Raw genomic sequence first — 57,671 nt, forward strand, 5'->3', positions numbered from 1 at the left:
CGCAGGGCGGGGCAGCTGAACGAGGAGACACAATATGTGCTGGAGCGTTTTAAGGTGAAGGTACCTGCACTTTTGTCGGATCTGCGTGTTCAGGTTAAGGACGTGGAGCTGAGGAAAATTGAAGGGCTGAGCGGCAGTGTATCGATTAAGACGGCCTGGGCACGGATGAAGGAACTGAATATTAAGACGCTTCCGGTTACGAGGGATGGGAAGCTGGAAGGGCTGATTACGATCGGCGATATCGCCACATCCTACATGGATGTTTATGATAGTACGATTCTGTCGAGAGCCAGGACGCAGTACCGCAATATAGCGACAACGATTGGCGGGCGGGTCGTGATCGGTAATGATCACAGCTATCTGCTGAAAGGAAAAGTAGGCATTGCAGCTTCCAGCCGGGATCTCATGTCGGATTTTATAGAGCAGGATGACCTGGTGATACTGGGAAACCGAAGAGAGGCCCAGCAGTGTGCGATTGACCTGAATGTGGGATGCATGGTTGTATGCCAGGGGGCAGAAGTTCCGGATGATATTATTGATCAGGCAAGGGAGAAGGAGATTGTGATCATTAGTACGCCTCATGATACGTTTACCGTAGCCAGACAGATTAACCAGAGTATTCCGGTCAGGCATTTTATGACCAAAGAGGGGCTGATATCATTTAAGATGCGTGATTATGTGGATGATGTGAAGGAGGTCATGGCACATAAGCGGTTCCGTGATTTTCCGATTCTGGACAACAGAGGGAATTTCCTTGGGTTTATTTCCAGAAGGAGACTTCTTAACTGCAGGAAGAAACAGGTGATCCTCGTGGATCATAATGAAAAGAATCAGGCTGTGGACGGGATTGAAGAGGCCGATGTACTGGAAATCATAGACCACCACAGACTGAGCAGCATTGAAACGATGGGCCCGGTATTTTTCAGAAATCAACCGGTGGGCTGTACAGCTACGATTATTTACCAGATGTATCAGGAAGAGGGTGTGGTAGTGGAGCCGACGATAGCGGCCCTCCTCTGTTCCGCAATCATTTCCGATACACTGATGTTCCGCTCACCCACGTGTACATCTCTGGATGAGGCATCCGCAAGGAGTCTGGCCAGGGTTGCAAACATTAATATAGAAGAACTGGCTTTGGAAATGTTTAATGCGGGCAGCAATCTGAAAGGTAAGAGTGCAGAAGAGATTATTTTCCTGGACTTCAAGCAGTTTACAGTCAATGAGATCGTGATAGGCGTAGGCCAGGTGAACTCTATGAGTGCGGATGAACTGAAGGAAATCAAGACCACAGTGCTTCCGCATCTGGATAGTGCAAGAAAATCACACGGCCTGGATATGGTATTTTTCATGCTGACCAATATCGTGACCGAATCCTCCGAACTGCTCTGCTGCGGGCCGGATGCAAGGGAAAAAGTGATGTCAGCCTACGATCTGCGTGAGGATACGGAAGACCTCCTTCTGAAGGGAGTTGTATCTAGAAAGAAGCAGCTCGTGCCAACACTGGTAGGCGCACTGCAGCAATAGGATCATATGGTGATTGAAACGGACAAAAGTACCCATCATTTGTAAGAGAAAGAAAAGAGGCACATACATTCATGAGCAGACAAATATGGAAACCAGGCAATATGCTGTACCCACTCCCTGCAGTCATGGTAAGCGCGGGGGACAAGGAAGGCAACCAAAATATCCTGACCATTGCATGGACGGGAACCATCTGTACCAACCCGCCCATGGTCTATATATCCGTGCGGCCGGAGCGGTATTCCTATCAGATGATAAAAGACACCGGTGAATTCGTAATAAACCTGACAACAGAAAAACTGGCAAAAGCCACGGACTACTGCGGTGTCAGATCCGGCCGTGACACAGACAAATGGAAAGAAACCGGTCTCACCCCGGGGCCCGCCGAGTCCCTGCTGTATGCACCGGTCATAAAAGAATGTCCCGTCAGCATCGAGTGCCGGGTAACCGAGATCAAAGAACTCGGCAGCCATCACATGTTCCTGGCTGAGGTAAAAACAGTACAGGTTGACGAATCGTATCTAAACGAAAAAAACAAATTCGAACTCAATAAAACAGGACTCCTCGCCTATTCCCACGGAGAATACCTGGGGCTGGGAAAAAAAATCGGAACCTTCGGATATAGTATTCGCAAGAAGAGGAAACGGGGGAAGTAGGTTTGCGTGTGGGGGGCGCCTGCCTGAGATGGGGAGAGGGATGCCGCCGGGACTTAGAGGAGGCTTTTTGTTTGTAACCCGCTTACGGAGAAGTCCTAACGCAAAAGGAACTGTCCATGAGGGCACGTACTACATGCAGCGAGAAAGCTTGATGCTTTCTCGCATTAGGTAGTACTGAAAAGTGATTTTGGAAAATCACTTTTCATCCCTCATGGACAGTTCCTTTTACGTAAGGACTTCTAGACCGTGCGCTCTATACGAACAAAAAGCCTCCTCTAAGTCCCGGCGGCATCCCTCTCCCCATCTCAGGCAGGCTGGGCGCATCCAGCCGGAAATAAAAACTTACTTTGGGTGGCGTTTCACGAGGGCAGCGGATCTTGGTTGGATGTGCGGGAAAAGATGGGAGAGGAAGAGCAACCCAAGAAGTGCTTTTTATATTTCCAATTCCTCCAAGGAATTTCGTGATATTCCTCCCGATTTTCCCGTTACGCCCCCTTAAAAACGGCCCTCCGTATCGCCGCTCCCATCCGCCTCTCCCGCAGATTCCCCCGTACAGGCTGGTTCTCTGCATACCGGATGCACGCAGCCTGTGGAAGGAGGGAGGTCCGGGGCGGGGAAGAAAATGCAGGGGAGCCTTTGCAAAAGCATAGAATGCGCGGTTTAGAATGGCTTAATGGAAAACCTGCTGGATTTTGAGGCTAAAATCGGCTCACAAAGCCGATTTTAAAGAGACCTGAGCTGCACAATCATCAAGATTGTGCAGTGAATGTCTCTGATGCCTCAAAATCCAGCAGGTTTTCCATTTAGCCATTCTCCGCAAATGGGTTGCTTTAGCAAAGGTTCCCCTGCATTTTCTTCCCCGCCCCGGACCTCCCTCCTTCCACAGGCGGACCCTTCCCCGTTTCCAACTACCCAGCCCCTAAAGAATCCCTATGAATTTATGAAAAGCTTTGAGTCCGCTTTCACTGCATTTATACACCCCGGCATCTTCGAGTACCTGGCAGAAGACTTTACCGATTTCCTGCCGGAGGATATGGTCGATATTTTCCGGGGTGATCTCCGGATACCCGGGCAGGAAGCCTTCCGCCCAGTCGGCGTGTTTCGTCAGGATCTCATCGCTGCGGAGATCTTTTTTCTCCAGTATACAGGTCTTTAGCCGTTCCATCTCATCCTTTAAGCGGGCGGGGAGTACGGCGAGGCCCATGACCTCTATCAGACCGATATTTTCTTTTTTGATGTGATGCAGGTTTGCGTGCGGGTGGTATACACCCAGCGGGTGCTCTTCTGTGGTGATGTTGTTGCGCAGTGTCAGGTCAAGCTCGTACAGGCCGTCATGCATTCTGGCAATCGGGGTGATCGTGTTGTGAGGCTGGCCTTCTGTTTCTGCGTAGATAAAGGCTTCCTCATCGGTGTAGCCTCTCCAGGCCTTAAGGATATGGTCCGCCAGATCGATGATCCGGTTTTCATCTTTTCCCTGCAGACGGATGACGGAAAGCGGCCACTTAACGATGCCGGCTTTGACGTCCTCAAAGCCTTTCACCTCGAATGTGCTGATTACAGGCGCTTTTGCCATTGCAAAGGTGTAATTTCCGCCCTGGAAGTGGTCATGGCTCAGAATGGAGCCGCCTACAATCGGCAGGTCGGCGTTGGAACCAAGAAAATAGTGTGGAAATAATTTGACAAAATCAAACAACTTCCGGAAGGTGTTTTTTTCTATCTTCATGGGTACATGTTCGCCGTTCAATACGATGCAGTGCTCGTTGTAATAAACATAGGGGGAGTACTGAAAGCCCCAGCCGCTGTCGTTGATAGTGACCGGAATAATCCGGTGATTTTCGCGGGCAGGATGGTTGGTACGTCCCGCATATCCCTCATTTTCCATGCAGAGCAGGCACTTTGGATAGGAGGAAGCCTTGGCGTTCCTTGCCGCAGCGATGGCCTTGGGGTCTTTTTCCGGTTTGGACAGGTTGATGGTGATATCCAGTGTGCCGTATTGGGTATCAACCGTCCATTTCATGTCCTTTGCCACGCGGTAGCGGCGGATATAATCGCTGTCCTGGCTGAACTTATAATAATAATCGGTGGCAGCTACAGGCGATGTTTTGTAGAGTTCCCAGAACTCTTTCTGGATCTGGGCGGGGCGGGGCAGCAGACAGTTCATCAGTTTTGTATCAAATAAATCACGGTATACGATGCTGTCTTCTATGATGCCGCGGCTGCATGCTTCGTCCAGAAGGTCTCTGAGCACATCTTCCAGGACAATGCCGGAAAGATCGCAGTCAGTATCTTCATATTCGTCTTCATGATACAGCTCCAGCAGCAGATTCGTTGTGTAAACGCGTTCGCACTCCGGAGTCAGGCCGGTCTGAATACCGTACTGCACCAGCTTTTTGATAGAATTACTTAACATGAAGCGTCCCTCCTGCCATCGTCAAATCCTGCGGGGTGGGTACTGTGCCATTTCCAGGCAGAAGAGATGATCTCTTCAAGATCTGCATGCTCTGGTTTCCAGCCGAGTACTTTTTGTGCCTTTTCACTGGAGGCAATCAGCCTTGCCGGATCTCCGGCGCGTCTCGGTGCAGTCTGTGCCTTGATCTCCAGGCCTGTGGCTTTGCGCGCGGTTTCGATGACTTCCTTTACGGTAAAGCCAACGCCGTTGCCGAGATTAAAAGTATTGCTCTCCCCGCCGTTCATCAGATACTCTACCGCCAGGATATGGGCCTGTGCCAGATCGGTTACGTGAATATAATCCCGGATACAGGTGCCATCCTTTGTGTCATAATCATCTCCGAAAATGCTGATATAATCGCGCTGTCCCAGCGGAACCTGGAGAATCAGCGGGATCAGGTGGGTCTCCGGGCTGTGTGCTTCGCCGATACAGCCGCTTTTATGAGCGCCGCAGGCATTGAAATAGCGCAGCGCAACAAATTTGAGGCCGTGGGCCTTGTCTGTCCACATCATCATTTTTTCCATAGCCAGCTTGGTTTCACCATATGTATTGGTGGGACAGGTCTTATCATCTTCCAGGATCGGAATGTTTTCCGGCTCTCCGTAGGTAGCTGCAGTGGAAGAGAAGACGATTTTCTTGACATCGTGGGCAATCATGGACTCCAACAGCACTTTAGTGCCGCAGACATTGTTATCATAATATTTCAGCGGATCAACCATGCTTTCACCTACCAGGGAATTCGCTGCAAAATGGATGACCGCGTCGATGGTTTCCTTTTCAAAAACGGAATCGATAAAAGCACGGTTCCGGATGTCTCCCTGATAGAAACGCGCTTTGGGATGCACCGCTTCGATATGGCCTGTTTCCAGATTATCCGCAATGACGACATCCTCTCCCCTGTCAATAAGTTCATACACTGTGTGGGATCCGATATATCCGGCTCCTCCTAATACTAATACAGACATTTTATTTCCACCTTTCTGTTCTTGTTTCCAGGTTACCTATGACGGAATCCTGCGGGCCCCTCCGCCGATTTCTACAGTATAGAATTCCGCCTCGCCGCCGGTCTTTTCCTGATAGCCCTTCCCCACAGCCTTGATAAATTCATCTACTGCGCTGTTTTCTACGATGCTGACCGTACATCCGCCGAAGCCGCCGCCCGTGATACGGGAACCGGTCACGCCGGGAACTTTCCATGCCAGGTCAACCAGAATATCGATTTCCTCGCAGGACACTTCATAATCATCCCGCAGAGATATGTGGGACTGGTTCATCAGCTCCCCGAAACGGGTGATATTTCCTTCTTTCAGCGCCTTGACAGCCTCGATGGTGCGCTGGTTTTCAGCAACGGCATGTTTGGCACGCCTTACTTTGACCGGGTCAGGGATGACCTCCTTGAATTTTTCAAAGGTATCCATATCCAGGTCACCGAGCGTATTGATATCCAGCTCCGTCTGGAGCGCTGCGAGCGCATCGGCACATTCCTGGCGCCTCTCATTGTATTTGGAATCCACCAGGCTGTGTTTTACCTTACTGTTGGTGATAATGATTTTGGCATCTTCCAGTTCAACCGGAGCGTATTCATAATTCAGGGTCGCGGTATCCAGGAAAATGGCATGATCTTTTTTGCCCATGGCTACGGCAAACTGGTCCATGATACCGCAGTTGCACCCATTGAAGTTATTCTCGGAATACTGCCCGATGAGTGCAAGATCGGTCATGCTGAAGCGGTCAATACAAAAGAGATCGGTCAGAATGACGCCTGTGAGCACTTCCAGGGAAGCGGAGGAGGAGAGACCGGAACCGTTGGGGATATTGCCCCAGATCACCATGTCAAAACCAGCGTCCAGCGTGATACCCTTTTGGGCGAAGGCCCATACAACGCCGAGGGGATAGTTAGCCCAGCCATAGGCAGCTTTGTTTGTCAGGTCGTCCAGAGATGCTTCCACCACACCGAAGCTATCCAGGTTCATGGAATAAAAGTGCATGGATCTGTCTGTGCGTCTTTTGGCAATGCCATAGGTGCCGAGGGTTAGCGCACAGGGAAAAACATGGCCTCCATTATAGTCGGTGTGTTCTCCGATCAGGTTCACACGTCCGGGCGAAAAGTAAAATCCTGCACCCTCAGTGCTTCCGAAGAGTTCTTTGAATTTTGCGAATAATTTGTCTTTCATGATATCTGCCTCACTTTCGTCTATGTTATACACTTCTCTGGTTGTTACTATTCACGGCCTATGTGCCGTGCAGCAGGGTGCACAGCCTGTGAATAGTAACATCTGCTTCCTTCTTTATCCTGCCCCTATTATAGCGAAAAAGGGCGGGGATGTATATAAAAAATCCGTGCAGATATATGTAATAATGTTGCATGAAAATCGAGAGGTGGATATAATGAAAGAAGGGAAAAACAGTATCAGAAAAAGAAAAAAATCTTAGACGAAAGGGGAGATTGATGTTGGAAGGAACCTATAAGTATTCTTATAAAGCAGATGAAAACCTGCTGACCTCCTTATCGGTCTATAATGTGGGCCATCAGAAGTGCGGGCCGGGTTACCAGTGGGGGCCTGGAGTGCGGAACCACTATTGTATCCACCATATTATCTCGGGAAGCGGGTTCTACAGCGTGAATGGCAGCACCAGCAGGCTGGCGGAGGGCGATACCTTTATCCTGTATCCGGATACGGAGGTCAGATACTATGCGGACCGTGAAGATCCGTGGGAATATGCCTGGGTAGGATTTATGGGGACCGATGCTGCGCCGATTATCCGTGCAACTGATTTCACGAAAGAAAAACCTTTCATAGAGAACGGAGGTCCCCCCAGAAAGATTCTGCAGAGCCAGCTGAGCAGAATCTATGAGGTAAAGGGGAACAGCCATGAAGCGGCTGTAGCCATGACAGGCGCCCTGTATACGCTGCTCTCCACATTTATGCATTATTCGGGCAACAGGGAACCAGCCAGAGATATTCAGCTCTCCTATGTGGAAAAGGCAAAGGCTTATATATCAACCAGTTATTCCTATCCCATCACGGTGGAAGATGTGGCGGCCTATGTGGGGATCAGCAGAAGCCATCTGTACCGCTCATTTCAGGCCTGCCAACAGCAGTCTCCCAAGGAGTATCTGAGCAGTTTCCGCGTAAAACAGGCCTGTCTCCTCTTGAAGGAGACAAGCCTGTCCATTGCTGCAATCGCGTATTCTGTTGGATTTGAGAATAATCTCTATTTTTCAAAAGCATTTAAGAAACAGATGCAGGTCAGCCCCACAGAGTACAGACGAGGCTAGCCCTATCCTGCTGTCAGTTCCTGGTTCAGCTGTGGTTCCGGTGCCTCGAGCGGCTTGATTTTCAGCCGTATAATGCGCCGAAACAGCAGTGTGGTGACCGTAACGGCTACAATCTCTGCAATCGGAATTGCCCACCAGACTCTGGATAGACCAAACACCCTTGCAAACAGATAAGCCACAGGCAGAATTACAAAAAGCTGCCTGATCACGGAGACCACCAGACTGTAAACCCCGTTCCCGAGCGCCTGGAAAACGGAGATGATGATGATGATGTAACCTGCAAAGATAAAACTCAGACTGATGATGCGCAGTGCAGGCACACCGATTCCAAGCATGTTTTCGGAAGCATCGAAAATTTCCAGAAGCTGTACAGGGAAAATCTGGAACACGACCAGCCCCACAAGCATGATCCCCACGGCAATCAGAACGCTCATTTTGATGGTCGCCATAATCCGTTCCCTATTCTTCGCCCCGTAGTTGTATGCTATGATAGGGATCATGCCGTTATTCAGACCGAATATCGGCATGAAGATGAAGCTCTGCAGCTTGAAATATACGCCGAATACGGCTGCGGCAGTGGACGAGAAGATCAAAAGGATCTTATTCATCCCAAATACCATGACGGAACCGATGGACTGCATGATAATCGAGGGAACGCCAACCTTATATATAGTGGCAATGATTGTCTTATTGGGCCGGAAAGTCCTCATATTCAGATCCAGCTCCGTATTCTTTTTACAGTTAAAATAAAGGGACATGCAGACTGCCACCAGCTGTCCGATCACTGTAGCCAGAGCTGCGCCTGCGACCTCCATGCGCGGCAGGCCGAACATTCCGAAGATCAGGATCGGATCCAGGACAATGTTGATAATCGCACCGGTTCCCTGGGTAATCATATTGTAAATCGTCTTGCCGGTGGACTGGAGCAGGCGTTCAAAAGTGATCTGCATGAATATCCCCACAGAGACAACGGTTATAATCAGCATATACTGGGTGCCGTAGCGCACAATGAGCGGATCTTTTGTCTGGACGGTAAAGAAGAAATGGGAGCCGGCCAGGCCGATAACCGCCATGACAATATAGCTGATCATGCCGAGAAAGATTCCGTTTTTAGCGGCAGCGTTTGCCCCTTCAAGATTTTTCTCCCCCAGATTTCTGGACAGAAGGGCGTTGATCCCGACTCCGGTGCCCGCGGATATTGCTATCATCAGATTCTGCACAGGAAACGCAAGGGAGACCGCCGTCAGGGCCTCCTCATTGATCTGCGCTACAAACACGCTGTCAACGACATTGTAGAGCGCCTGTACCAACATAGAAATAATCATTGGCAGGGACATGGTAATTAATAATTTTGGAACGGGCATGACGCCCATTTTATTTTCCGCTTGTGGTGTTTTTTCCATCTTAAATACAACCTCCTCATATGTAGAACGTGTTCATTATAACATCAATAAAATTTAAGTACAATGCATATATATAAAAGAATCGTTAAAAAAGGGTTGTGTGCTGTTTGCGTTTAAAAAGAATGATGCAGGGAGCCGGTTTTGTTTACGTGCTTCTGCTGCTGGGAGCGGTCTGCCCGTCCCTATTTACAATTGGAAACCAGGCGGAAGGGGAGGAGCCGGGAACCGCATATGCCAATGCATCCGCCTATGTGGCGGACTCTATAACAGAAAAGCCCAAAATTGCCATTACATTTGATGACGGGCCAAGCACCGTCTACACGCCCCGGCTTCTGGATGGGCTGAAGGAAAGAGGAGTGAAGGCAACGTTCTTTCTGATCGGGCAGAACATAGAAAAGGAAGGCGGCAGTGAGATCGTGAAGCGTATGTATGAGGAAGGGCACCTGATCGGTAACCATACATATCACCATGTGGAAATTACGAAAGTAAGCAACGATGAAGCCTATCAGGAGCTAATGCTCACCAATGAGGCAATCAAAAACATTACGGGAGAGGAAGTGCAGTTTATGCGCCCTCCGTTCGGCCTGTGGCAGAAGGAGCTGGAAAAGAAGATCCATGTGCTGCCGGTGATGTGGAGCATCGACCCTCTGGACTGGGCTACGGAAAATGTAGATGAAATTGTCAATAAAGTAGTGACGGAAGCGCAGGAAAATGATATTATTCTGTTGCATGACTGTTACGACAGCTCCATAAAAGCGGCGCTGCGCATCATCGATCTGCTTCAGGCAGAGGGATACGAGTTTGTGACCGTAGATGAGCTGATGCTGGACTGACATGCAGAATAAACGTAACCCCAGGGGCAGGATACATGCCCTATAGAGGTAGCCGCAGCAGAGCTGCAGCTTATGGAGGAAAAGATGTTAAATGAATATTCCAGGACGGAATTACTGATTGGAAAAGCTGGGATAGAGCGGTTGAAAGCGGCGTCTGTGATGGTATTCGGCGTGGGGGGCGTGGGCTCACACTGCATTGAAGCGCTTGCGCGCAGCGGTGTCGGCCGCCTGACGCTGATCGACAATGACACCGTCTCCCTGACCAATATCAACCGGCAGTCCATTGCCTATCACAGTACCATCGGAAGATATAAGACAGAGGTTATGAAGGAACGGATCAGGGACATTAACCCGGAGATTTGTGTAAAAACATATGAGATGTTTGTGCTTCCGGATAATCTGGAAGCATTGTTTGAGGAGAGACCGGATTATATAATCGACGCCATAGATACGGTCACTGCCAAGCTGGCGCTGGTGGAACTGGCGCTGAAACTGGATATCCCGGTCATTAGCAGCATGGGGACAGGAAATAAACTGCACCCCGAGATGTTTGAGATCACAGATTTGTCCAAAACAAGCGTGTGTCCGCTGTGCAAGGTGATGAGAAAAGAGCTCAAAGCCCGGGGCATCTATCATCTGAAAGTACTGTATTCCAAAGAGAAACCAATTGATACATCCGAAAGGGATACCGGGGAGGATAAAGGGCAGCGCCGCAGCATACCCGGCAGTATCTCTTTTGTGCCCCCTGTTGCGGGCCTGCTGATTGCGGGGGAAGCCGTGCGGGATATCGTTGAGAAAGGAAAAGCCTGATAGTCTGTTTCAGATTGTCATGCAGTGGAAAAAAATGGATTTATTTGACTATATGAGAGAGACAAATCAAGAGAAGGAAGCGCCGCTGGCATCCAGAATGCGGCCGTCCACGCTGGAAGAAGTAGTGGGGCAGCAGCATATTATCGGAAAGGACAAGCTGCTGTACCGCGCAATCAAGGCGGATAAGCTGGGTTCCCTGATATTTTACGGCCCTCCGGGCACCGGAAAAACAACGCTGGCCAAAGTGATAGCGAATACAACAAGCGCCCAGTTTAAGCAGATCAATGCGACTGTAGCCGGAAAAAAGGATATGGAAGAGGTGATAAAAGAGGCAAAGGAGCTTCTTGGCATGTACCAGAAGAAGACCATCCTCTTCATCGATGAGATCCACCGGTTTAATAAAGGGCAGCAGGACTACCTGCTTCCTTATGTGGAAGACGGAACCATCACGCTGATAGGGGCAACGACGGAGAATCCTTACTTTGAGGTAAACGGCGCTCTGCTTTCAAGGTCCAGTGTGTTTGAGCTGAGATCTTTGGAACGCGGGGATGTAAAGACATTGCTGAAACGCGCCGTTTATGATAAAGAGAAGGGGATGGGAACCTTCAAGGCGGAGATTACGGAGGAGGCGCTGGAGTTTTTGGCCGATGTATCGGGCGGTGATGCAAGAAATGCGCTGAATGCGGTGGAATTGGGCATACTGACTACCGAAAGAGGGGCGGACGGGCTGATCCATATTACGCTGGAAGTGGCCAGCGAGTGCATTCAGAAGCGTGTTGTGCGGTATGACAAGACGGGAGATAACCATTATGATACAAGCTCTGCATTTATAAAAAGCATGAGGGGGTCAGACCCCGATGCTGCCGTTTATTACCTTGCAAAAATGCTGTATGCAGGGGAGGACATTAAGTTCATCGCGCGGCGGATTATGATCTGTGCCTCGGAGGATGTGGGAAATGCAGATCCCATGGCGCTGACGGTTGCGGTGTCCGCAGCACAGGCGGTGGAGCGCATCGGGATGCCAGAGGCGCAGATCATCCTCTCGCAGGCAGTGACCTATGTTGCATCCGCACCGAAAAGCAACTCCGCCACCAATGCCATTTTTTCTGCAACAGAATGTGTCCGGCAGAAGAAGACAACGGTTCCCGCCCATCTGCAGGATGCCCACTATAAAGGTTCACAGAAGCTGGGGCACGGAGTCGGGTACAAATACGCACACGATTATCCGGGGCATTACGTAAAGCAGCAGTACCTTCCGGACGAAATAAAAGACGCCAGATTCTATGAACCGGGCGTCCTTGGATACGAAAAAACGATACGTGAATATTTAGAGAAGCTGAGACAGGAGTGAGGAATAGATCTTCTGGCTCTCCCTTGACCAGTTGCTGGCAATGGTTTCGGCCTCGATCTCCGTCGGGACAGTGATCTTAAGATCAATCAGGCTGAAGCCATTTTCCACGATCTGGCAGCGCACCTCGTATTCATGGTTTGTATTCAGGTAATAGTCTGATTTAATAGCAACTTCTTCTTTTAGGTCATACCTCTTTTCTTTTAAAAACTCATCAATATCGTTCTGTATTGCGGTTGAGATCTTATTCTTGAAGAACTGGATTGTCTCCGCTCCATTTTCTGTCAGGTGGTACAGCGTACGGTTGTGGGTGGTCTCCACCCGGAGTAGCCCGGATTCCACCATCTCCGACAGCGTTTCCTGCAACTTAAAATAAGTAGTATAACCCTTGTCCAGAATGAATTCCGAGATCTGGGATGTGGTCAGCGGAAAATCTACTTTCTCCAGCATGTATAATACGATTAACTTATATAGGGTAAATGTTTCAGTCATAATACTCCTTTCCCTGCCAGATGTCCTGCTCCTTCAGATAACGGTGCAGGGTGTTCAGGACAGTTCTTTTATTGCTGCTCCAAAGCGGGGCAGCCAGAAGACCGCTGGGACCATCGCCGGTCAGACGGTGTATTGCGATCCGGGGATTCAAATGCGAGATACATGTGCCCAATAATTGAATATACTCTATCATCCCGGGGACGTAAAACGGATGCTGTTCATATTCCAGGGCAAGATCCGTTCCTTTTAAAATATGCAGAAGCTGCAGCTTTATGCCCTGTATATCCATGTGGTTCAGATAATCCAGTGTCTCCAGCATCTGCTCCTTGGTCTCGCCGGGCAGATAGAGGATGGTGTGGACGATCACGGCAATGTTCATTCTTCTGAGAGCACCGACTGCACTTTCAAAGACAGGCAGGTCATATCCCCTCCGGATATACGCGGCAGTTGCGGGATGAATTGTCTGAAGCCCCAGTTCCACCCACACTGGTTTGATCCGGTTGATTCTATCTAACAGTTCCAGGACATCAGGGCCCAGACAGTCGGGCCTTGTGGCGATAGAGAGAATACGGACCTCAGGATCCGCGATGGCCTGCATGTACAGCTCTTCCAGACGGCTTACCGGAGCATAGGTATTGGTAAATGCCTGAAAGTATGCGATATAAGAGTGAACCGGACGTTTCCCATTCAGGGCCTGCTTTCCGGCGGCTATCTGCTCTGTGACAGAGCAGGCCCTTGAGCCGGCGAAGTCCCCGGAGCCCTCGGCGCTGCAGAAGATACAGCCTCCGTGCCCTAAAGTGCCGTCCCGGTTCGGGCAGGTCATGCCGCCGTCCAGGGTGATCTTATATACCTTTTCCCCATAGGCCTGCTTCAGGTCATAGTCCATAGAGCGGTAACGCTTTTCCCCCCAGCGCATCATCTATATCAGTTCCTTTACTGCCTTGCTCACCGCCTCGGCTACACGCGGATCGAAAGCTTCCGGCAGGATATTGTTTTCATTTAAGTCTTCCTCCGCAACAAGTCCGGCGATTGCCTTGGCAGTAGCCAGCTTCATATCCTCCGTAATCTGGGACGCGCGCCCCTCCAGGGCGCCCTTAAATATACCCGGAAAAGCCACCACATTATTCACCTGGTTCGGAAAATCGGAACGTCCTGTCCCAACGACTCTTGCACCGGCTTCTTTTGCAAGATCCGGCATGATCTCCGGTACCGGGTTCGCCATTGCAAAAAGAATTGCATCCTTGTTCATAGAGGATACCATCTCTTTTGTCACAATATTAGGTGCAGAGACACCTACAAATATATCTGCACCCTGAAGCGCATCGGCCAGCGTACCTGTCCGCCCTTCCAGATTGGTAACCGCTGCCATCTTTTGCTGCATCCAGTTCAGATCAGGGGAGGCCTTGCTTATCATACCATTGATATCACACATGGTAACATGACGGAAACCATATGTAAGCAAAAGCCTGGTGATAGCAACACCGGCAGATCCCGCACCGTTAATTACCACGCGGCATTCTTCCTTGACCTTTCCGGTGACTTTCAGCGCATTGATAATACCGGCCAGGACAACGATAGCCGTCCCGTGCTGGTCATCATGGAAAACAGGGATATCCAGCAGCTCTTTCAAACGCTCCTCAATCTCGAAGCAGCGCGGGGCCGAGATATCTTCCAGATTAATGCCGCCGAAGGCGGGAGCAATGTTAACTACAGTCTGAATGATCTCTTCGGTATCCTGGGTATCAAGACAGATCGGAACCGCATTGACGCCGCCAAATTCCTTAAAAAGAACGGCCTTCCCCTCCATAACCGGCATCGCAGCCAGGGCGCCGATATTGCCGAGTCCAAGAACCGCACTTCCGTCGGAGACAACTGCAATCGTATTAGACTTTATCGTGTATTTATAGGCATCTTCCGGATCCTCTGCGATTGCCTTACAGGGTTCTGCAACACCAGGAGTATAGGCAATGGCAAGATCCTCGCGGGAGTTCACATGGGCCTTGGCCGTAGTCTCGATCTTCCCCTGCCATTTTTCGTGCATCTGCAATGCTTTTTCACTGTTTGTCATCTTTCTTACCTCGCTGTATCTTCATATTCTTATAGATTCTTGCTATCTGTCCAATATAATAACACTCTTATAAAAGCAACGCAAGGCAGGATTGCTATAGTAACGAGATTTAGTTTCGCTGGCGGATGGGGACGCTCCATGAAGGGATAGCCGCAAGCCCCCGGAAGAACATACCTGTCTTTCAAAACGCGGACACGAACCTAAGTGATTCTAGGCGGGAAACAGCCGCGAAAATGGACACGGGATTTTATATAGCCAGTATGATCTCAGACATAAAAAAGGATATCACCAATCCAATTCCATCCGCAGCCCCCGTTAGTTTCACAACTGGGGAGCGCGTTCTTTTCTGCCGGCCGGATGAAACAGCTTACCGTAAGCCGGGACGGGCTGCAAAAAGCACCTGTCCTGTTGGAAATGCATCCTAGCGAGCCTAGCGGCAGTTAGAGGTAATCTGCAGAATCAGCCGGAAAAAAGCTGCTACCGAAGCAGCTTTTTAGAACACCTGAGCCGCTTAATCACCAGATTAAGCGGTGAATGTGTTCGGTTCCGGCTGATTCTGCAGATTACCTCTTACTGCCGCTTGGCGCAGCGGTCTGTATTTCCAACAGGACAGGTACTTTTTGCAGCCCGTCCCGGCTTACGGTAAGCGTCCCCCCTTTCATCCCCTTCCGAGCCGAAACCCCGCCCCCTAAAAAAACTCTTTCTTTTTGGTGGAAGATGAGGTATAATAGCTACAGATTTAAGATGTAGTCGTACTCTGTGAAATTACCGAGCACGGATAGGAATAGTATATCTTTGAGGATACAGGCAGACGCCTGAATTCGGACAAGTCGTTTCAGACTAAAGGTTCCCGTAAAATTTAACAAGATAAGATGAGGATTTTCCCGCCGCTATAGTCGGTGAGATGAATCATGAAAAACAAGATTAACGACAGTTTTGGCTGGAGAGGAAACGGTTTCTCCCACTGGCATGAGATTAATCTACGCATATGTATTGGCCGTAGACGTACTCTGTGATATTACCGGGCGTGGATTGAAACAAAAGAATACTGTAGAAAAGCCATATATTTATTGAGAAAGGAATTAAAGTATTATGACGAGAGAAAAATATGAATCTCTGCCGCTTGCAACATTAAAAGACCTGGCAAAGGCACGAAAAATGAAGGGTGTGTCAGCTATGAAAAAAAGCGGGTTGATTGACGCTATGCTGGCCCAGGACGAGAAAGAGAAGATGGAAGAAGCAAGGGCAGAAGCCAAGGAAGAAGTAAAAGAAGAATTGAAAGAGAAGAAGGAAGGCACGGATATCGAACAGCTGGACAGCGGCAAGTCAGCCAACGGGATCCTGGAGGTTCTGCCGGACGGATACGGATTTATCAGATGCGAGAACTATCTGCCCGGTGAAAACGATGTATACGTATCCCCCTCACAGATCAGAAGATTTAATCTGAAAACCGGTGATATCATTTCCGGAAATACACGAATTAAAACACAGTCCGAGAAATTCAGCGCCCTTTTGTATGTTTCCACCATCAATGGCATGAGGCCGTCGGAGGCAATGAAGAGAAATAATTTTGAGGACCTGACTCCGATCTTCCCAAATAAGAGGCTCCGCCTGGAGACACCGGGATGTTCAACAGCTATGCGAATCGTTGATCTGCTTTCTCCTATAGGAAAAGGACAGAGAGGTATGATTGTGTCACCGCCGAAGGCCGGTAAGACGACCCTGCTGAAGGAAGTGGCGCTTTCCGTACAAAAGCGTGAGCCGAATATGCATCTTCTGATTCTGCTCATCGATGAGCGCCCGGAGGAAGTAACAGACATCCGCGAGGCGATCGCAGGACCGAATGTAGAAGTCATTTATTCTACATTTGATGAACTTCCGGATCACCATAAAAGGGTTTCCGAGATGGTGATTGAGCGTGCAAAGAGGCTGGTTGAGCATGGCAAGGATGTTATGATCCTGCTGGACAGTATTACAAGGCTTGCCCGTGCATATAATCTGACGGTTCCGCCATCAGGCAGAACACTATCAGGTGGTCTTGACCCGGCAGCGCTTCATATGCCGAAGAGGTTTTTCGGTGCAGCCAGAAATATGAGAGAAGGCGGCAGCCTTACGATCCTGGCTACTGCACTTGTGGAAACAGGGAGTAAGATGGACGATGTGGTATACGAGGAATTCAAGGGAACAGGCAACATGGAACTGGTGCTGGATCGAAAGCTACAGGAAAAGAGAGTATTCCCGGCCATAGATATACCAAAATCAGGAACCAGAAGGGAAGATCTCCTGCTCAGCAGAGAGGAGCAGGATGCAGTCTATATTATCCGCAGGGCAATGAACGGCCTAAAAGCGGAAGAAGCTGTGGACAACCTGCTGAATATGTTCTCACAGACAAAGAGCAATGCAGATCTTGTCCAGGTTGTGATCAAAAAGAAATTTTTGTAGAGCAGCATAAGGCATACACCGGCGCAGACAGCAAATACTGTATCACAGGAATTTACGCAGCGCAGTACTAGGGTGTGCCTGAGCAATATGCCGCCCTACTTCAGGTATTAGTATACATTGAGTACCTTCAGAAGCAATAGGAAGAGTACTAGCAGAATGCTTGGTTTTACGATTTTAGCGCCATTTTTCATGACCATTCCGGCACCCAGGTAGCCCCCGGCCATATTGCACAGTGCGGCTGCGATCCCTACGGGGATCAGCCCCTGGCCGTTTAGCAGAAAGATAATGAGGGATGTGATATTGGTCGTCAGACTAATAACTTTTGCCTGTGCGTTGGCGGTTTTTATACTGAGCTTGGCAAATACGGTAAATGCGATGATCAGAAACGTACCCGTACCCGGCCCATAGAATCCGTCATAGATGCCAATGATAAAAGCTGCAATGACTGCGGTTATGTAAGTTCTTTTGTCCAGCGTAACAGAGTCGTTTCCCTTATCATGAAACAGCTTTTTATTCAGCACCAGGAATGCGGATACAGGCAGTATGCCAATCAGTACATACAGCATGATCTTCTCAGGTACGATCATGGAAATATGTGCACCGATTGAAGAACCTGCAATTGCGGCAATCACGGAAGGGATGGCCAGCCGGAAACTGACAAGCCCGTTTTTTATAAAACGGATCGTGGCAAGTGTGGTTCCACAGGTGGAAGACATCTTATTGGTGGCAACTGCCATATGAGGAGGAAGTCCCGCGATCAGATAGGCGGGCAGAGAGATCAGACCTCCGCCGCCTCCGATCGCATCTACCAGCCCGGCAAGAAAAAGAAATGGACATACGATTAGAAATGTGGAAGCGGAAAGTTCGATAATTGGGGCAGTGATATCCATATGAGCAACTCCTTATGTTATTAATGATAAATCAAACATGGGAATTATATCACAAACCGGATATACAAAAAAGACTTGTCCTATTTTATTTGTATATTCTAAAAAATCGCTTGCAAAACCATAAATCTTATGATACAATAACAAAGCTGTTTAGAGATTATAATTACTATATTTTAAAATAGAGAGGTGAAAATCATGAGAGAAGGAATCCATCCAGAGTACCATCAGGCGACAGTAACTTGCAACTGCGGCAACACATTTGTAACAGGCTCAACAAACAAGAACATTCACGTGGAAATCTGTTCCAAATGCCATCCATTCTACACTGGACAGCAGAAAGCAAATCAGGCTCGCGGACGTGTTGACAAGTTCAACAAGAAATATGGTATTAAATAGGAATGATTTATTGCAGGCTGAGGTGAGATATCTCAGCCTGTTCTTGGGTAAAGGACTGTCTATCACAACTGGTGCACATTGATCAGCAACTTGCACAAGTGATTTCCGGGCAGTTCCTTACAGGTAACTATATATGCAGATTGGATCAGAAGGTCAGCAACTTCAAAGAAGAAGGAACTGACCCTTTTCTGGTACAGAAGACAGGAGGGTGCATGAAGTCATCGAACATAGGCGGACAGGCTGTTTTGGAAGGCATCATGATGAAGAATGGTAATCAGTATGCGGTGGCGGTCAGGAAACCGGATAAAGAGATCGCGGTAGATATACAGGAGTATAAAAGTGTAATCCCGTGTAAGCCGCTAATGAAGATTCCTTTTATACGAGGTATCTTCAATTTTGTTGATTCCCTTGTCCTGGGGATGAAGACACTGATGTTTTCGGCGAGCTTTTTTGAAGAGGAAGATGAGACAGAGGCGGAGCTGACAGAGGAAGCGATTGCAAAGAAGGAGAAGCAGGATAAGCTGTTCATGAATCTGACGGTCGCATTTTCCGTAGTTCTTGCGGTTGCCATATTTATGGTTCTTCCTTATTTTTTAAGTAATATACTGCGGCAGCACATTGCGTCCAGAGGGGTAATTACCATTCTGGAAGGTGTGATCCGCCTGGCTATTTTTCTGGGATATATTCTGCTTGTCTCCAAGATGGAAGATATCCAGAGAACATTTATGTATCACGGGGCGGAGCACAAATGCATCAATTGTATTGAACATGGACTTATCCTGAATACAGAAAACGTAAGAAAAAGCTCCAAACAGCATAAACGCTGCGGTACAAGTTTTCTGTTCTTTGTCATGATCGTGAGTATTATATTCTGCTTCTTTATTACAGCAGAGTCGCAGGTTATGAGGGTTGTGCTGCGTATCGCGCTTCTCCCGCTGATCGCAGGGGTATCATATGAGATTATCAAACTGGCCGGAAACAGTGATAATTATTTCATTAACCTGCTGAGCAAGCCGGGAATGTGGGTGCAGAATCTGACCACGAAAGAGCCGGATGACAGCATGATTGAAGTGGCTATCTGTGCAGTGGAAGCCGTATTTGACTGGAAGGCATATTTGGCGGAGAATTTCGGTATCGAGCTGCCAGCAGGCACATCAGTTGAGAAGACACCGGATCAGGAAATGAAAACCGCTGCAGCATCCGGGCAGACGGCCGGACAATATGGTATGACGGGCCATGCCGCAGCCGAGGGGCAGCAGCTATGACACTGCGTGAAGCGTTTCAAAGGGGAGAAGAGCTGTTAACAGAGGCCGGAATCACAGATGCCCGCCTGGATGCATGGTATCTTCTGGAACATGTGAGTGGTGTCGGCAGGGCCATGTATTATGCCATGCCGGATAAAATTCTGACAGAGGTACAGGAAAAGCAGTATATAGATTTTATAGAAAAAAGGGCGCAGAGGATCCCCCTGCAGCATCTGACCGGAACGCAGGAATTTATGGGCCTGGAATTCCGGGTGAATGAACATGTGCTGATTCCGAGACAGGATACAGAAACGTTAGTTGAGGAATCCATCCGGTTTATACGCAAATATAAAGAAAATTCTTGCGGTGTGTCTGCCGGGATTACCGGGAGCAGCCGAAGGGAGAACGAAAAAGCATTTCGACTGCTTGATATGTGCACTGGTTCCGGATGTATCCTGCTGAGTATTCTGCATGAGATAAGAAAAGAAAAAAAGCTGCTGATAGAAGGAACAGGGGCGGATGTTTCGGAGAAAGCGTTGGAGACAGCCCGGGAGAATGCGGAGTCGCTTCATATCCGCGCAGATTTCCTGCACAGCGACCTCTTTGACAGGGTGGAGGGAAACTTTCAGATGATCGTGTCCAATCCTCCCTATATCAGAACCGATGTGATAGAGACTCTGCAGGAAGAAGTGAGGCAGCATGACCCTCTTCTGGCGCTAGACGGCAAAGAGGACGGTCTGTATTTTTACAGAGAGATTGTGGACACGGCAAGGCGCTTTCTCGTAAGCGGCGGATGTCTGCTGTTTGAGATCGGGGCCGATCAGGGTGAGGCCGTGCAATCCATGATGTGTGAAGCGGGGTATACCCATGTTGCCGTAAAAAAGGATCTGGCAGGACTTGACCGGGTCGTTTCGGGCGTGTATGATGAATGAAGTGAGTTGTGAGAAAGGATAGAGAAATATGTTTGACAGATTAGAAGATTTGCTGATCCGCTACGAGGAAGTAATGGGAGAACTGCAGGAGCCGGATGTGGCCAATGATCCGGAACGATTTCGGAAACTGATGAAAGAGCAGAGTGACCTGACTCCGATCGTAGAGGCATACAAAGAGTATAAGCAGTGTAAGCAGAATATAGAGGACAGCCTGGTCATGCTGGATGAAGAATCTGATGAGGAGATGCGGGAGCTCGCAAAAGAAGAACTCAACGATTCGAAAGCCCGTGTTGAAGAGCTCGAACAGGAGCTGAAGATTCTGCTGCTGCCGAAGGATCCCAATGACGAGAAGAACGTAATCGTAGAGATTCGTGCAGGAGCCGGCGGAGATGAGGCTGCGCTGTTTGCGGCAGAGATCTATCGCATGTATGTTCATTATGCGGAAGGACGCCGCTGGAGGGTGGAGATGATTTCCCTGAATGAAAACGGAATCGGCGGCTTCAAGGAGTGTGTGTTTATGATCAGCGGGCAGGGCGCTTACTCCCGTTTGAAATATGAGAGCGGCGTACACCGTGTACAGCGTGTGCCGGAGACAGAGAGCGGCGGCAGAATCCACACCTCCACAATTACGGTTGCCATTATGCCGGAGGCCGAGGAAGTGGACGTTGTCATCGAGGAGAAGGATATCCGAATCGACGTTATGCGTGCGTCTGGAAACGGCGGACAGTGCGTCAACACAACGGACTCCGCTGTGCGTCTGACCCATTATCCAACGGGGATTGTGATTTACAGCCAGACCGAAAAGTCACAGCTGCAGAACAAGGAAAAGGCGTTCCGCCTGCTTCGCTCCAAGCTGTATGATTTGGAACTGGAAAGGCAGCAGGCGTCCGAAGCTGAGGCGAGAAGAAGCCAGGTCGGAACCGGGGACCGTTCTGAGAAGATCAGAACCTACAACTTCCCCCAGGGACGGGTTACGGATCACAGAATTAAGCTGACGCTGCACAAATTGGATACGATTTTAAACGGGGATCTGGATGAAATTATAGACAGTCTGACCGCTGCAGACCAGGCAGCAAAACTGGCTAATATGAATGATAACTAAACATGATTAATAAGAGTCCGGCATCAGCGGTTTAAGCTGATGCCGGACTCTTATAGTTGGGTGCCGTCAGAACATCTTAGTACGGATTGACAAAAGTTTCTTATGTGTATGGTCTCTTACATATACAACTTATATACCATCCACCTCCAGTTGCACAGGAAGAACACGGCAAGTACGCTCAGCACCATGTAAACCGCAGGTTCGTGGAGGGAGAGTGCGAGCTCTTTCCTCGTGCCGGTCCGGGGAAACAGGCGCCGGTATATGATCCAGATACAATAGCCGGCCAGTGCGCCGAAGGTGTTCATGATCAGGTCATTCATATCGGTAACCCTGTTGTTGAATAACTGGCAGATTTCGATGGAAAGAGAATAGCCGGCTCCGGCCAGAAGGACTCTGGGGAGTGTACGGTAATTGGTCCAGAGCAGCGGCAGGAGAAATCCAAGCGGCATGAACATAATGACATTCAGAATCTGTGAAAACTCCAGCCCATCGTTAAATGGAACCAGGTTGATCTTGTCCAGTGAAAGGATACTGTCGTATTTGCCGATGTCCCATATGGTTCCGATCCCCGTTGTGTCCAGTACCATATGCAGGTAGAACAGAAACAGGAATACCCAGATAAAATGAGCCTTAGTCAGGTGGTTTCCGGGCTTGCGAGCCAGGATAAACATATAGATAAGACAGGGCAGCAGCACACACAAAATAGGATAGAGTGTAATAATAATATCAGCCATAGCAGTTTCCTCCTTGATGCTTGTACATTGAATAATAATCAACTTACTGTTATATTGACCTAAATTTTTGATGCATTAGTTTGTAACGGTTCAGACAGGCCTGCCTGATGTATTACGTTAGTTTCATTATTTCAGCCTCTTCTTAAAATACTTTGGGGATTTTATTAAGATTTTATGATTTAGGAAATTCCTGTATCCCAAAAGGCCTGAGGACATATGTACTGCGGAAGCAGGGCCGTCTAGCAGTATTGAGGCAGGGATATATAAAGGAAGGGTTTGCAGATACAACGAAACAGGAGTAATATGATTAACATACGAATTGTTATAATGAGAGAGGTAAGATCATGAAAGAAAAACTGAAGAGATTATTTTCCTATTATAGGCCCTACAAAGGGCTGTTTTACAGCGACATGTTTTTTGCCATACTTGGAGCGGCTGTGACCCTGGTCATTCCGATGATTGTCCGGTATATTACAAACGACGTTATTTATTTTGACAGGGCCGATGCGAGACATGCAATTCTTATTCTGGGTGCCGTGATGCTGGCGCTTGTGGCACTGGAAGTCTTCTGCAATTTTTATATAGCGTACTTCGGACATACGATGGGCGCAAAGATGGAAGCCGATATGCGCAGCGATATATTCGGCCATTATCAGAAGCTGACATTTGCGTTTTATGATAATCAGAAGGTCGGCCACCTGCTCTCCAGAATTACGAGCGACCTGTTCGATATCAGCGAGCTCCTTCACCACGGACCGGAGGATCTTGTCATATCTATTATTAAAATAATCGGTTCCTTTGTGATTCTGCTGACTGTTAATGTAAAACTGGCGTTGATTGCTTTTATTTTTATTCCGGTTATGGCGATATTCGCCTTTTATTTTAATGGTAAAATGAAGACTGCGTTCAAAAGAAACAGAGAGAAGATTGCGGACATCAACAGCCAGATTGAGGACAGCCTATCTGGTATCCGCGTTGTAAAATCATTTGCTAATGAAAATGTGGAAATGAAAAAATTCAACGCAGGGAATGAGAATTTTGTGGCGGCAAAGAAGCTGAGCTATAAATACATGGGGATTTATAATTCCGGGCTTGGGGCTATGAGCACACTGATTACTGTTGTCGTACTGCTGGCTGGCGTGAGTCTGATGCTCAACGGATCGATTGTCGTGACGGATCTGATTACATTTCTGCTTTATATTAATAACTTTACGGAACCAGTAAGGAAACTGGTGAACTTTACCGAGCAGTTCCAGAACGGCTATTCCGGCTTCGAGAGATTTCTGGAAATACTGTCTATAGCGCCTGATATTGCTGATGAGCCTGATGCGGTTTCTTTGAAAGAGGTAAAAGGCGCCATTGAGTTTAAAAAAGTATCCTTTTACTATGAAAATGAGAGTGAGAAAGTCCTGGACAATCTGGACCTCAAAGTGGAGGCCGGCGACTATATTGCACTGGTAGGGCCGTCGGGAGTGGGCAAGACAACGCTTTGCAGCCTGATCCCCCGTTTCTACGAAGTATCTGAGGGTGGGATCTTTCTGGATGGGACGGACATCAGGCATATCAAACTGGAAGAACTGCGCAGTCATATTGGAATCGTACAGCAGGATGTGTATCTGTTTTCGGGCAGTGTTATGGATAATATCCGTTATGGAAGACCCGGGGCCACAGACGAAGACGTGGTCCGCGCGGCAAAAAATGCCAATGCCCATGAGTTTATCATGAGTTTCCCAGATGGTTACGATACAGATATCGGACAGCGGGGCGTAAAACTGTCAGGAGGGCAAAAACAGCGCCTTTCCATTGCCAGGGTCTTTCTTAGGAATCCTGAAGTGCTGATCTTTGACGAGGCAACATCCGCGCTCGACAACGAAAGTGAAAAAGTAGTACAGCAGTCAATGGAGAACCTGGCAAAAAACAGAACCACCTTTGTGATTGCGCACAGACTGTCTACGATACGCAATGCACAGCGTATCCTGGTCATGACGGATCATGGGATTGCAGAGGAAGGGACACATGAAGAATTGCTGAGAAAACGGGGGATATATGCGGGGCTGTACCAAATGCAGTTCGGGGATTAGGGGACCAGCTTTAGGTTCGTCAACGGACGGGGACGCTCCATAAAGGGAAGGCGTACGGTATTGGAGCGGCTATTATAGTCTCGGGCATATTCGGATCCATTCCTTCCCTGGCATCCCTGTCATTAAGCGACTCCGTCCGTACCGAGGCTAAAGCTCGTCGCGCACCCCATTTTTTTAATTATCCATGCTTTTATTGTCAGTTAAAGAAAAAATGTGGTATACTATCAAAGTATTATTTGTCTGTGAGACAAGTTTATACAAAAAGTTATTAGAAATTACATTCAGAAAGAGAAGGTTAGGAATGGACGATATAAACTTTAAACGGCCGGAGCTGGAGGACAGGGAGATAATTACTTCTTATTTCAATAAGGCGCCTAGCAGAAGCTGCGAAAGAACATTCAGTAACGTGTACCTCTGGTCCAGACATTACCATGTAAAGTATGCTGTTATAGAGGATGCCCTGATATTTCAGGACGATGAATTTGATCTTGCGTTTGCTTATCCGGCGGGAGAGCCGCAGTGCGTTAAAAATGCACTGGAGTTTCTTATGAACTACAGCGAGGAGAAGGGATATCCGTTTAAACTATATAATGTGACGGAAGAAAATTTTGCGCAGTTGGATGGCTGGTATCCCGGAGAATACCAAATTCATTATGATCGGGATCAGGCGGATTATGTGTACGAGTCGGAAAAGCTGGCGACGCTGGCAGGTAAGAAGCTGCACAGTAAACGAAACCATATCAATAAGTTTAAAACTGCGAATCCGGACTGGAGCTATGAGACGCTGGATAACAGTAACCAGGAAGAGTGTTTCCAGATGGCATTGAAATGGCGTAACCAGAATGGGTGTGAGGAGGATTCGGATAAGAATGCGGAGATGTGCGTGACATTGAATTCGCTGCGTTTGTTCAAGGAACTTGGGCAGAGGGGCGGTGTTCTCAGGGTGAACGGAGAGATTGCCGCATTTACGATTGGCGAACCTGTATGCGGGGATACATTCGTTGTTCATATAGAAAAGGCATTTGCTGATATTGACGGTGCATATCCGATGATTAACCAGCAGTTTGTGCAGCATGAATGCATGGATTATAAATATGTGAACCGCGAGGAGGATACGGGGGCGGAAGGGCTGAGGAAGGCAAAGCTTTCGTACAGGCCGGCCTTTCTGGTAGAAAAAGGGGTTGTTACGAAAAAGACGGCCCGCGGTACCGAATAGCAAATCCAGTTCTGCGGCCATGCTGCAGAACTGGATGTAAGGGTAACCCCGGATGTCCATATATCAAATAAATCAGAAATGGAGAGAGGAAAATGATTTCAAAAAAAATGGAAACTATGGTCGCGAACAGTTCTGCGATCCGTGCAATGTTTGAAGAAGGCAACCGTCTGGCGGGGATTTACGGAGCGGAGAATGTATATGATTTCAGTCTGGGTAATCCCAATGTTCCCGCGCCGGAGGCGGTAAAGGACGCGATCCGCGAGTTGCTTGATGAGGAAAATCCCGTTGTGCTTCATGGATATACAAACAGTAACGCGGGCTACGAGGATGTAAGGCAGGCCATTGCAGAATCTTTAAATAAAAGATTCGGTACATATTTTGAATCTAAGAATATTACGATGACGGTTGGCGCGGCAGGCGGCCTGAATGTCATTCTCAAATCGCTTCTGAACCCCGGAGACGAGGTCATTGCGTTCGCCCCTTATTTCGGCGAATACAGGAGTTATACCAATAATTATGACGGAGTGCTTGTGGAGATTTCTCCGGATACCTCCACATTCCAGCCAAAACTGGATGAATTCGAGGCCAAAATCACGCCGAAGACAAAGGCTGTCATTGTAAATACTCCGAACAACCCGACCGGCGTTGTCTATTCGGAAGATACCATTCGTAAGATGGCCGCTGTCATGGAGGAAAAGCAGAAAGAATATGGGACGGAGATTTATCTGATTTCCGATGAGCCATATAGAGAACTTGCATATGACGGAGTAGAAGTTCCTTATCTTACGAAGTATTATGCCAATACGGTTGTAGGATATTCCTACAGCAAATCCCTCTCCCTTCCAGGGGAGCGTATCGGTTATCTGGTAATTCCGGATGAGGCGGCTGACAGTGAAAAGCTGATCGGCGCAGCGAATGTGGCGACCAGAATTCTGGGCTTTGTAAATGCGCCCACCCTGCAGCAGAAGGTGGTTAAAAAATGTCTGAACGAAAAGACAGATATTTCTTATTACAATAGAAACAGAGAAACACTATATAACGGTTTAAAAGAATTAGGCTTTGAATGTATCAAACCGGAAGGCGCTTTTTATCTGTTTGTAAAATCACCGGTTGCAGATGAAAAAGAATTCTGTGCCGCAGCGAAAAAGTACAATATTTTGATCGTGCCCGGCTCCTCCTTCGCATGTCCTGGCTATGTCAGGCTGGCATATTGTGTATCCTATGAGACAATCGTGAATTCCCTGCCTAAATTTGCGGAACTGGCGGCAGAATACAGATAGGACAGGAGCAGCGAAAATGGAACCAAATGCAAAGTTGTTAGAAAATATACGTAAAGTAGAGCCTTATGTTCCCGGTGAACAGCCACAGGAAAAGGTAATCAAGCTTAATACAAATGAAAATCCCTATCCTCCGGCGCCCGGAGTGCTTGAAGCCTTAAAGCATCTGGATACAGACCGCCTGCGCCTTTATCCGGATCCGGCCTCGGGCACACTTGTGGAGGCGCTGGCAGCGTATTACGGTGTTAGCAGTGAACAGGTATTTGTTGGAGTTGGCTCTGATGATGTACTGTCAATGTGCTTTTTGACATTTTTCAATTCAAAAAAGCCGATTTTGTTTCCGGATATTACATATTCCTTTTATAAAGTATGGGCTGAGCTTTATCACATTCCATATGAGTGCCCGAAACTGGATAAAGATTTTCGTATCCGAAGGGAAGATTATTATAAAGAAAACGGGGGGATTATATTTCCCAATCCAAATGCTCCCACGGCCGTTTATGAGAACCTGGAGTTTGTTGAGGATATCTTAAAGCATAATCAGGATGTGATTGTGATCGTAGATGAAGCGTACATTGATTTTGCGGGAAGATCTGCGCTGGAACTTTTGGACAGGTACGAGAACCTGATCGTAGTGCAGACATTTTCAAAAGCGAGGTCTATGGCGGGGATGCGAATCGGATATGCCATCAGCAGCCCTGCTTTGATCAAATACCTGAATGATGTGAAGTATTCATTCAACTCTTATACCATGAATCTTCCGTCGCTTGTATGCGGGGCAGAAGCGGTAAAAGATAAAGTGTATTTTGATATGACAACAGCCAGTATCATAGAAACCAGAGAGTGGGCAAAGAAAGAACTGAGCAGTCTGGGCTTTCAGTTTCCCGATGCAAAAGCTAATTTTATATTTGCAGCTCACCCGGATTATGATGCGAAGAAACTGTTTGCTGCTCTGAAAAAAGAAAATATTTATGTAAGGTACTGGGGCAGCGAACGGATCGAGCAGTATCTGCGAATCACAGTAGGAACCAGAGAAGAGATGGAAGCACTTTTCACATTTCTGAAAAGCTATATGAGATAAATAGAAAACCGGAAGTCAGAATGTGTATTGAGACAGGAAACAGAGCTGTCAGAAATACATATTTTGACTTCCGGTTTGGTTTAGGATCCAGCTTCCATCCGTCCTTTTCCCTCATTTTGTTCTTTCAGCATCAGCAGATGCAGATATTCTTCCAGTTTCCGTTGGGATTCTGCGGAAAGATGAAGATAAGAGATCAGGATTTCACGCCCTTTTTCGGGAGAAGTACTGGTGGTTGTGATAAGTCCAAGTTTCGAACCCGTAAGCAGATAATCGGCCGATACACCGAAGTATGCGGCGATGCGCAGCAGACGTTCATAATCCGGCTGTTTGCCCTTCGTCTCATAGCCTGCGATTGTCGAGCGCGTCACCTTCAGATAATCAGCCAGTTCCTTCTGTGTGACATGGTTTTGTTCCCTTAGTAATTTCAATGTAGATGCAAACTTCATGATGGCACCTCCCAGAATATGGTATATTTTACCAGCTTGTTACAATTTATAGACAAATTGTGTCAAAAATCAACATAAGAAAAATAAAAGTGTCGATATGACACGTATTGATTCCTTGTTACTGTGCGCACCCGCAGGGTGTGAATAGTAACGATTTCTTACTGCTCAAATGCTGCAAAAGTGATACCCGTTGACACAGACCGGTAAAATTCGTATAATGAAATTGAGAAAAAGAAGGGAAGTATATGCATGATCGCAAAGAATAACGAAGAAAAAAGAAACCGGATCTGGAGGGCTGTAATGGCTGTTACAACTGTGCTGATCATCATCATAGCAGCCTTTTTCGTGATAAAGCTTTTTACTGCCAATCCAGTGGAAGGCAAGTGGAGCCATGAGGACAGCGGCCTGGTTATGTCGATCAGGGGGAATGGGACCGCAGTACTTGAATGGCCGGAAGAGTTCGAGAGCGAAGGCGTCTCTGTTGAGATGAGGTATAGTGTAGACAAAGATACAAAGACATTTACGCTGCGGTCGGATGACGAGGCGGTACAAAAGGCAGCGGATGCGTCGGACGGAACTGCTACAGCAGAAGGATTAAGTTCGGCAGTGAATTCGCTGGAGGGAACGTATGACTACAATATTGAAAAAAGTACGCTGACACTGACCGACAGAGAGTATGGAGATCAGATGATATTTGATAAAAAGTAACCGGAAAACAGGGAATTCACTCCCTGTTTTTCTACGATAAGACGGTGTGTGCAGAAAGGATAATTACGATGGAGATGTTAAGAGAAAAGACAAAAACAGTCAGAATAGGAGATGTCCTTATTGGAGGCGGGCATCCGGTTGCAATCCAGTCTATGACGAATACAAGAACCGAGGATGTGGAGTCTACAGCCGCCCAGATACGAAAGCTGGAGGCGGCAGGCTGCGAGATCATCCGTTGTGCAGTGCCTACGCTGGAGGCGGCTTATGCATTAAAAGAGATTAAGAGGCAGATCCATATCCCGCTGGTTGCAGACATTCATTTTGATTACAGGCTTGCAATTGCGGCGATCGAGAACGGAGCAGATAAGATCCGGATCAACCCCGGCAATATCGGGAGCAGGGAACGTCTGCAGGCCGTCGTGAATAAGGCAAAGGAACATGAGACGCCGATCCGGGTGGGCGTCAACAGCGGTTCGCTGGAAAAACCACTGCTGGAGAAGTACGGCGGCGTGACCGCTGAGGGGATCGTGGAGAGTGCGCTGGACAAGGTCCGTATGATCGAAGAGATGGGGTATGATAACCTTGTGGTCAGCATCAAATCTTCGGATGTAATGATGTGTGTGAAGGCCCACGAACAGATCGCTTCGAGGTGTCCGTATCCGCTCCATGTGGGGATCACAGAGGCGGGAACTGTTTATTCGGGAAATGTCAAATCTTCTGTGGGCCTGGGGATCATCCTGTACGAAGGCATCGGCGATACCATCCGTGTCTCTTTGACAGGAGATCCACTGGAGGAGATTAAAACTGCAAAGCTGATCTTGAAGACACTGGGGCTGCGCAAAGGCGGGATCGAAGTGGTGTCCTGCCCGACCTGCGGACGGACGAAGATTGACCTGATCGGCCTTGCAAACCAGGTTGAGAATATGGTGGCAGATATCCCCCTGGATATTAAGGTTGCCGTTATGGGATGTGTCGTTAACGGCCCGGGAGAGGCAAAAGAGGCAGATATCGGAATCGCAGGGGGAATTGGAGAAGGCCTTTTGATCAGGAAAGGTGAAATTGTGAAAAAGGTGAAGGAAGAAGAGCTTCTGGAAACCTTGCGGCAGGAGTTGTTAAATTGGAAAAGATAGGGAACGAAAAGATATTTTTTCATGTTTTTCCGACATTAAAAGTGGAAAATGATATCAAGATGCTTTTTAGCGATGTGGAGGTCTCGAAGATCACAACGAACTCAAAACGTGATTTTCTCCGTGTCCATATTTTCAGCACGCATCTGATCCAGAAAAAGCATATATGGCAGATGGAACAGAAGATTAAAGAGCAGCTTTTTGGCAATACGAGGGTGTCCATCCGCCTGGAAGAGCAGTATGCGTTGTCCGAGCAGTACACGGCGAGTACGCTTATGATGGAATACCGGGAAAGTATTGTGCAGGAGCTGAAGCAGCACAGCGTGCTGGCGGCAAGTATGTTTGAACAGGCAGAGATGCACTTTGAAGGCAGTGATATCCTGTATCTGGAGATGCTCAACACGATCGTATCCGAAGGGAAACGGGAGTATATCGTAGATCTGCTTCATGAGATCTATGAAAAGAGATTCCATATCAAAGCTGACATTAGGGTAACGTACCGCGAGGCGCAGGGAGAGCAGGACCGTCAGTATGAGGAGCAGCGGATCCAGCAGGAGATCAATGCCATATTTGAACGCAGGGCGAAGCAGAGAGGCGAAGAACCGGCAGAAGACAGCGCTGGCGGCCAGGGAGAAAAGAAAGAGGGGAATCAGGAAAAACGGGGAGACTCCGGGAAGAAAGGCGATTTCAAGAAGAAAGATTTCAAGAAAAAAGATTTCTACAGGCCGCTTAAGCAAGGCGATGACCCGAGTCTGATATACGGCAGGAATTTCGACGATGAGCCGATCACACTGGATCAGGTTGTTACTGAGATGGGAGAGATTACCGTCCACGGAAAGATTATTAATTTTGATACCAGGGAGATCAGAAATGACAAGACGATTCTGATGTTTGCAGTCACGGACTTTACCGACACGATAACGGTGAAGATGTTCACCAGAAATGATCAGCTGCCGGAACTGCTGGGGGATCTTAAAAAGGGCGTTTTCGTTAAAATCAAGGGGATCACAACCATTGATAAATTTGACGGGGAACTGACCATCGGCTCGGTGACAGGTATCAAAAAGAGCGGAGATTTTACTGTTACAAGAAAGGATCTGAGCCAGGTTAAGAGAGTGGAGCTCCACTGCCACACAAAGATGAGTGATATGGATGGGGTATCTGAGGTAAAGGATATTGTGAAGCGTGCCCATGACTGGGGGCATCCTGCCGTTGCTATTACAGACCATGGCATTGTGCAGTCATTTCCGGATGCCAATCATTTTATCGAGACACTGGATAAGGATGATCCTTTTAAAGTGATTTATGGTGTGGAAGGCTATGTTGTAGATGATCTGACGGAGATCGCGGTAAATGCCGGGGATGAGCGGCTGGATGATACATATATCGTATTTGACCTGGAGACGACCGGCTTTAGCGCTATTAAGGATAAAATTATTGAGATCGGAGCGGTTAAGGTTGTAAATGGCGAGATTGTGGACCGGTTCAGCACCTTTGTCAATCCCAAAAGGCCGATCCCTTTTGAAATCACACAGCTAACAAGTATTACGGATGAAATGGTGATGGGATATCCGGACATAGAAACGATACTGCCGCAGTTTCTGGAATTTGCGGCGGGCGGGGTGCTTGTTGCGCACAATGCAGGGTTTGATGTGGGATTTATTGAGCAGAACTGCAGATATCAGGATATAGAGCCTGACTTCGTTTATGTGGATACGGTGGCTATGGCAAGAGTACTTCTGCCCACGTTGTCCAAGTATAAGCTGAACGTGGTGGCGAAGGCGCTGGGAATTTCCCTGGAGAACCACCACCGGGCGGTAGACGATGCAGCCGCGACAGCGGAGATATTCGTAAAATTTGTCCAGATGCTGAAAGAACAGAATATCACAACCTTAAAGGAAATGAACCAGTTTGGGGACATGAATCCGAATGCCATCCGCAAGCTGCCCACTTATCATATCATCATACTGATTAAAAATGATATCGGCCGGTATAACCTTTACCAATTAATCACCGAGTCCCATCTGACCTATTATGCAAGAAGGCCCAGAATCCCCAAAAGTGTACTGAACAAGTACAGGGAGGGGCTGATTGTAGGGAGCGCATGCGAGGCCGGAGAACTTTATCAGGCCATTTTGAACAATAAATCTGCGGAATCTATCGCAAGGCTGGCAGATTTCTATGATTACTACGAAATCCAGCCGCTCGGCAACAACCGGTTTATGATGGTCAGTGACAAGTTTCCGGATATCAACACTACGGAGGACTTAGAGGAGATTAACCGAAAGATTGTGGAACTGGGAGAAAAGTTCAAAAAGCCGGTTGTAGGAACCTGCGACGTGCATTTTCTGGATCCGGAGGATGAGGTGTACCGCCGGATTATCATGGCGGGCAAGGGATTCAGTGATGCGGATGAACAGGCGCCGCTGTATCTGCGGACGACGGAGGAGATGCTGGAAGAGTTTGAGTATCTTGGTTCAGCAAAGGCAAGGGAGATTGTCATAGAGAATACGAACAAGATCTGCGATATGGTCGAGAAAATATCTCCGATCAATCCGAATAAGTGCCCGCCGGTGATCGCGAATTCGGAGCAGGATCTGAGGAATATCTGTTACAACAGGGCCCATGAAATCTATGGCGAAGACCTGCCGGAGCCGGTATCCACCCGTCTGGAGAAGGAACTGAACTCTATCATATCGAACGGGTACTCCGTCATGTATATCATTGCCCAGAAGCTGGTATGGAAATCAAATGACGACGGATACCTGGTAGGTTCCCGTGGTTCTGTCGGTTCTTCTTTTGTTGCCACGATGTCTGGGATCACAGAGGTGAATCCCTTAAGTCCGCATTATTACTGTGAGAAATGCCACTATAATGAATTTGACTCCCCGGAAGTAAAGGCATATGCAGGGGGCTGCGGCTTCGATATGCCGGACAAAATATGCCCGAACTGCGGAGAAATGCTGATTAAGGCGGGATTTGACATCCCATTCGAGACCTTCCTCGGCTTTAAGGGTGATAAAGAGCCTGATATTGACCTGAACTTCTCGGGAGATTATCAGGCAAAGGCACATAAGTATACGGAAGTGTTATTTGGGGAGGGACATACGTTCAAGGCCGGGACTATCGGAACACTTGCAGATAAGACCGCATTTGGTTATGTGAGGAACTATTACGAGGAACGCGGGCACAGAAAAAGAAAGTGTGAGATTGACAGAATTACGGTGGGATGCACAGGGATCCGCAGAAGTACGGGCCAGCATCCGGGAGGAATCGTCGTACTGCCTCACGGACACAACATCAATGAGTTTACCCCGGTGCAGCATCCGGCAAATGATATGACAACAGATATCATTACGACTCACTTTGATTATCATTCCATTGACCATAACCTTTTGAAGCTGGACATTCTCGGCCATGATGATCCTACTATGATCCGTACACTGGAAGAATATATCACATCGGATGCCATGGACAATGAGTACAATGAGGAGAATCCGTTTATCGCCACCAATATACCGCTGGACGATAAGAAGGTGCTCTCCCTGTTCCATGATACAAGTGCTTTGGGGATCAAACCGGAGGATATAGACGGGTGCAATCTGGGATGCCTTGGAATTCCTGAGTTCGGGACAGACTTTGTTATTCAGATGGTACAGGATGCGAAGCCGCAGTCGCTTTCAGACCTGATCCGTATATCGGGTCTGTCCCACGGGACAAACGTGTGGCTGGGAAATGCACAGGAACTGGTAAAGTCAGGAAAGGCCACGATTTCTACCTGTATCTGTACACGTGATGATATCATGATCTACCTGATCAACCAGGGCGTGGACAGCGCGCTGTCCTTTACGATCATGGAGAGTGTGCGTAAGGGAAAAGGGTTGAAACCGGAGTGGGAAGAAGCCATGAAGGCGAAGAACGTGCCGGACTGGTACATCTGGTCCTGTAAACAGATCAGCTACATGTTCCCGAAGGCCCACGCGGCGGCGTACGTTATGATGGCTTACCGCATCGCGTACTGCAAGATTAATTATCCGCTGGCGTATTATGGCGCTTATTTTGGTATCCGTGCCAATGCATTTTCTTACGAAATCATGTGCCAGGGAAAAGACAAGCTGAATTATTATATAAAAGACTATAAACGCAGGGCGGATTCGCTCAGCAATAAAGAGCAGGATGTAGTAAAAGACATGAAGATCGTGCAGGAAATGTACGCCAGAGGCTATGAGTTCCTGCCCCTGGATATCTATAAGGCAAAGGCAACCAAATTCCAGATCATAGACGGGAAACTGATGCCGCCGCTCTCCAGTATCGAAGGGATGGGTGAGAAGGCCGCTGAGGCTGTGGAGGAAGCAGCCAAAGACGGGCCGTACCTGTCTCTGGATGATTTCAGACAGCGGACGAAGGTCAGCAAAACAGTCATTGATTTTATGGCGGAACTGGGGCTGTTTGGAGATCTGCCGCAGAGCAATCAGCTGTCGCTATTTGATTTTGGGTAGGGGAGAGTGTATTCTGCTTGGGGGACGCAAATGGCAAGGAGAGTCCGCAACGGTAGCAGCGGATGGAATAGAATTATGTATGGACTTAACGTTCTTGTTTATGCTATAATGTCCCCAATGGACTTTTACCGGGAGAATTTTTAATGATCCGGAAATGCTTAAAGATTTATGGAGGAGAAGAATTATGTACGGTTTCGAGGAAATCAAGAATGAAGATGTAGAGATTGCGGAAGCGATTCAGGCGGAGATGGACAGGCAGAATTCTCATATTGAGCTGATTGCTTCTGAAAACTGGGTTAGTAAGGCTGTTATGGCGGCCATGGGCAGCCCGCTGACGAATAAATATGCAGAAGGATATCCGGGAAAGAGATATTACGGCGGATGCCAGTGTGTGGATGTTGTTGAGAATCTTGCCAGAGAGCGGGCAAAAGAGCTCTTCCAGTGTGAATATGCCAACGTGCAGCCTCATTCCGGAGCACAGGCTAATATGGCAGCAATGTTTGCTATGGTAGAGCCGGGAGATAAAGTGATGGGTATGAACCTGGATCACGGCGGACATCTGACTCATGGTTCACCGGTTAATCTGTCAGGCAAGTATTTTGATTTCTCGGCGTATGGCGTGAATGACAATGGTGTCATTGATTATGATAAAGTACTTGAAATCGCAAAAGAAAATAAACCAAAGCTGATTATTGCTGGTGCAAGCGCTTATGCCAGGACCATCGACTTCAAGCGATTCCGTGAGATTGCGGATGAGGTTGGCGCATACCTGATGGTGGATATGGCGCATATTGCCGGCTTAGTGGCAGCAGGCATTCATCCAAGCCCGATCCCCTATGCACACGTGACGACCACCACAACACATAAGACCCTGCGCGGACCAAGGGGCGGTATGATTCTGTGCAGTGAAGAGATGAATAAAAAGTTCAACTTTAATAAGGCAGTCTTCCCGGGCATCCAGGGAGGCCCGCTGATGCACGTCATCGCAGCCAAGGCAGTCTGCTTCAAAGAAGCCCTGCAGCCTGAGTTCAAGACATACCAGGAACAGGTCGTGAAAAACGCCAAAGCATTGTGCAAAGGCCTGCAGGAAAGAGGAGTCAAGATCGTATCCGGAGCAACCGATAACCACCTCATGCTCGTAGATCTGACAGAGAACAACTTAAGCGGCAAAGAACTTGAAAAACGACTCGACGAAGCCCACGTAACCTGCAACAAAAACACCATCCCGAACGATCCCCGTTCTCCGTTCGTTACAAGCGGAGTAAGGCTTGGAACCCCAGCAGTCACCACCCGGGGAATGGTAGAAGAAGACATGGCAAAGATAGCAGAAATCATAGCCATGGTAATAGATGATGAAGCAAATGTCGAAAAAGCACAGGGAATGGTAGCAGAACTTACGAAAAAGTACCCGCTTATCTAATCCCCCAATGAGAAAGGATTGCAGGGCCAGGCAATCCTTTCTTTTTCCTTTTGCTGCCGCTAAGTCTGCGGACCGCCATACAAAACAGCACAGGCCTTTCCGTCCCCTTACGCTTCTTCTTCCGCGTGAACCCCGTCCCCATAATTTTTCAAATTTAATGCTTTAATTCGTCAAAGCAGTGTGTTATACTATTGGATAACGAATGTGATGTTGAAGGAGGTTTTTACGATGATTTGGGCAAAGGAAGAGACTCTGCCAAGGGCCGAGATTGAGAAAATCCAATTGGAACGGTTACAGAAAACGGCAGCATATATTTATGAAAGGGTAGAGCCTTACCGTAAGAAGATGGATGAGGCCGGTGTGAAGCCAGGAGATATTCAGAGCCTGGAAGATTTAAAGAAGATGCCGTTTACATATAAAGCAGACTTCAGGGATCATTATCCCGACGGCCTTTTTGCGGTAGATAAAAAGGAGATTGTCAGGTACCATGCAAGCTCCGGGACCACGGGGAAGCCAACCGTAGTGGCATATACGAAGAACGATCTGGATGTCTGGCTGAACAATGTGGCAAGAATCGCATGTATGGGCGGCGCAACATCAGAAGATGTAGCGCAGATTGCATTTGGATACGGTACTTTTACCGGCGCACTGGGACTGCATGGAGGACTGGAGAAGTTAGGGGCTTCCGTTATTCCAATGTCTTCAGGCAATACAAATAAACAGATTATGTTTATGCAGGATATGGGCGTGACACTGCTGGTAGCGACGCCTTCTTATGCGCTTCATCTTGGAGAGATCTTAAGGGAACGGGGAATTGACCCTTCAAAGGATCTGAAGATACATATCGGCCTGTTTGGCGGCGAAGGAATGACAGAACCCATGCGCGATGAGATGCATAAAGTCTGGGGGGACCAGTTTGTCTGTACACAGAACTACGGTATGAGCGAGCTGTGCGGACCCGGCGTATCAGGTGAATGTACGGAATTATGCGGTATGCATATCAACGAAGACTGGTTTATTCCGGAGATTATTGATCCTGAGACAGAGGAAGTCCTGGCTCCCGGTGAGACCGGAGAGCTTGTAATAACCTGCCTGTGCAAGGAAGCGCTTCCGCTTGTCCGTTACCGTACAGGAGATCTTACAAAACTGATGTATGAGCCTTGCAAATGCGGAAGAACAACGGTACGCATGGAAAATCTTTCAGGACGTGCGGATGATATGCTTGTAATCCGCGGTGTCAATGTATTCCCAAGCCAGATAGAAGAAGTCCTTTTGAGAATTGAGGAGATCGGGCCGCACTACGAGATTCTGGTCGAGAGAAAGAACCGTCTGGATGTTATGACAATCTCTGTTGAGCTGATCGACGACCGATTGCTGGACAGCTACGCGAAGTTAAGCGAACTGGAGCAGAGCATCAGAGCGTCTCTGAAGTCACAGCTTGGACTCGCAACACAGATCAGGCTGGTTGCCCCGAACTCGCTTCAGAGATTTGAGGGCAAGGCAAAGAGAGTGAAAGATTTACGAAAGGATGGATTATAAACTATGTCAGATAAAGTGATAATGCTGGGAAATGAGGCGATTGCCAGAGGCGCATATGAGGCCGGCATCAAAGTTTCCTCAGCCTATCCGGGAACCCCAAGTACAGAGATCAGTGAGTACATGGTTCAGTATAAAGATACTTTTTATGAAGAATGGGCGCCGAACGAAAAAGTAGCTGCTGAGGTGGCTGTAGGAGCCAGCATTGCAGGTGTGCGTGCGATGGCCTGCATGAAACACGTCGGCCTGAATGTGGCATCGGATCCGCTGTATTCCGTATCCTATATGGGCGTTAACGGCGGTCTTGTGCTTACGGTTGCCGATGATCCGGGTTTATACAGCTCCCAGAACGAGCAGGACACCAGAATGGTGGCAAGAGCAGCCCAGATCCCGGTGATCGAACCTTCTGACAGTGCGGAAGCAAAAGAATATATTAAGGCAGCTTTTGAACTGAGTGAGAAGTTTGACAGACCGTTTATTTACAGAATAACCACCAGGCTGGCACATTCACAGGGGTTGGTGGAGCTGTGTGACAGAGAAGAGATCGAAGATAAGCCTTACGTGAAAAACATCCGGAAAAATGTGATGATGCCGGGCAACGCAAAGCTGCGCCATGTGGAGATCGAAAGGCTCAATAAAGAGCTGGCCGAGGCCGCAAATACACTGCCGATCAACCGTGTGGAGATGAACGACACGAAAATCGGAGTCATTACAAGCGGTATCCCTTATCAGTATGTAAAAGAGGCCCTTCCGCAGGCTTCCGTATTAAAACTGGGAATGGTCAATCCGCTTCCAAGAAAGATGATTGAGGAATTTGCAGCGAAAGTAGATACACTTTATGTTGTAGAAGAACTGGATCCGGTCATTGAAGAGCAGGTGAAGTCCTGGGGGATCAAGGCGGTCGGTAAGGAGATCTTTACCGTACAGGGAGAGTACAGCGCGAATATGCTGCGCAAAGCAATATTAAATGAGGAGCTGGATATCCAGCCTCCGGCAGATGCCCCGCAGCGCCCGCCGATCTTATGTCCCGGATGTCCGCACCGCAGTGTATACCATGTGCTGAATAAGCTGAAAATGCATGCGGCCGGAGATATTGGATGTTATACGCTGGGAGCAGTTGCGCCCTTAAGCGTAGTTGATACAACGATGTGCATGGGCTCCAGCATTTCCACCCTGCATGGCATGGAAAAGGCAAAGGGAAAGGAATACATCAAAGACTGGGTAGCCGTGATCGGTGATTCCACATTTTTACATACAGGTGTGAACTCCCTGATGAATATGGTTTATAATAAAGCGACAGGAACCGTGATGATTCTGGATAATTCCACTACCGGGATGACCGGGCATCAGGATCATGCTGCGACAGGAAAAACACTCCAGGGAGATCCGACTTATGCCATTGATATTGTGAAGCTGTGCCGCGCTATGGGTGTGAATCACGTGATAGAGGTAAATGCATTCGACCTGGACACACTGGAGAGGACAATCAAGGAAGAAGTCGCCAGAGATGAGGTGTCGGTCATCATCACAAAATCACCGTGCGTACTTCTGGACAAATCCAAAAAGCCGCTTTATACCGTGCATGAAGACAAATGCAAAAAGTGCGGTATGTGCATGAAGCCTGGATGTCCCGCAATGACGAAAAATGCAGATGGCACCATCCATATAGACGATACCATGTGTACGGGATGCGGCCTGTGCGAATCTCTATGTAAATTTGGCGCAATAGAACTGGTAAAGGCGGGTGAATAATCATGGCGACAAAGAATATTATGATTGTAGGAGTAGGCGGTCAGGGAACCCTGCTTACCAGCAGAATATTGGGAGGACTTACCATTGCAGGCGGCTATGATGTCAAACTTTCCGAGGTACATGGCATGGCTCAGAGGGGCGGCAGTGTTGTTACATTTGTGCGCTATGGCGAGCAGGTGGCGGAGCCGATCGTGGAAGAGGGGCAGGCGGATGTGATCATTGCATTTGAACGCCTGGAAGCCCTGCGGTATGCACATTTTCTGAAAAAGGACGGAGTTCTGATTGTCAATGACTGGCGGATCGATCCGATGCCGGTTGTAATCGGCGCGGCAGAATACCCGAAAAATATCCTGGAGACCCTGGAAAAAGAGTATAAGATCTATAAGGTAAACGCGACGGAGGAGTCCAAGAAGCTCGGCAATCCGAAAGTATTCAATCTGATTGTACTGGGGGTTGCAGCGCAGCATATGGACTTTACAAAAGAGCAGTGGTATGAGGTGATCGAAAAGACGGTTCCTCCAAAAACAATTGAAATCAATAAAAAAGCATTTGATGTAGGATACACATTATAAGGGATAGGCGGTGAGAGGATGATTAAGCAGTTATCAGTATTTGTGGAAAACAGGCCGGGCAGCCTGATGCAGGTGACATCGGCGCTGACGGAGGCGCATATCAATATCAGGGCGATCGCTTCATTTGATACGCCTGAATTTGGAATTCTCAGGCTGGTGGTTGATAAACCGGCAGAAGCAAAGACCTATCTGACAAGCAGGGGATTTGTTGTCAGAATACACGACGTAATTGGTGTAGAACTCAAAGATGAAAAAGGAAACCTGAACCGGATGCTTTCCATACTTGCAGAAGGCAGGATCAACATCAATTATATTTATTCTTTTGTAATCCGCGAGGGAAGGGCGCCGGTTATGGTGTTCAACACAGATGATTTTGAAAAAGCTGCGCGTGTTCTGGAAGCAGCAGAGGTAAAAGTCGTAAAAGAAGCGGATCTATAAAATTACGGAAATATGGGAAAACAGATAAGGAGTTAAACGAAAATGGCGGCAGTGACATTAGAAAACTGGAAAGAGCGGATCTTTGACCCGGATATAGAATGCATGAGCAGTGACGAGATGGCTGCTCTGCAGAGCAGACGTCTGGCTGATGTAGTAGAAAGAGTATACAACAATGTAGATTTCTACCGTAAGAAAATGAAGGACCTTGGAGTAGAACCGGGGGATATCAAAGGAATTGAGGATATTAATAAACTTCCATTTACGACAAAGGAAGACCTGAGGGATAACTATCCGTTCGGGCTTCTGGCAATCCCCAAAAAAGATGTTGTCCGGGTTCAGGGCACATCAGGAACGACAGGGAAGCTGACTCTGGCGTCCTATTCGCAGAAAGATGTGGATGTGTGGGGCGAATGTGTGGCCAGATGCCTGACAATGGCCGGACTGACAGAGGAAGATATCATCCACGTATGCTATGGCTACGGATTATTTACAGGCGGAATGGGTCTGGACTTTGGGGCTAAGGCGCTTGGAGCGACAGCGATCCCGATGTCAGCGGGAAATACCAAACGCCAGATGATGTGTATGGAAGATTTCGGTTCAACAGCATTCGCATGTACCCCTTCCTATGCACTGCATCTTGCGGAATCCCTGCAGGAGGCTGGCGTTGTGGACCGTCTGAAACTGAAGGCCGGGATTCACGGCGCAGAGCCATGGACCGAGGAGATGCGCAAGAAAATTGAAAGTATTCTGCATATCAACTGCTTTGACATTTACGGATTATGTGAGATTACGGGCCCTGGAGTCGCACAGGACTGCATCCATCACAGAGGTCTGCACATCAATGTTGACTATTTCTATCCGGAGGTACTTAATCCGGTAACTCACGAGGCTTGTGCAGACGGTGAGACAGGAGAACTCGTATTTACAACATTGGCAAAAGAGGCGATGCCGCTGTTAAGATACCGCACGAAGGATCTGACCAGTATTGACCACAGCACTTGTGACTGCGGCAGAACCACACCTAGGATCTCCAAGTTTACGGGACGTACAGATGACATGAAAGTCATCCGCGGCGTCAACGTATTCCCGACACAGGTTGAGACAGCGCTCCTTGGCATGGGCGGCGCAGTTGCACCGCATTACCTCATGATTGTGGACAGAGAGGATAATCTGGACGTCCTGACGGTTATGGTGGAGGTCGATGAGAGCATGTTCTCAGACGAGATCAGAAAACTGGATGCGCTGAAAGCAAAGATCGGCGCAGTTTTGAAACAGGCGCTTGGAGTTTCCGTCCGCGTGAAGCTGGTTGAGCCTAAGACAATACAGAGAAGCGAAGGAAAAGCAGTACGTGTTATAGATAAGCGTAACCTGCAGTAGAGGAGGTAAGCACGATGGGAATCACAATACAACAATTATCAGTATTCTTGGAAAACCGGGAGGGACGTCTGGACGAAGTGCTTGCAGTGCTGGCCAGCAACGATGTGAATATCGTTGCACTGAGCCTGGCAGATACATCAGATTACGGAATGCTCCGCATGATTGTATCCGACCCGAACAAGGGAAGAGCGGTGCTTAAAGACAATGGAATTACAGCCATGCTGACAGACGTTGTGGCGCTTCGGGTGCCTCACGCGACGGGATCCTTAAGCAAGGCAATGCATCAAATTGTAGAAGGCGAAGTCAATATCGAATACATGTATGCATTTGCAAATGGCACAGACGCATCGGCGGTATTAAAAACAGACGATCCGGCAAGGGTGGTTGATATCTTAAGGGGAAGCGGATTCGACGTCTGGGAGGCGGCGGAAGCGTATGTTTCTAATGTGAGCTTGTAGGTAGGGCGTATTTGGCTGGTATGGGGACGCCCCGTGAACCGGACACAGGGGTGTCTGGAAACGGGGGAGATGCTGCAAGCTGGAGTAACGGAAAAAAGAAGGATAACCGGGGCAGACCTGGCCACATCACCCAAAGTCTTGATGACTTTGAGTGCTGGGGCCAGGGAGATCTGTGATTTGTGATCACAGATCTCACCCCGGTTTTCCTTCTTTTTTCCGTAACTCCAGCTAACAGCATCTCCTACGCTTCCAGACACCCCTGTGTCCGGTTCACGGGGCTGGACGCATCATGGCGGTTAATAGCGCCTTACCCGTGGGGGAGCAGACGGGGGCGGCGGATTGAGTTGGTTGGTATGGGCGGAGATTCAGCAAGCTGCAGTAAAAATTACTTAGTAAGGTGTGTTCCGGGCAGCCAGTTCAATCCGTTTCTACCGTTTAGGAGTACCTTCCGAGTCTTTTTATAGTTACCGGATGCGAGCAGCCAGCCTGGATGGGGAGCGGGAGGCGGGCTTGAGCAAAGTGGATGGGGGCTGGGGGTTTAGAACGCGCGGTTTAGAAGTGCTTACGTAAAAGAAGCCGCCCGCGAGGGATGGGAAGTGATTTTCCAAAATCACTTCCCAGTACAATCTAAGGCGGGAAAGCATCAGGCTTTCCCGCTGTATGTTGTACGTGCCCTCGCGGGCGGCTTCTTTTGCGTTAGCACTTCTCCGCAAGTGGGTTACCCCCAGCCCCCATCCACTTTGCTCAAGCCCGCCTCCCGCTCCCCCATCCAGGCGGGCGTCCCCTTCCAATACACAAAAAAAGCACCCGGAATATCCGGGCACTCTTTTTTTAATCTCATTTCTCTGTATTTCTTTTAAATATTAAATCTGATGCTAATTTATATATTTAAAGGTACATTTAAAATTCTGATTAAAGTTTTGTTACATTGACTGCCTGCGGTCCTTTAGCGCCGTCTGTTACATCGAACTCAACTGCCTGGCCTTCTTCTAAAGATTTGAATCCATCCATCATTAATCCTGAGTAGTGTACGAATACGTCATTTCCCTCTGAGTCAGAGATGAATCCATAGCCTTTTTGGTTGTTAAACCATTTTACTGTACCTGTCATTGTGTTGCCCTCCATAAATAAAAAAATAAATAATAAAGTGTTCGCAATGCTCATTTCTATTATGAGCAATGCTGTATTATCGTAGCATATTTAACAATGAAAGTCAATGTGTTTGTGAAAAAATCCATAAAAATATACAAAAAGTGTCGAAAAATTACGGATTATCTGTGAACTGCGTGACTGTTTGAAAAGTAAGATTGTTTTTTATGCGGGTTTTGTTTAAAATACATATAGTAAGTAAAACAAAGGAGTGTAGCTTAAAATGAAAATGTCGACAAAGGGACAGTATGCTCTGGAGATTGTGGCAGATCTTGCACTGCATTCCGGTAGGGACCATCTCGAGAGCCTGAAGAATATAGCGGAGAGACGGAAGTTGTCTGAAAAATATCTGGAACGGATAGTAAAGGCCCTGAAAGAAAAGGGAATCGTAAAGAGTGTTCGTGGTGCTTACGGAGGATACTGCCTTGAAAAAGAAGCCGAAGAACTGACCGTGCTGGAGGTACTGACGGCAGTAGAGGGTGAACTGGCTCCGGTGCACTGCCTTACCAGAGAGAGCAATTGCGGGATAGACTGCGGATTGTGCCCAACCAGAAACACATGGGAAGAAATGTGGAAGACGATGAATGATGCGGTAGGCAGGGTTACAATTGCGGATATCGTCCGAGTGGTGAAAGGGGAGGAGGCGCCAAGCGGACTGTAAGCGGCGGGCCTTCCTTACTGCAAGGTTGGTTTAAAATTCTGACTGATTAAAAAAAGCACGAATAGACTGGGGGATGGAAGGTAATATCCGGCCTGTACCGAAAAAAAGATGTTTTTTGGTACAGGCCGGATTTTTATAAGAACTGTAAAAGCCGTTGTATATATTCTGTGCTTTTTTCAGGAGATAAAAGATATTGCTCTGGCAGTTCCTTTAACAGTCTGAATATAGAGTTGAAAATTTCAATAGATTCTGGTGTGCACAGATAGAAAATTTCGTTGGAATCATTGTTGCAATTCCATAAAAACCCACTATCATCACTAAGTGATAGGTTCATGCTGCAATTTGCATAAGTCAGAACAGGATTCTGATCCTTGATAATCCGCAAAGATAAGGGAGACTTCTCAAGTTTTGTCTCGGCAATAAGTTCTGCCAGATAGGACGGGCGGTCTTTTTCCGGCAAAGAGATTTCTACAGAGGGAGAAATCTGTAAATGGCCAGTGGATAAAAAATCCAGAAGAGTCGATTCATACACGAGCATATCCCTTATATGAAATGAATCCTGCCTATACTTCTTGTAGACAAAATCACAATCTGATGCTGACGGAAACATTTCATCCAGAAGCGAAGATAAAGATTCCGAACTTGCAGTCGGAGAAAGTTTATGACAGAGGTAGCGGTGTATTGCACTCATATCAAAACGATAAGATTCTGCCTTAGCTATAGGGCTTCTCTCAGGTGCAGAAATCCAAAGGGGCGAATAATGTTCCAGATATGCCATGGCAGATTTATAATTTTCATGGACATAATCGGCATCTACAATAGAAATCCACTGATCAGCCCGGGTGAATAGCAGGGATACGGGACGTATCACAAATCCATTTTTAACGATCAGAAAGTCATTAACAGAACAGGTTGATGTCGGAGGATTTACCGGATAGAATAATACCTCTTTTTTTGGATAATAACTAAAAAAACAGCATAATATCTTGCAGAGATCTTTTGTAGATAAGTGTAAAAGCGTCGGAGCAGCTAACACGTAAATGGTTATTTTTTCAAAATGTTCAGAAGACAGATCCAGAAGAATTTTGTATAGATTCATAAACACAGGCAAGGTCATAATACAGGTTAACTTTGTACAGCGAATCTGGCTGAGCTGTTTATTGAATATCGAAAGATAATCGGAAGCTGCACCTGATAAAGGAAATGACGGAATACCTGATTTGGATATATTCTCCATAACCGAATCAGTAGAAGAGAGGTACTGGGATACGATAGACGCATATGCGTCAAAATTCGTATAATCGATATCTACCTGAAGAAATGCAATGGTTTCTTTTTTTTGCACAGGTGTCCCTTGTTGTGCACAAAATTCTCCGATAGCACGGTTGATTTTTTTTATGTGTTTTGAGGGCGGGGTTTTACTGCCCGTCATCCATTTACTGATATATGAAGCGTCATATCCCAGATAAGATGCAAGATTGTATACTTTAATCTCGTGCAGATCCAGTATAATTCTGAGCTTTTCTCCAAATCCCATAACTATATTCATCTCCTTTAACATGAAAGATAATTTAATTATAGAGACGGGAATTTACATTGTCAACTAAATTCCGATCATGACTTTTGCCTGACTTTTTTTGGTACAAAAGTCCGTTTCGTGACATTTTGAAAATATCAGTCCATCGCTGTCATTTGAATATAGAGATATATAAATATATACTGAAATTACAAAAGCTGCTGCTGCCGGCGCGGTAGTTGTTAGTAAATAAAAAGGCAGATGAGGAGTCAGATAAGAAAATGAAAAGAGAAGAGATTACTATTGTTGAGGAGAGAAAAGTTGAAATCCTCACGAAAGAGGTAGATTTTAAAGAGCTGGGAAATACAATGGTGGAAGGAAAGACGCTGTACTCTTTGATTAGCGTTGGTACAGAGATTATGGGATTTTACCTGCATGGGTTTGAGTATCCTTATCCGATGGTATCAGGTTATGCGGCTGTATTTCAGGTGGAGCGCGTTGGAAGCGATGTTGTGGGGATTCAGCCGGGGGATGTTGTTTTTTCCCGCGGCAGCCATGTGTCTTACCAGATACACGATTATAGAGAAGTTGTAAAGATACCGGAAGGGGTGGATCCGGAAAAGGCACTTTTTGCCAGAATGGCTAATGTCTCTATGCGTTCTTTCAAATGTGTTAAATCCAATCCGGGTGCAAAAGCGATTGTTGTCGGATTGGGGGTGGTTGGAACAATGGCAATTCAGGCTTATTACAACTGTGGCTATCAGGTTATCGGGATTGAGCCTAACCCGGAACGGGCAAAAACGGTTAAGAAGATAACGGGATTTGAGGTGTATACAGAATTGCCGGAGGAGCTCAATGGTACCTTCTCCCTTGCACTTGAATGCTCTGGTTACCAGCAGGGAATCAATACCTGTTTAGACGCTTTACGTATCGGAGGCGAACTGTGCATTGTTGGGATTCCCTGGAAAAAGACAAGTGACCAAAGCGCATATGATATGGTTACCAAAATTGTTTATAAATGGCTGGATGTATATTCGGGATGGGAGAGTGATCTTCCTTTGAGAGAAAGGGAGCTCGGCATGTGGGAACAGGGAGCAGTCGATCCATTTACACAGGTCAGCAATTATACACTGGCATTGCGCTGGCTGCAAGACGGGGTGTTAAAGGTAGAAGGCATGTACGATGTACGTCCCTATACGGAGATTAAGGACATTTACGATTCCTATTACCGAAAGACTGCGAAAACACTGACAACGGTGTTAAAGTGGTGAAAGTCAGGGATAACAGGATGAATGATAAACGGGAGAGAACGGTAATGAAATATTATATTGTAGTAGATTTGGGAGCCAGCAACGGAAGGGTGATGGTTGCTAATTATGAAAATAAAAAATTTGAATTTGATATTGTACATAGATTTGAAAATACACCTGTTCTTTCCGGAGAGGGAGAACTCTTCTGGGATATATTAAGCATATTCAACGAGATAAAAAACGGGATTCGGATTGCAGCGAATAAGTATCACAATATCCGGTCAATCGGTATTGATACATTTGGATGCGACTTTGCAATTCTGGATGAGCATGGACGATTGATGGGAAATCCTATCCATTATAGAAATGAAGCGCAATATGAACTATCACAGAAGCTCCACAAAGTTCTTCCGGAGCAGGAACTATTTACATTGACACAGGGGCCGTGCAGCAGGGTTATGGGGCTGTACAAATTGTATGCACTGAAAGAAAAGGATGCCTTTGAATATAAATATGGGGCACATATTCTTATGCTGCCAGACCTTTTGAACTATATGCTGACCGGAAAAATTTCCACCGAATTTACAAATGCCACAATGATGCTGATGACGAATCAGAAAAAACGGGACTGGGAGCCGGAGATTTGCAGGAGGTTAGGACTCAGAAGCGATATGCTGACGAAGATTGAAGAGCCGGGTACTAAACTGGGGCCCCTAAGAAAATCAATATGTGAAGAACTGGAAATAGAGCCGATTGATGTTGTGATTCCGGCAACACATGATACTGCTGCGGCGGTTACTGGCATTCCGGTACAAAGCCCGGATGTATCATGGGGATTTCTAAGCCTTGGCACATGGGCGCTGGCAGGGCTGGAAAGAAAGGAACCAGTGTTGGATCCACGTATTGTTGAACTGGAATTTGGTAATGAAGGCGGAACGTTTGGCCGTACAATGCTGCTGAAAAATGTGACCGGTATGTGGATTATTCAGCAGTGCAGAAATTACTGGAACCGTACACTTACTGAACCTCTGTCTTGGGACGACATTGTGAAACTTGCAAAAACGGCTGAGGAACAGCAGTGCGTAATTGATATCGTCTGGGATGCATTCAACAATTACCAGAGCAATATGCCGGCGGTGATTCAGCAATACTGTGAACGTACAGGACAAGCTGTTCCAAAAACCATAGGGGAAATCTCACAGTGTGTATATCGGAGCATGGCTTTGAAAATCAAGGAGAGTTATGAAGAAATTTTGACAGTTTTAAATGAAAAAATAGAACTTCTGCACATTGTCGGCGGAGGATCACAGAATCATTTGGTCTGCCAATGGATATCCAATGCATTAGATATACCGGTTGTCGCCGGACCAACCGAGACTACTGCGATTGGGAACCTGATCTTTCAGCTGTATGCAGACGGAGAGATCAAGTTTTTGGAAGAAGGAAGGAGGATTAGCGCTTATTCAAGTGAATTATGTATGATTGAGCCGGAAAATCAGCAGGGATGGAATAAAAAATATTTGTATTACCATGAAATACTTAAAAAAGGTGAGAAGTTATGAAACAAATTGAAAAAATGGAAAAGCAGCTAAATAGCAATTATAAAGAAGAGCGTCTGCAGGCAGCTCAGGAATTGAGAAAACTGATTACTGAAGGAAAGATACCGGCAGTACCCAGAAAAGAGGAATGCAATAACCATGTACATTCGCAATTTTCCTTTTCGCCGTATAGCCCAAGCATGATTGCATGGATGGCGTATAAAAGCGGACTAAAAGTGTGCGGTATCATAGATCATGAATCAGTATCAGGCTGCAGGGAATTTATTGAGGCATGCAGAATATTAGGGGTCATCCCTACAATTGGGTTTGAACTTCGTTTAAGCTGCGGACAAACGCCGTTGAAAGGGAAAAGGCTGAATAACCAGGATCAGCTGTCAATTGGGTATTTCCCCGTTCATGGCCTTCCTGTACAATCGATTGATAAAGTGGAGGAATTTCTGCAGCCGATCCGAAGGGCGAGAGAAAAACGGAACCGGAAAATGACAGAAAAATTAAATCATATGATGAAAGGATATGGAATCTCAATAGATTTTGACCAGGATGTGATTCCGGTTTCAAAGTGGGATCAGGGAGGTTCGATTACGGAACGTCATATTCTCTATGCGCTTGCACTGGCAATGATACAGAAACTGGGGATTGGGATGGGGATTGTCGGGTTTGTTGAAAATGAATTGTCAATTCCTCTTACGGAAAAGGCCAGGGGCTATCTGACGGATACGGAAAATGAGGTTTATGCATATGACCTCACAAATGTATTGAAAGGCCATTTTACGAATGCAATGTACGTTGAAACTGAAATAGAAGAAACGCCTGATGTCCGAACCGTGCTTCCCTTCCTGAACAGACTTGGCTGTATCCCGACTTACATTTATATCGGGGATACGCGAGGCGGCTCGAATATGCCGGATGACAGGAAAGTCCAGAAATTTGAAGATGACCATCTGGAAGAACTGTTTGAATGTCTCTCGTCATATGGCCTGAGGGCAGTCAGCTATGTCCCATCCAGAAATGATGTTGACCAGGTTATGAGAATCAGGAAGATTTGCAGGCAATATGGGATGTTTGAAATTTGTGGGGAAGATATCAACCAGCCGAGGCAGTCCTTTATATGTTCCCACAAGTCGGAAGCGGATCGGGATTTTTTTAATAGCTCTACCAGGGCACTTGTCGGACATGAATTTCTTGCTGATCAGGATTTATCGGCAAGCTTTATTTCAGACCAAACGGTTGAGCGAATCCCGGATCTGGATGAGAGAGTGGATTATTATAAGCGTTTTGCAACTGTTTTGGATGGAAGCGGGAAATAATGGCACGACCATTGTTAATAAATAAAAAGGAGAAGAAGAATATGAGTAAAATTAAGTACAGTGCAATTGTAGGGACACTTGGACAAATCGGCGACAGATTTCTGCCGACAGGGTATAAGGAACCAGAGGAGATCAAACATGGATTTGAGGAAGAGGTAGAAGCATTGGCTTCACTCGGAGTATTGGACGGCTTAGATCTTTATTATGCTGAGGAGGGAATCAATTCGGATTATAATGCAATCAATACACTTTTTGCAAAGTATGATCTTAAAGTGGCTTCCACATTTCCAAATGTTTTTGGATTAAAAGAATGGAAAAACGGTTCACTGTCAAGCACAGATGATGAAAAAAGGGGGAAAGCAATTGAACTTTGTAAGAAAGCGCTCGACTTCAATGCAGGTCTGGAAGGCAGACCGCCAATGAATCTATGGCTTGGACAGGATGGATTTGATTATCCGTTCCAGACAGATTACGGAAAGAATTGGAGCAATCTGGTCGATGCAGTCCGTGAGATTTGTGATTATAAACCGGAGATCTGCGTGACACTGGAAGCAAAGGTGCGTGAGCCACGGAACCGCTGTATCATAGATACAGTTGCAAATGCGCTTCTGATGTGCAGAGAAATCGGGAGAGATAATTGTGCCCTGGCGATTGATATCGGGCATACATGGCAGGCACAGCAGAATGTCTCTCAGAACATTGCCCTGGCGAATCTGTTCGGCAAAGTGAAGACACTTCATGCAAACGATAACTATAATTTATGGGATGATGATTTAATCGCAGGTTCAGTCCGCACCGCAGAGTATCTGGAGATGTTCTACTATCTGAAAAAAATAAATTATAATGGTTATATCGCAGTCGATATTTTCCCGTTCAGAGAGAGCACGCTTGGCTGTACCTCTGAGACCGTACTGAACTTGAAAAAGTTTGAAGAACTGGTTGATATGGCAGGGTTGGATAGAATCGAAGCGCTGATAGCCAGTGGAGATCCAACACAGTATACGAAGTTCTTAAGGGAAAATATATACAGATAACGGTTCGATTTACGGACGGGACAGACTGGCATACCGATTGGGAAACATAGGTCTGTTCTGCCCGACAGGATAAGGAGAAAACATAGTGGATAAAATTGCTGTAATGTATGGGGCCGGCAGCATTGGACGTGGATTTATCGGCCAGCTTTTTTCAGAAACCGGGTACAAGACTATATTTATTGACGTAAACACAGAACTGATTCAACAGCTCAATGAGCGGGGGGAATATCCGCTCCGCTTTGTGAAGAACAGTGGGAACAGGGAGATCATTGTCCGCAATGTAAGTGGCGTGGATGGAGATAATCATGATGAGATATGTCATGTCATAGCAAAAGCAGATATTATGGCCACATCTGTTGGAAAAAATATTCTGCCGCTGATTGCAGAGAATATTGCGGATGGATTGCGGAAACGATGGGCAAATCAGAACTACAGGACATTAAATATTATTGTCTGTGAGAATATGATTAAATCAAATGAGTATCTCAGGAAGCTCATTTCCGAATATTTGGACAGCGATGAGAAAAAAATGTTTAACCAATATATCGGTACTGTCGAAACTTGTATAGGACGTAATGTACCCGTAATGACCGAGGAATTGTACGACGGAGATCCGCTGCGGATCATTGCGGAGGACTATACGCTATTGCCGGTTGACGCAGCTTCCGTAGTAGGTAAACTTCCGGCGTTAAAGAGTGTTGTTTTCAAGGAGGAGTTTGGATTTTATATTCGGCAGAAGTTATTCATGTATAATATGGCCCATGCGGTCATTGCCTATTTGGCGCATATGCGGGGATTGAAAAAACTCTGTGACGCGGTATCAGAGCCGGATATCAAGTATGTCGCTGCCAGAGCTTTGTCAGAGATTGCAGTGGCGATGGCGGAGGAATATAAAGAGGATCTCGGGGAGCTGATAAGGTTCTGCCATGAACTTTTGTATAGATTTAACAACAAAAGGCTGGGGATAACGGTCACGAGGCTTGGGGCAGATCCCGTCAGAAAATTATCGAAGGAAGACCGGCTGGTTGGTCCCGCGTTATTGTGTGAGAAGCAGGGGATTACACCCGCATTTCTGGCACTTGGTATCGCTGCGGGATATTGCTATCTGGATGAGGGGGATGCCTATTCTATAGAGATACAGGAATATATTAAGAAAATGGGGATTGAGAAAACGGTGGCCCATTTCAGTTCGTTGGATGAAACAACCAGATTACATCAGCTTATCATGATATATTACAGGCAATTTCAACAGAAAGTATCACTTAACCTTATGATTCAGGAGTGTGACGAGTATTCGGCAGAAGGACTGTAAAAAAGGAAGCAAAGCGTTTTTATCCAGATTAAAAGTTTTGCAACTGAGTCTATACAGAAAGGGAAAATATGGTAGTAGTAAATAATCTAAGGACAGAGTCGATGGTTAATCCATTAGGTATCACTGTTTTGCAGCCAAGACTCACATGGACGATAGAATCTGATGAACGGGCGGTTATGCAGAAGGCATTCCGGGTGCTTATTACCGAACAGGAGAAAGGAAGTAAAAAGGAGTTTCATGACAGTGGATACGTGGATTCCTGTGATAATCAATATATAATACCGGAAAAGATGGACGCAAGCGGGAAAAGATATTTATGGAAGGTATTCATAATTGATAACCGGGATCGTACATGGGAGTCACCGGAAGGCGCCTGGTTTGAAATGGGGATACTCCATGAGGAAGACTGGGCCGCGAGTTGGATTGAACCGGTACAGACGCCGGTATACCACGACCACGTTGAGACGCTCATGGACAGAAATAATACGGATATTGAGGAAGAAACCTTATATCCATGTCCTGAAATCAGGAAAAGATTTACGATCAGCAAGACAGTAAGGAAAGCGAGGATCTATGCGACTGCACATGGTGTTTACCGCTTGTTTCTGAATGGGAGGAGAATTGGCAGGTACGAGCTTTCGCCTGAGCCGACCTGTTATGAAACGCATCTGCAGGTACAAGCCTATGATGTTACAGAAATGCTGTTGGCTGAAGAGAATGTAATAGGAGCGGTTCTTGCTGACGGCTGGTGGGCGGGAAGGCTGGGATGTTTCGGAGAGTCTGCCCAGTACGGGGATGTGCTAGGTCTTCTTATACAGGTCGCAGTAGAATACGAGGACGGAACGACGGAAACATTTGGAACGGATGATTCATGGAAAAGTTCGTTTGGCCCCAGACGATACAGCGATCTTTTAATCGGAGAAAAATATGACAGGCATTATGAGCATCCCGGTTGGAATTGTGCTGGTTTTGACGAAACCGGATGGAAGAACGTGAATGTGGCAGTATATGGGTTTAAAAATCTGATTGGCCAAAACGCGCCTCACATCCGTGTCCTCGATGAGGATAGAAGATATCGAATATATACATCTCAAAAAGGAGAAATGATAATCGATTGCTGCCAGATCAAGGCAGGCAGCGCAGCAATGCATATAAAAGGTATGCCGCATGCCTGCGTAGAATTTGATTATTTTGAGGAGCCCGACAAAGAGGGGAATTATTACTGGGATTTCGATGGGCGACGTTCCGTCCAGAGGGATACCTATGTATTAGATGAGACCGGCGAGGGGGATTATGAGCCATGGTTTACGCTCCATGCCTATCGGTATATCCGGGTAAAAACAAGTGAAGGCAAAATAGAAGTGTCAGACTTCCGCAGCCGTTTGATTGCAAGTGATTTGGAAGTAACAGCGAAGCTGGAAACCTCACATACAGGATTGAATAAACTTTTTAAAAATATGGAATGGACACTTAGGTCAAATTGTGTTGGAATTCCGACAGACAATCCTGACAGAGAAAGAGTAGGGTATCTGGGGGATTTTGCAATGGTTGCTCCGGCGGAAATGTATTTGCTGGATACACAAAGCTTTACAAAACGCTTTATGGAGCAGGTGAGGAATGACCAGTATAAAAATGGGGCAATTGCCCAGATGACACCGCTGTGGAAAACTTTTCAGACACAAATGGAAACGATCAGTATTGGATGGAGCGATGGTGCTGTCCTGGTCTCATGGCTTGCTTATCGGTTTTTTGGCGACAAGAGAATTCTCATGGAAAACTATGAGATGCTAAAGAAATGGGCTCGTTATCTGGAAGAAAAGACAAAGGCTGAAAATCCGGATCATATCGGAGAAATTTCACCCGAACGTGCAGAAAGGCTGAGGTATATCAGAAATACAGGTTATAATGTTGGCGACTGGATGACGCCTAGCGCTACATATAACCGGAAAACGGGAGAATACTGTTATTGGGTTCCGACAACCCTCGACTATCTCACCGGTACATATTATTATGCGTACTGTGCAAGCGTTATGGGACAAATAGCGGGTGAACTTGGAAAAGAAGAAGATGCGGCTCATTTCAAAGAACTATATAAGAAAATCAGAAAGGCCGCAATCGAGGAATTCTATGACACTGGAAAGATACTGGAATCCGAACGAATGGGCACACAAGTTTTAGCCCTTCATATGAGGTTTTATCCGGATGGAGAGCGCCAGAAAGTAGTTGACAGATTATGCCGGCTGATTCAGGAGAAGGGAATGGACACCGGATTTACGTCCACTGTAGAAGTGTTGAATGTACTGGAAAATAACGGACGAATTGATGAGGCATATGATTATCTGCTTAATGAAAAATTCCCGTCATGGCTGTATCAGGTGAATTGTGGAGCAACTGGGATCTGGGAGGATATGAACTGCATAACGCCGGATGGGGAAAGGCATCCATCCTCATTTATCCAGGCGGTCTTTGCAACGATAGGCAGCTGGATGATAGGAAGTATAGGTGGGATACAGGCAGGTCTTCCGGGCTATAAAAAAATAAAAATCAAACCATTAATTACCAGAAAGCTGGATTATGTAAATACATGGTACAAGTCCCCGCAGGGGCCGATTATCTCGAACTGGGAACAAAATGAAGAACACATTAAGCTTCAAATTCATATTCCGGCAAATACGACAGCCAGCATATACATGATGGAAGCAGTTCCTAACACCATTATGGAATCAGGAACTCCGGTAAAACGTGCCGAAGGCGTTACAAATGTTTATGAATATAAGCAGGGCATTATAGTCGAAGTCGGATCTGGTAATTATAATTTTGTCTATAATCGAAAAACCATGTGAAAGCAACGGGCTTTAATTAATAAAATTATATGTAAATAAGCAAATGAAGGAGAAAAGAAATGGATTTTACAATTAAACAGGTAGCGGGAATGGTCGATCACACGGAATTGCATGCTTATGCTGTAACAAGGGATTTTCAGAAACTCTGTGATGAGGCGGCAAAGTATGGGTTTAAATCGGTTGCAATCAATACATATCCTGTATCAATGTGCAGAAAGATGCTGGAGGGAACCGAAGTTCTTACGGGAGCAGCTATTTCCTTCCCTCTTGGGCAGATGACGATTGAAACCAAAGTCGCAGAGGCAGAGCATGCTATTAAAGACGGAGCACAGGAATTTGATTATGTTCTTAATATCGGAAAACTGAAGGAACATGATTATGCGTATATAGAAGATGAAATGTCGCAAATGGTAGCTGTTGCCAGAAAAGCAGGAATCTGCTGTAAGGTAATCTTTGAGACATGTTATCTCGAGAAAGAGGAAATCATTGCAGCTGCGAAGATTGCGGCTAAGGTGAAACCTGATTTTGTGAAAACCAGTACTGGTTTTGGTACGGCAGGCGCAACGCCTGAAAACGTAAAGCTTATGAAGGAAAACTGTGGTTTTGGTATTCAGGTAAAGGCAGCAGGCGGTATCCGCTCCTGGGAAGCCGCAAAGGCTATGATCGAAGCCGGTGCTACCAGACTTGGCACCTCAAGCGGAATTAAGATTGTAGAAGAAATGAGAGCGGCCGGCTTCAAAGAAGAGTAACCGCTGCTTCAGGCCGTGCCGTACAGCCCGCTGTATGGTATCAAAGCCAATGAAGTGATAGCCGATTATTTCAGAAATCGTATGGAGGACAATTCAATGAATGTAAAAATTAGGGTTTGCCTGATTGGCTGCGGCCGTGCGGGTATGATCCATGCAAGAGATTATATGGGAGGCGTACCGAATGCCGTCCTGACAGCGCTGTGCGATCCGATGGAGCAGGGGCTTAAGGCCGCCGCCGAAGAGACAGGGATCGCCAAAACATATGCAGACTGGAAGGATGTTATGAAAGATCCTGAAATTGATGCGGTGGTCGTTGTTACACCGACACAGTTCCATCGTGATATTGTTATCGCGGCGGCAAATGCAGGCAAACATGTTTTCTGTGAAAAGCCGATGGCATCAACAGTAAAGGAATGTGATGAAATGATTGAAGCCTGCAGGAAGAATCACGTAAAACTTCAGATTGGATTTATGAGGCGATTTGATAAGGACTTCCGAAGAGGCAAGGAACTTTTGGACCAGGGAGCGGTTGGAAAACCGACATTGATCAAGTCTAATACATATGGCCCAAGCGAACCCAAAGAGTGGATGTATGACGTGCATAAGAACTATGGTCCGATCGGCGAAGTCAACAGCCATGATTTTGACACAGTCCGTTGGTACGCAGGCAGTGAAGTCAAAACGCTCAAAGTCACTGGAGAAAACTTTCGAAGTCCTGAAATGGCTGAGAAATATCCGGAATATTATGATACATGCACGGTAATGCTTCAGTTTGAAAATGGCGTTCTTGGTATGATAACAGGCGCACAGTATGTCAGGTATGGTTATGATGCAAGAGCTGAGATCCTGGGGATAAATGGGATGATTAAGGTAGGCGGACAGAGGGCGAATTCTGTAGAAGTTGTAAAGGAGGATATGCAGCTTCAGGCTGATTCGGTGGATTCCTGGCGGACGCTGTTTATAGATGCCTACAGAGAAGAGGACAACGCATTTATTCAGAGCATTGTAAATGATACAGAGCCGCTGGTTACGGGCGAAGACGGAAAAAAAGCGCTTATTCTTGTCCATGAAGGGCTTCGTTCCTTGCTTGAGCACAGAACAATATATCTTAAGGACGGACTTCCGGTAACAGGAGAGGAGGAAAATAAATGAAAGCTTTACGTTTGGCAGGCAGGGAACAGCTGATACTTCAGGACATCCCAAAGCCGGAGATTAAGGATGATGAATTATTGATTCGGGTTCGTGCAGCATCTGTATGCGGCACAGATATCAGAATGTGGAAGAACGGTGCTGCGAATGCGACAAAGGAACATCCGCTCACTCTCGGACATGAATTTGCGGGTGATATCGCAGAAGTAGGAAAATGTGTTGAAGGTTTCATGATTGGAGAGAAGGTCTCTATAGCACCAAATATCGGATGCGGAACATGTGATATTTGTGTTTCGGGCAATACACACCTCTGTGTGGATGCCAATGCCTTCGGTGTAACCATAGACGGCGGATTCGCAGAGTATGTAAAGATTCCTGGAAATGCTGTCCAACAGGGAAATATTTCGCCGCTTGGTCCGAAAATTTCCTATCAGGAGGCGGCGCTGGTAGAACCTTTATCTTGTGTCTACAATGGGCAGATGCTGATGGGAATCCGTCCGGGAGATGATGTCCTGGTGATCGGACTTGGGCCGATCGGTATTATGCACATCATG

Annotated in this window: 47 protein-coding genes (2 of these 47 cut by a window edge); 35 read left to right on the forward strand and 12 right to left on the reverse strand. The window is 47.0% G+C overall.

The annotated features are described in order from the left end of the window. Window positions 1-1,524: the 3' portion of a putative manganese-dependent inorganic diphosphatase gene (locus BN1938_RS07290; RefSeq protein ID WP_050639957.1), read on the forward strand. The gene continues 129 nt to the left of window position 1, outside the view; the window shows 1,524 of its 1,653 coding nt (coding positions 130-1,653); the start codon falls outside the window, past its left edge; its stop codon occupies window positions 1,522-1,524. A gap of 71 nt (window positions 1,525-1,595) precedes the next feature. Then, window positions 1,596-2,177 (forward strand): flavin reductase family protein, encoded by a 582-nt coding sequence (locus BN1938_RS07295; protein ID WP_050639958.1) that lies wholly within the window; start codon window positions 1,596-1,598, stop codon window positions 2,175-2,177. A gap of 919 nt (window positions 2,178-3,096) precedes the next feature. Here BN1938_RS07295 and galT read toward each other — a convergent pair. From galT to BN1938_RS07315, 3 genes are read right to left on the reverse strand one after another with little or no spacing between them, the layout of a single operon-like run. Beyond that, on the reverse strand, window positions 3,097-4,587 hold the full coding sequence (gene galT / locus BN1938_RS07305) for a UDP-glucose--hexose-1-phosphate uridylyltransferase (protein WP_050639960.1): 1,491 nt from the start codon (window positions 4,585-4,587) through the stop codon (window positions 3,097-3,099). Further along, a complete protein-coding gene (gene galE / locus BN1938_RS07310; RefSeq protein WP_050639961.1) occupies window positions 4,581-5,591 on the reverse strand; it encodes a UDP-glucose 4-epimerase GalE in 1,011 nt (336 codons plus the stop codon). The genes galT and galE overlap by 7 nt, the downstream gene beginning before the upstream one ends. A 36-nt stretch (window positions 5,592-5,627) precedes the next feature. Further along, window positions 5,628-6,800, reverse strand: coding sequence for a galactokinase (locus BN1938_RS07315; RefSeq protein ID WP_050639962.1), 1,173 nt, complete (start codon window positions 6,798-6,800; stop codon window positions 5,628-5,630). A gap of 275 nt (window positions 6,801-7,075) precedes the next feature. Here BN1938_RS07315 and BN1938_RS07320 point away from each other — a divergent pair, with 275 nt between their 5' ends. After that, the gene (locus BN1938_RS07320; protein WP_050639963.1) at window positions 7,076-7,906 is read left to right on the forward strand and encodes an AraC family transcriptional regulator; all 831 of its coding nucleotides are present in this window, start codon (window positions 7,076-7,078) and stop codon (window positions 7,904-7,906) included. Between the two features lie 2 nt (window positions 7,907-7,908). Here BN1938_RS07320 and BN1938_RS07325 read toward each other — a convergent pair whose 3' ends face one another. Next, window positions 7,909-9,309 carry an MATE family efflux transporter gene (locus BN1938_RS07325; protein ID WP_050639964.1) on the reverse strand — a complete coding sequence of 467 codons (1,401 nt, stop codon included), beginning with the start codon at window positions 9,307-9,309 and terminating at the stop codon, window positions 7,909-7,911. A gap of 98 nt (window positions 9,310-9,407) precedes the next feature. On the opposite strand from BN1938_RS07325, the gene BN1938_RS07330 reads away from it, so the two are divergent. The 3 genes from BN1938_RS07330 (at window position 9,408) to BN1938_RS07340 (ending at window position 12,303) form a co-directional block, all read left to right on the forward strand. Continuing rightward, window positions 9,408-10,142: a polysaccharide deacetylase family protein gene (locus BN1938_RS07330; RefSeq protein WP_082202866.1), complete on the forward strand. Its 735-nt coding sequence runs from the start codon at window positions 9,408-9,410 to the stop codon at window positions 10,140-10,142. Window positions 10,143-10,226: 84 nt separating this feature from the next. After that, a complete protein-coding gene (locus tag BN1938_RS07335) occupies window positions 10,227-10,952 on the forward strand; it encodes a tRNA threonylcarbamoyladenosine dehydratase (protein ID WP_050640034.1) in 726 nt (241 codons plus the stop codon). Between the two features lie 34 nt (window positions 10,953-10,986). Continuing rightward, a complete protein-coding gene (locus BN1938_RS07340) occupies window positions 10,987-12,303 on the forward strand; it encodes a replication-associated recombination protein A (protein ID WP_050640035.1) in 1,317 nt (438 codons plus the stop codon). Here the strand turns inward: BN1938_RS07340 and BN1938_RS07345 are convergent. Genes BN1938_RS07345 through BN1938_RS07355 form a run of 3 tightly spaced genes read right to left on the reverse strand, consistent with a single transcriptional unit; the run spans window position 12,280 to window position 14,860 of the window. Further along, entirely contained in the window at window positions 12,280-12,792 is a 513-nt protein-coding gene (locus tag BN1938_RS07345) for a DUF4364 family protein (RefSeq protein WP_050639966.1), read from the reverse strand. The genes BN1938_RS07340 and BN1938_RS07345 overlap by 24 nt on opposite strands. Continuing rightward, window positions 12,785-13,711 carry a tRNA modification radical SAM protein MnmL/YtqA gene (locus BN1938_RS07350; RefSeq protein WP_330581548.1) on the reverse strand — a complete coding sequence of 309 codons (927 nt, stop codon included), beginning with the start codon at window positions 13,709-13,711 and terminating at the stop codon, window positions 12,785-12,787. The genes BN1938_RS07345 and BN1938_RS07350 overlap by 8 nt, the downstream gene beginning before the upstream one ends. After that, a complete protein-coding gene (locus BN1938_RS07355; RefSeq protein ID WP_050639967.1) occupies window positions 13,712-14,860 on the reverse strand; it encodes an NAD(P)-dependent malic enzyme in 1,149 nt (382 codons plus the stop codon). A 1,092-nt stretch (window positions 14,861-15,952) separates the two neighbouring features. Between BN1938_RS07355 and rho the strand changes: the two genes are divergently transcribed. Further along, window positions 15,953-17,302, forward strand: a complete 1,350-nt coding sequence (gene rho, locus BN1938_RS07365) for a transcription termination factor Rho (protein ID WP_050639969.1) — start codon at window positions 15,953-15,955, stop codon at window positions 17,300-17,302. Between the two features lie 107 nt (window positions 17,303-17,409). On the opposite strand, the gene BN1938_RS07370 is transcribed toward rho, so the two are convergent. Next, the gene (locus BN1938_RS07370; RefSeq protein ID WP_242843819.1) at window positions 17,410-18,192 is read right to left on the reverse strand and encodes a sulfite exporter TauE/SafE family protein; all 783 of its coding nucleotides are present in this window, start codon (window positions 18,190-18,192) and stop codon (window positions 17,410-17,412) included. Between the two features lie 195 nt (window positions 18,193-18,387). On the opposite strand from BN1938_RS07370, the gene rpmE reads away from it, so the two are divergent. The 4 genes from rpmE (at window position 18,388) to prfA (ending at window position 21,866) form a co-directional block, all read left to right on the forward strand. Next, window positions 18,388-18,588, forward strand: coding sequence for a 50S ribosomal protein L31 (rpmE, locus tag BN1938_RS07375; RefSeq protein ID WP_025657260.1), 201 nt, complete (start codon window positions 18,388-18,390; stop codon window positions 18,586-18,588). A 212-nt stretch (window positions 18,589-18,800) separates the two neighbouring features. Next, complete coding sequence (locus BN1938_RS07380; protein WP_050640038.1) at window positions 18,801-19,853, forward strand: DUF1385 domain-containing protein; 1,053 nt, start codon at window positions 18,801-18,803, stop codon at window positions 19,851-19,853. Next, complete coding sequence (gene prmC, locus BN1938_RS07385) at window positions 19,850-20,764, forward strand: peptide chain release factor N(5)-glutamine methyltransferase (RefSeq protein WP_050639970.1); 915 nt, start codon at window positions 19,850-19,852, stop codon at window positions 20,762-20,764. The genes BN1938_RS07380 and prmC overlap by 4 nt, the downstream gene beginning before the upstream one ends. Window positions 20,765-20,792: 28 nt before the next feature. Further along, window positions 20,793-21,866, forward strand: a complete 1,074-nt coding sequence (prfA, locus tag BN1938_RS07390) for a peptide chain release factor 1 (protein WP_050639971.1) — start codon at window positions 20,793-20,795, stop codon at window positions 21,864-21,866. 116 nt (window positions 21,867-21,982) lie between these two features. Here prfA and BN1938_RS07395 read toward each other — a convergent pair whose 3' ends face one another. Continuing rightward, complete coding sequence (locus tag BN1938_RS07395; RefSeq protein ID WP_050639972.1) at window positions 21,983-22,600, reverse strand: VanZ family protein; 618 nt, start codon at window positions 22,598-22,600, stop codon at window positions 21,983-21,985. Between the two features lie 344 nt (window positions 22,601-22,944). On the opposite strand from BN1938_RS07395, the gene BN1938_RS07400 reads away from it, so the two are divergent. From BN1938_RS07400 to hisC, 4 genes are all read left to right on the forward strand, one after another. Further along, window positions 22,945-24,681, forward strand: coding sequence for an ABC transporter ATP-binding protein (locus tag BN1938_RS07400; RefSeq protein ID WP_050639973.1), 1,737 nt, complete (start codon window positions 22,945-22,947; stop codon window positions 24,679-24,681). Between the two features lie 301 nt (window positions 24,682-24,982). Further along, the gene (locus tag BN1938_RS07405) at window positions 24,983-25,897 is read left to right on the forward strand and encodes a DUF2156 domain-containing protein (protein ID WP_050639974.1); all 915 of its coding nucleotides are present in this window, start codon (window positions 24,983-24,985) and stop codon (window positions 25,895-25,897) included. 92 nt (window positions 25,898-25,989) lie between these two features. Continuing rightward, on the forward strand, window positions 25,990-27,177 hold the full coding sequence (locus tag BN1938_RS07410) for a pyridoxal phosphate-dependent aminotransferase (protein WP_050639975.1): 1,188 nt from the start codon (window positions 25,990-25,992) through the stop codon (window positions 27,175-27,177). Between the two features lie 16 nt (window positions 27,178-27,193). Further along, the gene (hisC, locus tag BN1938_RS07415) at window positions 27,194-28,255 is read left to right on the forward strand and encodes a histidinol-phosphate transaminase (protein WP_050639976.1); all 1,062 of its coding nucleotides are present in this window, start codon (window positions 27,194-27,196) and stop codon (window positions 28,253-28,255) included. 80 nt (window positions 28,256-28,335) lie between these two features. Here hisC and BN1938_RS07420 read toward each other — a convergent pair whose 3' ends face one another. Further along, window positions 28,336-28,701 (reverse strand): helix-turn-helix domain-containing protein, encoded by a 366-nt coding sequence (locus BN1938_RS07420; protein ID WP_050639977.1) that lies wholly within the window; start codon window positions 28,699-28,701, stop codon window positions 28,336-28,338. Window positions 28,702-28,950: 249 nt separating this feature from the next. Here BN1938_RS07420 and BN1938_RS07425 point away from each other — a divergent pair, with 249 nt between their 5' ends. From BN1938_RS07425 to BN1938_RS07470, 10 genes are all read left to right on the forward strand, one after another. Then, window positions 28,951-29,409 carry a hypothetical protein gene (locus BN1938_RS07425; protein ID WP_025657269.1) on the forward strand — a complete coding sequence of 153 codons (459 nt, stop codon included), beginning with the start codon at window positions 28,951-28,953 and terminating at the stop codon, window positions 29,407-29,409. 74 nt (window positions 29,410-29,483) lie between these two features. Then, window positions 29,484-30,539: a flavodoxin-dependent (E)-4-hydroxy-3-methylbut-2-enyl-diphosphate synthase gene (gene ispG / locus BN1938_RS07430; protein ID WP_050640039.1), complete on the forward strand. Its 1,056-nt coding sequence runs from the start codon at window positions 29,484-29,486 to the stop codon at window positions 30,537-30,539. Beyond that, a complete protein-coding gene (locus BN1938_RS07435; protein WP_050639978.1) occupies window positions 30,527-35,035 on the forward strand; it encodes a PolC-type DNA polymerase III in 4,509 nt (1,502 codons plus the stop codon). The genes ispG and BN1938_RS07435 overlap by 13 nt, the downstream gene beginning before the upstream one ends. Before the next feature lie 184 nt (window positions 35,036-35,219). Further along, complete coding sequence (gene glyA / locus BN1938_RS07440) at window positions 35,220-36,455, forward strand: serine hydroxymethyltransferase (protein ID WP_050639979.1); 1,236 nt, start codon at window positions 35,220-35,222, stop codon at window positions 36,453-36,455. A 228-nt stretch (window positions 36,456-36,683) separates the two neighbouring features. After that, window positions 36,684-37,994 (forward strand): phenylacetate--CoA ligase family protein, encoded by a 1,311-nt coding sequence (locus BN1938_RS07445; protein ID WP_050639980.1) that lies wholly within the window; start codon window positions 36,684-36,686, stop codon window positions 37,992-37,994. Window positions 37,995-37,997: 3 nt separating this feature from the next. After that, window positions 37,998-39,743: an indolepyruvate ferredoxin oxidoreductase subunit alpha gene (gene iorA / locus BN1938_RS07450; RefSeq protein WP_050639981.1), complete on the forward strand. Its 1,746-nt coding sequence runs from the start codon at window positions 37,998-38,000 to the stop codon at window positions 39,741-39,743. Between the two features lie 2 nt (window positions 39,744-39,745). After that, window positions 39,746-40,315, forward strand: coding sequence for an indolepyruvate oxidoreductase subunit beta (locus BN1938_RS07455; RefSeq protein ID WP_050639982.1), 570 nt, complete (start codon window positions 39,746-39,748; stop codon window positions 40,313-40,315). 18 nt (window positions 40,316-40,333) lie between these two features. Then, the gene (locus tag BN1938_RS07460; RefSeq protein WP_050639983.1) at window positions 40,334-40,753 is read left to right on the forward strand and encodes an ACT domain-containing protein; all 420 of its coding nucleotides are present in this window, start codon (window positions 40,334-40,336) and stop codon (window positions 40,751-40,753) included. Between the two features lie 42 nt (window positions 40,754-40,795). Beyond that, window positions 40,796-42,130, forward strand: coding sequence for a phenylacetate--CoA ligase family protein (locus tag BN1938_RS07465; RefSeq protein WP_050639984.1), 1,335 nt, complete (start codon window positions 40,796-40,798; stop codon window positions 42,128-42,130). Between the two features lie 14 nt (window positions 42,131-42,144). After that, complete coding sequence (locus BN1938_RS07470) at window positions 42,145-42,588, forward strand: amino acid-binding protein (protein ID WP_025657278.1); 444 nt, start codon at window positions 42,145-42,147, stop codon at window positions 42,586-42,588. Window positions 42,589-43,500: 912 nt separating this feature from the next. Here BN1938_RS07470 and BN1938_RS07475 read toward each other — a convergent pair. Further along, window positions 43,501-43,698, reverse strand: coding sequence for a cold shock domain-containing protein (locus BN1938_RS07475; protein WP_009004038.1), 198 nt, complete (start codon window positions 43,696-43,698; stop codon window positions 43,501-43,503). Window positions 43,699-43,960: 262 nt separating this feature from the next. On the opposite strand from BN1938_RS07475, the gene BN1938_RS07480 reads away from it, so the two are divergent. Continuing rightward, window positions 43,961-44,398 carry an RrF2 family transcriptional regulator gene (locus BN1938_RS07480; protein ID WP_050639985.1) on the forward strand — a complete coding sequence of 146 codons (438 nt, stop codon included), beginning with the start codon at window positions 43,961-43,963 and terminating at the stop codon, window positions 44,396-44,398. 133 nt (window positions 44,399-44,531) lie between these two features. Here the strand turns inward: BN1938_RS07480 and BN1938_RS07485 are convergent, their stop codons facing one another. Then, a complete protein-coding gene (locus tag BN1938_RS07485; RefSeq protein WP_050639986.1) occupies window positions 44,532-45,935 on the reverse strand; it encodes a helix-turn-helix domain-containing protein in 1,404 nt (467 codons plus the stop codon). A 260-nt stretch (window positions 45,936-46,195) separates the two neighbouring features. Here BN1938_RS07485 and BN1938_RS07490 point away from each other — a divergent pair, with 260 nt between their 5' ends. The 9 genes from BN1938_RS07490 to BN1938_RS07530 form a co-directional block, all read left to right on the forward strand. Then, complete coding sequence (locus BN1938_RS07490; protein WP_050639987.1) at window positions 46,196-47,185, forward strand: zinc-binding dehydrogenase; 990 nt, start codon at window positions 46,196-46,198, stop codon at window positions 47,183-47,185. 44 nt (window positions 47,186-47,229) lie between these two features. Next, the gene (locus BN1938_RS07495) at window positions 47,230-48,726 is read left to right on the forward strand and encodes a rhamnulokinase (RefSeq protein WP_050639988.1); all 1,497 of its coding nucleotides are present in this window, start codon (window positions 47,230-47,232) and stop codon (window positions 48,724-48,726) included. Next, window positions 48,723-50,030, forward strand: coding sequence for a PHP domain-containing protein (locus BN1938_RS07500; RefSeq protein WP_050639989.1), 1,308 nt, complete (start codon window positions 48,723-48,725; stop codon window positions 50,028-50,030). The genes BN1938_RS07495 and BN1938_RS07500 overlap by 4 nt, the downstream gene beginning before the upstream one ends. A gap of 41 nt (window positions 50,031-50,071) precedes the next feature. Beyond that, on the forward strand, window positions 50,072-51,064 hold the full coding sequence (locus BN1938_RS07505) for a sugar phosphate isomerase/epimerase family protein (protein ID WP_050639990.1): 993 nt from the start codon (window positions 50,072-50,074) through the stop codon (window positions 51,062-51,064). An 85-nt stretch (window positions 51,065-51,149) separates the two neighbouring features. After that, entirely contained in the window at window positions 51,150-52,376 is a 1,227-nt protein-coding gene (locus BN1938_RS07510) for a mannitol dehydrogenase family protein (protein ID WP_050639991.1), read from the forward strand. A gap of 68 nt (window positions 52,377-52,444) precedes the next feature. Further along, window positions 52,445-55,219 (forward strand): family 78 glycoside hydrolase catalytic domain, encoded by a 2,775-nt coding sequence (locus BN1938_RS07515; protein WP_082202870.1) that lies wholly within the window; start codon window positions 52,445-52,447, stop codon window positions 55,217-55,219. 59 nt (window positions 55,220-55,278) lie between these two features. Further along, window positions 55,279-55,968 carry a deoxyribose-phosphate aldolase gene (deoC, locus tag BN1938_RS07520; RefSeq protein WP_050639993.1) on the forward strand — a complete coding sequence of 230 codons (690 nt, stop codon included), beginning with the start codon at window positions 55,279-55,281 and terminating at the stop codon, window positions 55,966-55,968. Window positions 55,969-56,064: 96 nt separating this feature from the next. After that, window positions 56,065-57,120 carry a Gfo/Idh/MocA family oxidoreductase gene (locus tag BN1938_RS07525; protein WP_050639994.1) on the forward strand — a complete coding sequence of 352 codons (1,056 nt, stop codon included), beginning with the start codon at window positions 56,065-56,067 and terminating at the stop codon, window positions 57,118-57,120. Beyond that, window positions 57,117-57,671 carry the 5' portion of an alcohol dehydrogenase catalytic domain-containing protein gene (locus BN1938_RS07530; protein ID WP_050639995.1) on the forward strand. It continues 483 nt past the right edge of the window, so the window shows 555 of its 1,038 coding nt (coding positions 1-555); its start codon is at window positions 57,117-57,119; the stop codon falls past the right edge of the window. The genes BN1938_RS07525 and BN1938_RS07530 overlap by 4 nt, the downstream gene beginning before the upstream one ends.

The organism is Eubacterium sp. SB2 (genome assembly GCF_001244405.1).
GTDB classification, from domain to species: domain Bacteria; phylum Bacillota; class Clostridia; order Lachnospirales; family Lachnospiraceae; genus Faecalicatena; species Faecalicatena contortus_B.

Coding starts and splice junctions, on each gene's coding strand:
- prfA (WP_050639971.1), top strand. CDS start 20,793: ATGTTTGACAGATTAGAAGATTTGCTGATCCGCTACGAGGAAGTAATG.
- BN1938_RS07470 (WP_025657278.1), top strand. CDS start 42,145: ATGGGAATCACAATACAACAATTATCAGTATTCTTGGAAAACCGGGAG.
- BN1938_RS07355 (WP_050639967.1), bottom strand. CDS start 14,860: ATGACAAACAGTGAAAAAGCATTGCAGATGCACGAAAAATGGCAGGGG.
- BN1938_RS07345 (WP_050639966.1), bottom strand. CDS start 12,792: ATGACTGAAACATTTACCCTATATAAGTTAATCGTATTATACATGCTG.
- BN1938_RS07490 (WP_050639987.1), top strand. CDS start 46,196: ATGAAAAGAGAAGAGATTACTATTGTTGAGGAGAGAAAAGTTGAAATC.
- BN1938_RS07350 (WP_330581548.1), bottom strand. CDS start 13,711: ATGATGCGCTGGGGGGAAAAGCGTTACCGCTCTATGGACTATGACCTG.
- galE (WP_050639961.1), bottom strand. CDS start 5,591: ATGTCTGTATTAGTATTAGGAGGAGCCGGATATATCGGATCCCACACA.
- hisC (WP_050639976.1), top strand. CDS start 27,194: ATGGAACCAAATGCAAAGTTGTTAGAAAATATACGTAAAGTAGAGCCT.
- BN1938_RS07420 (WP_050639977.1), bottom strand. CDS start 28,701: ATGAAGTTTGCATCTACATTGAAATTACTAAGGGAACAAAACCATGTC.
- BN1938_RS07410 (WP_050639975.1), top strand. CDS start 25,990: ATGATTTCAAAAAAAATGGAAACTATGGTCGCGAACAGTTCTGCGATC.
- BN1938_RS07295 (WP_050639958.1), top strand. CDS start 1,596: ATGAGCAGACAAATATGGAAACCAGGCAATATGCTGTACCCACTCCCT.
- BN1938_RS07525 (WP_050639994.1), top strand. CDS start 56,065: ATGAATGTAAAAATTAGGGTTTGCCTGATTGGCTGCGGCCGTGCGGGT.
- BN1938_RS07500 (WP_050639989.1), top strand. CDS start 48,723: ATGAAACAAATTGAAAAAATGGAAAAGCAGCTAAATAGCAATTATAAA.
- BN1938_RS07445 (WP_050639980.1), top strand. CDS start 36,684: ATGATTTGGGCAAAGGAAGAGACTCTGCCAAGGGCCGAGATTGAGAAA.
- BN1938_RS07325 (WP_050639964.1), bottom strand. CDS start 9,309: ATGGAAAAAACACCACAAGCGGAAAATAAAATGGGCGTCATGCCCGTT.
- galT (WP_050639960.1), bottom strand. CDS start 4,587: ATGTTAAGTAATTCTATCAAAAAGCTGGTGCAGTACGGTATTCAGACC.
- BN1938_RS07405 (WP_050639974.1), top strand. CDS start 24,983: ATGGACGATATAAACTTTAAACGGCCGGAGCTGGAGGACAGGGAGATA.
- deoC (WP_050639993.1), top strand. CDS start 55,279: ATGGATTTTACAATTAAACAGGTAGCGGGAATGGTCGATCACACGGAA.
- BN1938_RS07480 (WP_050639985.1), top strand. CDS start 43,961: ATGAAAATGTCGACAAAGGGACAGTATGCTCTGGAGATTGTGGCAGAT.
- BN1938_RS07340 (WP_050640035.1), top strand. CDS start 10,987: ATGGATTTATTTGACTATATGAGAGAGACAAATCAAGAGAAGGAAGCG.
- BN1938_RS07370 (WP_242843819.1), bottom strand. CDS start 18,192: ATGGATATCACTGCCCCAATTATCGAACTTTCCGCTTCCACATTTCTA.
- BN1938_RS07515 (WP_082202870.1), top strand. CDS start 52,445: ATGGTAGTAGTAAATAATCTAAGGACAGAGTCGATGGTTAATCCATTA.
- rpmE (WP_025657260.1), top strand. CDS start 18,388: ATGAGAGAAGGAATCCATCCAGAGTACCATCAGGCGACAGTAACTTGC.
- BN1938_RS07400 (WP_050639973.1), top strand. CDS start 22,945: ATGAAAGAAAAACTGAAGAGATTATTTTCCTATTATAGGCCCTACAAA.
- BN1938_RS07455 (WP_050639982.1), top strand. CDS start 39,746: ATGGCGACAAAGAATATTATGATTGTAGGAGTAGGCGGTCAGGGAACC.
- BN1938_RS07425 (WP_025657269.1), top strand. CDS start 28,951: ATGATCGCAAAGAATAACGAAGAAAAAAGAAACCGGATCTGGAGGGCT.
- BN1938_RS07505 (WP_050639990.1), top strand. CDS start 50,072: ATGAGTAAAATTAAGTACAGTGCAATTGTAGGGACACTTGGACAAATC.
- BN1938_RS07320 (WP_050639963.1), top strand. CDS start 7,076: ATGTTGGAAGGAACCTATAAGTATTCTTATAAAGCAGATGAAAACCTG.
- BN1938_RS07380 (WP_050640038.1), top strand. CDS start 18,801: ATGAAGTCATCGAACATAGGCGGACAGGCTGTTTTGGAAGGCATCATG.
- BN1938_RS07475 (WP_009004038.1), bottom strand. CDS start 43,698: ATGACAGGTACAGTAAAATGGTTTAACAACCAAAAAGGCTATGGATTC.
- iorA (WP_050639981.1), top strand. CDS start 37,998: ATGTCAGATAAAGTGATAATGCTGGGAAATGAGGCGATTGCCAGAGGC.
- BN1938_RS07395 (WP_050639972.1), bottom strand. CDS start 22,600: ATGGCTGATATTATTATTACACTCTATCCTATTTTGTGTGTGCTGCTG.
- prmC (WP_050639970.1), top strand. CDS start 19,850: ATGACACTGCGTGAAGCGTTTCAAAGGGGAGAAGAGCTGTTAACAGAG.
- glyA (WP_050639979.1), top strand. CDS start 35,220: ATGTACGGTTTCGAGGAAATCAAGAATGAAGATGTAGAGATTGCGGAA.
- BN1938_RS07495 (WP_050639988.1), top strand. CDS start 47,230: ATGAAATATTATATTGTAGTAGATTTGGGAGCCAGCAACGGAAGGGTG.
- BN1938_RS07335 (WP_050640034.1), top strand. CDS start 10,227: ATGTTAAATGAATATTCCAGGACGGAATTACTGATTGGAAAAGCTGGG.
- BN1938_RS07465 (WP_050639984.1), top strand. CDS start 40,796: ATGGCGGCAGTGACATTAGAAAACTGGAAAGAGCGGATCTTTGACCCG.
- BN1938_RS07485 (WP_050639986.1), bottom strand. CDS start 45,935: ATGGGATTTGGAGAAAAGCTCAGAATTATACTGGATCTGCACGAGATT.
- BN1938_RS07315 (WP_050639962.1), bottom strand. CDS start 6,800: ATGAAAGACAAATTATTCGCAAAATTCAAAGAACTCTTCGGAAGCACT.
- ispG (WP_050640039.1), top strand. CDS start 29,484: ATGTTAAGAGAAAAGACAAAAACAGTCAGAATAGGAGATGTCCTTATT.
- rho (WP_050639969.1), top strand. CDS start 15,953: ATGACGAGAGAAAAATATGAATCTCTGCCGCTTGCAACATTAAAAGAC.
- BN1938_RS07460 (WP_050639983.1), top strand. CDS start 40,334: ATGATTAAGCAGTTATCAGTATTTGTGGAAAACAGGCCGGGCAGCCTG.